Origin of the sequence: Butyrivibrio fibrisolvens, from assembly GCF_023206215.1 — a bacterium.
In the GTDB taxonomy this organism is placed as follows: domain Bacteria; phylum Bacillota; class Clostridia; order Lachnospirales; family Lachnospiraceae; genus Butyrivibrio; species Butyrivibrio fibrisolvens_C.
In genome coordinates this window covers 1,844,431-1,902,101 of the sequence record NZ_CP065800.1, presented here as the reverse complement: position 1 = coordinate 1,902,101, position 57,671 = coordinate 1,844,431, and the positions used below count along the sequence as shown (strand labels likewise).

Below are 57,671 nucleotides of genomic sequence, written 5' to 3'. Positions count from 1 at the left end.
TGGGATATTCATCTTCCGGTTTTAACTCTTCAAATGATTGTTATATCACTCTCTCCTATCTAAACTGCATGAAAGTCAGTCTGAGTTTTAAAGGGGACGATATCAAAACAGCAAGGCCCATAGCCCAGATAGGAGCTATATACAGCGACAGTCTTACATATGATAAGATCATGATCAAGAGAAAGAGTATAACGCAGGATAAGGCTCTTACGATCTTAAAACTTCTGTCTGATAAGAGTAAATTAGAAATCCTACAGCTGACCAGGGATGAGGCATATTATGGAGCACAGCTTGCCAATAAGATAGGGCTTACGACAGCTACTATATCACATCACACTTCAGCTTTATTTGAACAAAGTCTCTTACAGATTGAGAAAGTAGACTCTAAGATCTTCTATAAACAAAATCAGGAGACGATCAAGTCTTTGATCAAATATCTTGAGGATACACTGCTTAAGTAAACAAAAGACAATACACTTCCTTTAGTTTTTATACTTATACAATTCAAATAATAATTATAGTAAATATCACTTTCCAAAAAGCGGATAGACCTTTCGGCCTATCCGCTTTTTGTTTTTGAAGTATTTTTTGCAATTTTCGGAAACAGCTAACTAAATTATTTTAGCATATGCCAAATAATAGAAGCAAATAATGGTTTCTGACGATTTACAATAACACACGAATATGGTATCATTCTTATCATATCTTGTTCCTATCTGGTCAAGTATTGCTCTATGTATTCCAAATTATTCGCCCTATTATTCAAAATTTTTATCATATAACATTCCGACTATCAAGTATACTTAATGCTTGCTTTATTGTTTTCATTAATTGCTATCTTTTTAGGTACAAATAAAATATTTTAGTTTCCTATTGTATTTTTTCCCACAATGTTATATTATTTTGTTCGTGTTAATTTTTTAACACGAAGAACTATATGGTAGATGGCATTTTGAATTTGTTATTTACTGGTATTTACAAGTATTAAAGGAGAAGAAATGGAAGACGTTAAGACAACTGTCTGTGAAGAAAAAGGACCTATCACAGACGAGCTACTCACCAAAATGAACGCCTACTGGCGTGCAGCCAATTATCTTTCAGCCGGCCAGCTTTATCTGCTTGATAATCCTCTTCTTAAGAAGCCACTTACAATGGATATGATCAAGAAGAAGATCGTTGGTCACTGGGGAACTGTACCTGGACAGAACTTTGTTTATGTTCACTTAAACCGTGCTATCAAGAGATATGACCTTGATTTGATCTTATTATCAGGTCCCGGACATGGCGGAAACTTCTATGTTGCCAACACATATCTTGAAGGCTCTTACAGCGAGATCTATCCTAACATCAGCGAAGACGAAGAAGGTATGCAGAAGCTGTTCAAGCAGTTCTCATTCCCAGGCGGTGTTCCAAGCCACTGTGCACCTGAGACTCCCGGTTCTATCAACGAAGGTGGTGAGCTCGGCTATTCTATAGCACATGCATTTGGTGCTGTATTTGATAACCCGGACCTTATTGCAGCTGTTACTGTTGGTGATGGTGAGGCTGAGACAGGACCTCTTGCTACATCATGGCAGTCCAATAAGTTCCTTAACCCTAAGACAGACGGTGCTGTTCTTCCTATTCTGCACCTCAATGGATATAAGATTGCTAACCCTACTATCCTTTCACGTATCTCACACGAAGAGCTTGTGAAGTACTTCGAAGGTATGGGCTGGAAGCCATATTTCGTAGAGGGTTCAGACCCTATGTATATGCACAGAAAGATGGCTGAAACTATGGACAGCGTCATCGAAGAGATCAAGGCTATCCAGAAACACGCTCGTGAGACAGGCGATACAACTCGTCCTGTATGGCCTATGATCGTCCTTAGAACTCCTAAGGGATGGACAGGCCCTGATTATGTAAATGGCGATAAGGTTGAAGATTACTGGAGAGCACATCAGGTTCCTGTAATGATGGATCATGATGATCACCTTGAGATCCTTACAAAGTGGCTCAAGAGCTATCATGCAGAAGAACTCTTCGATGAGAACGGTAAGCTTATCCCTGAACTTAAGGCACTTGCTCCTACAGGCAATGCACGTATCGGTGCTAACCCTCATGGTAACGGTGGTCTGCTTCTTCGTGACCTTCGTCTGCCTGACTTCCGCAAGTACGCTTTCGATGTAACAGCTCCCGGCGAAAAAGACGGACAGGATATGACAGAACTTGGTAAGTTCGTTCGTGATATCATCAAGCTCAACAAGGAATCACGCAACTTCCGTGTATTTGGACCTGATGAAACCAATTCTAACAGACTTAATGCTGTATTTGAGGAGACAAACAGAGTTTGGAATGCAGATACACTTGATATCGATGATGCTCTTAACGCTGACGGACGTGTTATGGACTCAATGCTTTCAGAGCATATGTGCGAAGGATGGCTTGAAGGATACCTTCTTACAGGTCGTCACGGTTTCTTCGCAAGCTACGAGGCATTCATCCGTATCATCGACTCAATGGTAGCTCAGCACGCTAAGTGGCTGAAAGTTTGCAACCAGCTTCCATGGAGAGAAGAGATCGCATCTCTTAACCTCCTCCTGTCATCTAACGTATGGCAGCAGGACCACAACGGTTTCACACATCAGGATCCCGGTTTCATGGATCATATCGCTAACAAGAAAGCTGACGTAGTACGTCTGTATCTTCCACCAGATGCTAACTGCCTGCTCTCTACTTTCGATCACTGCGTAAGAAGCCGTAACTATGTAAACGTTATCGTTGCATCTAAGCATCCTCGTCCACAGTGGCTCACTATGGAACAGGCTGTTAAGCACTGCACACAGGGTATCAGTATCTGGGATTGGGCTTCCAATGACCAGGGTCAGGAACCTGATATCATCTTCGCTTGTGCAGGTGAGACACCTACACTCGAGGCACTTGCAGCTGTATCAATCCTTAACAAGGAACTTCCTGAAGTTAAGATCAGATTCATCAACGTTGTCGACCTGTTCAAACTTCAGCCTGCATCAGAGCACCCTCACGGTCTCTCACACGCTGAATATGACATGCTCTTCACAACTGATAAGCCTGTAATCTTCAACTTCCACGGCTATCCTACACTTATTCACGAGCTTACATATCGTCGTCACAACAACAGACTTATGCATGTTCGCGGATATCAGGAAGAAGGAACTATCACAACTCCATTCGATATGAGAGTTCAGAACAATATCGATAGATTCCACCTTGTACAGGATGCTCTTAAGTATCTTCCACAGCTTGGAAACCGCGGCGCATATCTCTACCAGCGCATGAGCGACAAGCTTGTTGAGCACAAGCAGTACATCCACGAGGTTGGTCTTGATCTTCCTGAAGTAGCTAATTGGAAATGGGAGAAATAATCCTTTCATAAAGCTCACATAACGGAGTCATAAAAGTGTTTAAAATAAAAGGTCTTGCCCTCGGATGAAAATCCGGGGCAGGACCTTTTTATGTGGAGGAGAGAAACTTCGCACTTGCCAAACATATGTCACCCCTTGAGGCAGCGCCAACGCGGACAGTTTATAATGCATTTTCGTATCTTGAAGGTGTTATAAATTCAGGGCACAATATCTGGAGCTTTATATTCTAGGGGCTGAAACTCGCTTCGCTCAGACATGCAGCCCCTATGCAGAATATAAAGCTCCATCTATCATGCTCCTGAATTTTATAACACCTTCAAAAGATACGAAAATACATTATAAACTGTCCACATCGGCACTGCCTCAAGGGGTGACATATGTTTGGCAAGTGCGAAGTTTCAGGCAAATTTAATTATAAAATTATCTTCTTAAGAAAAAAGCTTTTCCTCTAAAATCTCCATCCAGTTCACTGCCAAAGGTATCTAGGATGTTATATCCGGACAGATATTTATCTATATCAGGATTAGCACCATTTTCAAAAGTATGTACTACCATAAGTGCTTCATCCTCATACTCTCTAATAACAGCCTGATATCCTGTAAGATTATTGTAGTCATTACATTTGCAGTCTATTACTGTTGTCATACCGTTCTTTATGATATGCTTAACTTCATCATAGAAGTCTATAGCCTTATGTGTAGTGTCCCAGGCTCTTTGGTCTATATCAAATATCTCACCACTAAGGCACATTCTTCCAAGGAATGCTGAGCTTAGGATATAATTGACCCTATGGATGTCATCTGCTGCTCTTAGAACTGCCCATATCTGGCTCTGCTCGGGGCGTATGACTCTGTGAAGGTTAGCGGCTATTACAGGGATGCTCTTGCATTCATGGGCATCAGAGAAGCTTGCCTGTGATACAAGTTCCATCATGGAAGGCTCTAGTCTGTGTCCGCCGCTTGAACAGTTCTCTATTACCAGTGATGGGATTTCGTCAGAAAGCTTTTTGAAGAACTTCTGAGTTCCCAGAACGCTTTGTCTAAGACCTTCTCCAAGGCTCTCTGCGCCATCGCAGCCTACACCTATAGTATCGTTATAGTCAATTTTGATATACCCAAATCCGTTCTTTTTCAGAAAATCTATAACCTTTTTGGACAGATAATCTATGCACCAGTCATCTCTCATATCAAGGAATCTCTGACCATCAACATTGATAGGATCACCAAAACGCTTTAACAGGTGCTCAGTCTGTTCATACAACTGTGATAGTGTTGCCGCCTTTTCAAACTCGAACCAGATGCCGGGGATAAGGCCGTAAGACTTTATCATATCTGTCATCTCTTTGATTCCATTTGGGAAAAGCTCAGGACTTTCGTCCCAGTCTCCTATCGTATCCCACCAGAATTTATCAGGCTGTTTGTACCAGCCGCTGTCTATAACAAGGTATCTGACCATAGTATCTTTAAGTGCTTCGCATATCTTCTTAACATTATCGAGAGTAGGATTGCCCCAGGTCGTGCAGTATTCATTGTATATAATAGGCATATCCTTATCTACATCTGCTATACGAGGGTTCTGCGCCTTTACAAGCTTATCACTCACTTCAAGTAAAGACTTACCCTTAGCAACGACTGCCCTAGGCGTAGTGAAGCTCTCGCCGCTTCTGATGCACTTACACCAGTGGCCGTAATCAAAATCTGCAAGACCTCCGCACAGCGAAACAGGATCAGCTGTCCTAAAGGCCTCTATCTGCCAGCTGGAGGCGCAATATATCTGCACACCGATAAATTCACCGGTAGCATTGTTTTCAAGAACAGCATATGGGAACCATTTACGGACAGGCATAGAACCTATCTGTCCGAACTTCTCGATTCTGGTCCCATGCTTGTTCCAGGATGGTTCCATGTTAAGATCAGTAAGTTTCTGTGTTAGAAGCTTACCTTCAGCGCTCCAGAAAGACGTCGCTCTATGAAGGACATCTGCTTCTATATTATCAATGCAAAAAGATGACAGGAGATCTATTGTGATATCCTTGCTTGATGTATTCTCAAAGACAGTGTAACACTGTATCACATCGCCTTTAGGTATATGATAAGCTGTAACCTTATAATTATCAGCTTCATATACAGTCTTCTCATCATCCTTATATACTTCCCTACATCTTCTGACACTCTCACTATTAGCAAGCGATATACCATTAGTATAATGTCCGTTAAAAGAATCCCCTCTTACCTTCACCTGAAATGCATATACTTCTTCCATATGTTTTCTCCTTTTGATAAATACCTTCTACCATATTTCTAAATGCAGCCCCTCGCACTTGTACAATACAGCATCACCAAAGTTTTTGCTGCACCGTACAAGTGCGAACTTGAGTAACCAATACTAATAATATTAAAAATTACATTACAAAAAAGCTTGGAACTTTTGATATAGATAACAAAACTTATTAATACACGCTCTATTTGCAAACTTCCACAACTTAGCCAATGCGGTATCCCCTAAAGCTTTGCCGGGGCGGATAGTATATAAAACATTGACGCGCTTTTAATCGTTTTTACAAATTCATGAGCGTGATAGATGGAGTTTTTTATTCTGCCCGGGGTCTGCTTGTCTGAGCGAAGCGAGTTTCAGACCCCAGAATAAAAAGCTACAGATATCATGCCATGAATTGAAAAACGATTAACAGCACGTCAATGGTTTATATACCATCCGCCCCGGCAAAGCTTTAGGGGATACCGCACTGGCCTTGCACGCACTTTCAAAAAAAGGATGTCACATTTGTGACATCCTTTTAGTAAGCTATGGAGTTTATTATCAATAGTTCTCTTCGTGAACTTCGAAGTATGACTGAGGGTGATTACATACAGGGCATACTTCAGGAGCTTTGGTTCCTACTACGATATGACCGCAGTTTCTGCACTCCCAAACCTTAACTTCACTCTTCTCGAAGACTTTAGCAGTCTCAACATTCTTAAGAAGAGCACGATATCTCTCCTCATGATGCTTCTCGATCTCGCCTACAGCACGGAACTTTTTAGCAAGCTCCGGGAAGCCCTCTTCCTCGGCAGTCTTAGCAAAGCCCTCGTACATATCTGTCCACTCATAGTTCTCACCATCAGCAGCTGCTGCAAGATTCTCCTTGGTATCACCGATTCCCTTAAGCTCTTTGAACCACATCTTAGCATGCTCTTTTTCATTGTCTGCTGTTTTTAGGAAAAGAGCTGCGATCTGCTCATATCCCTCTTTCTTTGCTACAGAAGCAAAGTATGTATATTTATTTCTTGCCTGAGATTCACCTGCAAATGCTGCCTCAAGATTCTTCTCTGTTTTGGTTCCTGCGTATGGATTTGTTTTTGCCATGTCTGTATCCTCTTTCTCTTCTACGGGTTTGAATTCAGATTTTGGTTGATGACATTTAGGACATGTCCAGTCATCTCCAAGTTGCTCAAAAGGAACTCCTTCCTTTTCTTCGTCATATATGTGACCACATATCTGACAAATGTACTTCATAGACTGTCTCCTTTCTTTGCTGTACCGATCATTTATAGTCTGCCATGTTATAAACGCCGATTACAACCTGCCGATTACAAAAAATTTTTCATAATGCATAGTAAACGACTTTAGAAAATGCCTTATGTTAGTCATCTAATGCTGGCATATAGGGCATTTGATGACTGACCAAGAACATTTTCTTAAATTGTTTACAATTATTGAAGACAAAATCTTATATATACTAATGATAAATCTATAAATGCTTATTTACAAGATAAAAAAAGAGATGTAATTATTTAACCTTATTACTTATTTCGGGTAAAAAAATGCAGTTGTCAGAGTAACTTACACTCTAACAACTGCACTAATATTATAATAAAGATCAGGCTGCCAGCTTCTTTTTCTCATCCTTGTTATAAACCGCTTTAAGAAGAAGTGGTGTTGAAATAGAACTGATGATGATAAGAAGGATTACGGCAGAGAAGTATTCATTAGATATAATCCCGGCTTCAAGGCCCTTATTGGTTACAATAAGCGCTACTTCTCCTCTTGTCATCATTCCAAGTCCTATCTTAAGTGAATCGGACCAGTTGAACTTAAGTGCCTTGGATACAAGTCCGCATCCAATAATTTTGCCAAGAAGAGCGACTATTACAAATGCGATAGAAAAGACAAGGAGCGTACTGTTCATAGAATCAAAGCTTGTCTTAAGACCTATTCCAGCAAAGAATACAGGAGCAAATACCATGTATGAACTTATATCTACTCGGCGCTCTATATAAGAAGCATCTGCAAGGTTGCACAGAACGATACCGGCTACATATGCGCCTGTGATATCAGCGATTCCAAAATACTTCTCAGCAACATATGCCATTGCGAGGCAATATGCAAGGCTGGCTATTGTGATACGTCTTGTGTGCTCATATCTTGTATCAAGCCATGCAAATACTCTATAAACTACAACGCCTGAAACAGCTGCTATAACGAAGAAAAGAACAGACTTAACGATTACCATTCCGGGATTCTGAGTAGTATCTCTAAGGCCCAGAACCATAGTAAGTACGATGATACCAATAACATCATCTATGATAGCTGCACTCATGATTGTAGTTCCTACAGTGCTTGAGAGCTTGCCCATCTCTTTAAGAGCAGCAACTGTGATACTAACACTTGTAGCAGTCATGATAGTTCCGATAAACAGAGCCTTGGTGAATTCTTCTGTACCATAGGAAGCAAAACCATAAAAAGACATATACAATATAGCGCCCAGAATAAGTGGAATAAATACACCTGAGCAGGCTATGATAGTAGCCTTAACACCTGTCTCTTTAAGCTTCTTCATATTGGTGCCAAGTCCTGCTTCGAACATGAGCATGATAACACCGATCTCTGCTATACCTGATATAAAATCAGACTCCTGTACAAGACCCAGGAGGCAGTTACCCACAATAAGACCTGCAATGATCTCTCCAACTACCTGAGGTGCCTTGAACTTCTTAGCGACAATACCGAAGATCTTGGCTGATAACAATATGATCGCCAGATCTTTCAGAAACTCATACTTTTCCATAATTTTGTCCTCTTTTCCTCTAACATATAAAAACGATAAACGCCTGTTCCACTGTTATAGCAAAACGGGGGGACATTTATCGTTAATTTACCCTTTTTATGAATTAATAACCTTATCTGTTTTAGCAAAATAAAGTCAGTGTGTCAAGATAATAATATGTGGTGTTCACAATCTTAACGCTCACAATACAATACACTATTGTACCATATATCAGATATTATCTTGCTTTTTATCTCTAAACATGATAAAAAAGAATAGTTGTGTTTTATATAATTAGGAGGAAAAATTATGATGAAGAAATTAGGTGCTATTGCACTCACTGCAACAATGATGCTTTCACTTATTGGCTGCAGTAAGAAAAACTTTGATGGAAATTATACTGCAGATGTTGATCTCTCTCAGTACATGGGAACTGTCATGAAGGACGCCATGGAATCTGCTGTAGGTACAAGTGATTATGAATGGACAGGAACTCTTGTTGTTCCTTATAAGCTTGAGCTTTCAGAAGGCGAGTATACTCTCACAGTTGACGCTGAGGCTACATCAGATAATTTCAAAGCTTACATGGAAGAGAACATTGAGCCTTTCATGACAAGCGTTTTTGAAAATGAGATTGCTTCTGAACCATCTCTTGAAGGAATGACTATTGATGAAGTTCTTGAGGCTGCTGGTTATTCTTCAATTTGGGAGACAATGGGTTATGAGTCCAAAGAAGATTTCATCGCTGATTATATGACAGAATTCGAAGTTTCTGATTTCGAAGAAGAAGAGACCGGCGAGTATGAAATCGATGGAGATTCAATCACTCTTAAGGGTGTTGAGACCGTTGGTGAAGATGGCGAAGAAGGTGAAGGTTGGGTTCTCACATACGAAGATGGCAATCTTACAGGCGTTCTTGATTTAAGTGAATTCGATATCGACGAAGATACAGATATTACATTCGTTCTTGACGCTGAATAAATAGCCTATTAAAAAGGGTGTGGTCATGTGACCACACCTTTTTTTACTTTATATTCTATTATCCCAGTGTATATTGCCTAAGCGTATCTCCAAGAGCATTTATTACTCTTCACTTACAGAATAACCTGTAATCTCACAATCGATAGCATACTGATCACTCTTAGTAGTATTCTTTACAGTTACTTCAATCTGTCCATAGCTGTCTGTCTCAGGTATATAGAACAGGAGGATATATGTAGCTGTCTTACCCTTCTTTACCTTAGCATATGCATTGTCATCATAACCTGCAGAAAACATTCCGCTTGCATCACTACTGTAATAATCAAGGCCATCTTCTACAGCTCCATCAAGAGCTTCAAGAGCTTCATATACTTCATCATAGCTATAGTCATCTTCATCAAGAAGCTCTACAAGATCTTCAAGCCAATAGATAGGTGTATCTACATATGTTCCAAGCTTATCACCATCGACTTCATAGTCTGAATAGTCATCGTCATAGTCGTATTCATCAGAACTTTCAATACCTTCTCTGAATGATTCGATATAACCCCCGTCATCAGGCTCCATCTCGTCGAGAACATTCAGGAAATCCTTGACGATGTACTGGATCTCTTCATCGTAATAGATCTCGTAATCCTCTCCGTTTGATGTTTCTATTCTTTCGATTCTGGAATCATCATCAAGATCTGCTGTATAGGTCAGATCATAATCTTCTATCTCAGCCTCGATAGTCTCACCTTCACTGCCTTCTTCCCACTCAGCAGATGAAACATCAGCAAGTGTTCCTACAGCTATTGAATATCCGCTCTCTTCAAGATCTCCAAAGTCGACCTCGTCAATTGTAATATCGTCCTCTGCACCACCTGCAGGAATGATATACTTGTCCCAAGACTTCTTGTTCTCATATGCAACAACAAGATATGCTATGTCGCTGTCGTCTTCGTTAGAAAGAACTTCGATATATGTGCTATCATCTGCAAGGATATATGAATCAAATAAAGCCTCTTCTCCGTCATCATATGTCACTGTGCTAGTGCCTGACAATCCAATGCACTCTGAATCATAGATTGTCTCAAAAGCCTCTGCAAGGACTTCTTCTGCATCGCCATAATCCTTGGACTTTGATTTGGAACTGCTTCCTGATCCGCTCTTTGAATCTTTCTTTGAATCTTTCTTTGAATCTTTCTTTGAATCGTCCTTGGAATCCTTTTTTGAATCGCTCTTGGAATCGTCCTTGGAATCCTTCTTTGAATCCTTTTTATCATCACTATCTTTAGAGGTCTGAGACTTTTTACTATCTGAAGATCCCTTCTGTGCAAATGCTGTAGTTCCCACGCAGCCAAATACCATGGATGCTGAGCACAAACCGGTTAAAAACAAAGTTACAATCTTTTTTCTCATTGTCATTTCCTCTCATTGTTAAAATTGATTGTTGGAATCGGTCAGCGATTTGTTACCTGCTGACAGTTATCAGAATACCACCTTTTTTAAGATGTAAAGCATATTTCGACAGAAAGCATATTTTATACGACGAAATGCAATGTGTTATAATTATCGTGTTAAAGTATTTGTTCAAAGCGGAGTTTTTATGGAGAATTCATTTAAGTATTTTGAAAACAGAGATTGCAAATACTACCCTTGTCATGAAGGGATGGAGCATATGAACTGTCTTTTTTGTTATTGCCCTTTATATTTCAAGGATGAATGTCCGGGAAGCCCTGAATATATCCAAAAGGGCGATAAGATTATTAAAAGCTGTATGAGCTGTACATTCCCTCATGAAGCGGACAATTACAAAGAGATAATAAAACGTCTCATACCATAAAACAAAAGTCGCCTGAAATGTTGTCTCCAGGCGACTTTTTTAACTTTATGCGATTACTATTTCATAGAGAATCTTTGATCATGATTCTTGGATCAATATTCAATGTTCAAAACCAATGATCTTAGAATATATTAAATATTTAAATCCTATTTATAAATAGATACTCATACACATCTGCCATTTGAAAAATCAATAATCTAATCAGTCAATGGTTCTGCGCTTTCTAGCATGAGCTGCAAGTACGACAATTGCCATAGCTGCAACTATTATTATTATAATGTTCCCTGCAATATTGAAATCATCACCTGTTGTACGATTTCTGGACTCTCCAAGGACTGCTTCTTCTTCGCCTTCATCAGTAACTGCAAGTCTTGTCTCACCAAGAACTTCAGGCTCTTCATCCACCATTGCTATTGGAGGTGCGCTTATAGGTGTCTCCTCTGTCACAGCCTGCTCAGAAGTTGTCTGAGGTGTTTCTGTAGTAGTAGTTGTTGTAGTTGTTGTAGTTGTTGTCGTAGTTGCAGGCTCCTGAGGTGTTTCAGGTACTACAGGAGGATCCTGCGGTGTTACAGTGGGTTCCTCAGGTGTTACTGGCGGATCTTCCTTGGGAACATCAGGAACTATAACCTGCTCATATGTATTGCTGAAGTTAGCAATCAGATTAAGATTAAACATTGAGTTATAGTTTGACTTATACTTACCACGTTCAAAATAAAAGATCTTGAGCTGGTGCATCTGTCCGTCTTTCCATCCTTCTGAAAAGACTTCACTTAAATTATTGATATACTTGTTATCTGGTGCAATGCCGTTTCCACCTGGATTGAAATATGAGATATCACCTGAATTAAAGTTAACTTCAGCGCCATAAGCATCATGTATACCACCAAGGTCTATAACAAGCTGTCCATCAACATATACCCATACATCATCATCTCCTGAGAAGCGGTAGACCATATCACTATCACCGGCTTTGCCGTCTTCAGGTATTATAAAGGCTGTCTCAGTAACTACTCCAAACAGATTGTTGCCTGTGCCAAAAGGATAGAAACTGCTACTATTGTAGGTATACATTCCATTACCATCAGCGTTATATAAAGTAGCGTTCTCATTATATGATTCTACGCCATCAGTAGTTCCGTTAAAAAGGTAAGCAAGACTTTCACTACTTTTAGTAACAGCACTGTTTAATACAGGATAGCCATCTTCTCCAAGAGTTGTTAATACGATACCCTGATATATTCCTTTTTGAGAACCGACCCATTTGTTAAAGCCCTGATACTTCGATCCATTGGAAAACTTAAATGCGTGACCATCATTTATAGGGCTTCCATTACTGGAATCTTCTTCATAATCATACATTCTAACAGTAATTGCAGGTGCACTTGCATTTTTAAAATATGCAGCATTTGCATTAAGAGCACCGGCTTTATCAGCATCCTCGGCTACATACACTCTTAAAGAATAAAAGTTATTGTCGTAAATATAGCCTTCTTTTCCTTCATCTGTCTGTGTTATCTTGTAATAATATGTTCCGGGCTTGTCATAGGTTATGCTTGGGAACTGTACAACTCCATCTGCCTGGTTTGAAGCAGTAGCTGCATAACCATCTATACTATTACCATTTGCATCAGTACTTACCATGTAGTAATTAAACTCTCCGGCAGTAAGATCCTTACCTGAAAGAGAAGAATAAACTGTTGGTGTAAAATCCACAGATGTATAGACATCAGCCTGCTTAAAGCTTGCCATGAATGTAAGCTCATTAGCATTGCCGCTAAGAGTCTCTATATCAGAGGCAGAAAGCTCTAGACTTTCTTCAGTTGATACGAGGCTGTCAGCATCAGCAAGTGTCCAGCTTACGAATTCATATCCTACTTCAGGAAGAGCTGTAGCTCCTTCAACTGTCTCATCTGCAGATGCAGCTTCACTATCTTCTGCAGGTGCAGCATCTACAGATTCTTCTACCGCTTCATCTGGAGCCTTCGCTGTATCAGCACTGGCATTTGTATCTTCCTGAACAGAAGTAAGATCTGCAGAACCGTCTGCGGATGAATCCGCAATTTCTTCTTCATCAGTATAAGAAGTATCTGCTGATTCCTCTGAAGCTGTTTCATCTGTATTATCATCATCTAATGCTATAACAACTTCTTCAGTTAATGATGTCTCTCCATTAGTAATCCCTTCAAGAGTTCCACCCTCTCCTGCTATATAAGTTATAGTTACAACCTTATATTCTGCTTCGTCATCACCTTTACCTTCAGTGACTTCTTTATTTGTTTTGGTATTATCCTTTTCAGATCCTTTTTCCGGTATAGCTTCTTCACTATCCAGATCTGTTTCAGAATCTTCTATATCCTGTCCTTCCTGATCTAAATTGTCTGATTCTGTCTGATCTTCACTGCCACCCTGAACATTACTATCATCTAAATCACCCTGACCATTCAAACCATCCTGACCATCATCTATAATTCCATCACCTATAGAACCATTATCTGATACATCATTACCCGTAGCTTCGTTATCAGTAGTCTGATCACCCGTATTATTATCGCCATTGTCTGAAATGGTCTGGTCTCCGATCATCTGATCTGAGCTGTTTTCCGCGTAGGTTGTTATACCGCATCTTCCCATGACCTGGAATAGAACGGTAGCAGCCACAGCACCTGAGAGTAAGTTTCTTACAAGTCGTCTCTTCATACATTTCCCCTCCGTACCCTTTTTCCTAAAAACCGTAACACAAATAAGAACTTCATCTATGAAATTCAATTCACCCTGTGAAAAGGTTTTCTATTCTTTTTTAATGGTGGGTATTCCCTTCAGATTTAAATCACTAAATCCTATATATAACAATCACTCTCTAAATATAGCATATTTACTACAAAAATCAAATGACATTGCTCGAAATATAGCTAATTTGTCACGAAAATCAATTGTCTGTCATACCAAATGCAGTATTAATGCTGTATCAAGCAGGCTGCTTTTGTTAAAAACTGCCAATGATCTGCTTTTGGGATTTTTTGACCGTTATAACGCTTCTATTTGTGCTGTATTTCACATCTATACTATTGGTATACACATCAAAAACGCGTCTATGACAGGGTCTTAGACGCGTTTTTATATTTAAAATATTTTAAATATAATTATTTGAATTTTTTCTTTTAAATCATCGCTTTTTCGTAATATTCATTGTTTTACGTTCTTTTGAAGTCATTATCCCACAAAATTCGTTAAAATGCTGATTTTAAAGCTTCAATAAGTCTGTCATTGTCTTCTTCCTTCTTTACACATACTCGGTAAAATCCAAAATGCGGGAGTCCCGGATAATTATTGCAAGATCTTATTAGTATTCCTTTGGGAATAAGAGCCTGTTTAAGATCTACCTCGTGCGGGCTTCTAAAGAGCAAGAAATTCGCCTTTCCGGGGATCACGTCCATCCCAAGGAACAGAAGCTTTTGCATAAGGACTTCTTTTTGCTTTGAAATATAAGAAAGAGACTTTTTAAGATACTCCTCATCTTTAAGAGCTGCGATTCCTGCTGCCTGCGCCAGTGTTCCAACATTCCATTCCGGAAGTAGCTTAAGAGTCTGCTCTCCCCAAAGCCTTGCTCCGCTTATAGCATAGCCAAGCCTTATCCCGGGCATTGCATAAAGCTTAGTGAAAGCTCTAATGATCATCATATTGGGATAATCTTTTAGAAACCTTACAGCACTCCTTCCTGCAAAATCTGAGCAAAAAGGCAGGAAACACTCATCTATCACGATCCTTGCCTTAACTTCACGCGCCGCTACAAGGATCTTCTTTAGTATCTCTTCATTTATACAGGATCCTACGGGGTTGGACGGATTGCAAAGGATGACCATATCAGGTCTTTGACTCCTTATCTGATCCGCCATTTTCTCAGTAGGCATAAAATATATACCTTCTCTGTCGCTTCTAAGCTTGACTCCCGGCATTACTGACATGGAGTCTCCACGTATAATACGGCAGTCTGCGGCTTCCAAGGATCTTTCGTATCCATAAAAGCCCGGAGTCTGGATTATTGCAGATGAAGGCCAGGAAGCCTGAATTATAGTATGTATGAGTTCGGATGCACCGTTACCGCATATGATCTGCTCAGGAACAAGATCTGCGCCTGTATGAGTCTTCTCCCACGCCGCTATAACATCTCTAAGATCGTGCCAATCAGGGTCCGGATAGTTTTCTGCCTTATCAAGGCTGCCTGTAATAACTCTCTTCACACTTTCAGGCATCCCAAATGCATTCAGATTAACAGAAAAATCAAGCTCTATATCATTATTGTAAATGTCACCACCATGTTCGTATATCATCGTAATCCTCTTTTATAGAAATAGTAAACCATATCCGTATTGATCATTGTCATGATCATATGTTGATACAATTCACAAACAAGTAATCTGATCAGATAAGAATAAGCCAGTACACCAGTATTCTAATAATAAGTCCTATCATCATCATCAAAAAACTCGTCGCGTACATAAGCCTGCAGGCCCTTTTGATATCATCTCTTTCTACAGGGCGGACAGGATCTCCAATTGTGTCCTTGTGCTTGATATGTCCAAAGTATGATGCATCGCCCGCAAGCTGTATATTAAGGGCTCCGGCACAGGCGCTTTCTGTCTGCGCTGAATTCGGACTTTCATGCTTGTATCTGTCCCTCTTCCATATCCTATAGGCATTCTTATGATCCATCTTTGTAAAAAAAGCTGCCAGACACATAAGAAGAGCCGAAAGCCTTGAAGGGATGTAGTTCCAGTAATCATCCTGGATAGCTGACGCACTTCCAAAATGCATATACTTGTCATTCTTATATCCAAGCATAGAATCAAGGGTATTGACTGCCTTGTACATAACCGAGAGCGCGCCGCCTCCTATGAACATATAAAAAAGAGGAGCTATTATCCCATCGGATGTATTCTCTGCGACAGTCTCAACTGCTGCCTTGATGACTCCTGTTTCATCAAGTGACTGCGTATCTCTGCCAACTATTAAAGATACAGCGCGTCTTGCATTCTCCAGCCTTCTGTCTGCATCATCTAAAACGATTTTCCCTCCATTTTCAAAATCGGGTATCGTTATCTTCTCTCCATTTAAGGCCTTATATACTCGCATACTCTCATATGCAAGATCTCTTGCAGCAACAGCCTGCCAGCACAGAAAGCTCTCTATGACACAATACATAAGCGGATGTATCTTGAATGCGATAACAAGGACAATCCCTGCCAGTATCATCGATGTAGCAGGTACGACAAAGGCTATCACTGAGCCTTTGAACTCCATCATCTTGTCATCGTCTGTATCCTTATACAATTTTTTCTCTAAAAAAGATATATATCTTCCTATTACGATCACAATATGAAAAAATCCTATGGGATCACCTATCAATAGATCCAGAATGATCCCCACAAGTATACATATTGTATTTAAGATTATAAATGACGAAATAGCCATGTATCTGTCCCTTGTCTATTACATTTAATGCTCTGTATATACTATCTGTTTACATCCTTGATCACCTGGCCGATACCGCATATGATCCTCACAACTCTATCAGCCCTTGATGCTGCCTTGCACATACATCTGCCAACAGCTTCTCTGTAGGCTCTGTCCTGACTATCTATAGGGATAACTCCGCAGCCAACTTCATCGCACACTATTATGATCTGCGGATTATGATCTAAGATCTTCTCAAGCTCAGCTTCCGGATCTATGCCTATGCCAACCTGCCTTCTTATGATCTCATGATAATTGCAGATCGCATCATAATCTGAGATGTCAGTATCTACCGGGTCTTGGCCATTGTACCAATTGAGCTTTTTAATATCACGATATTCGTTATCCACGTATTCTTTCTGGCCCTGAAAAGCGCCGCCTATATATAATTCCATATCTTCGCCTCGTATTAGATCTCTTTTTTTGCAGGTCCTATCCTAAACTACTCTTTGATAATAGGAGGTATTCCTCACTACTTTCTCGATGACAAGCGGTATCCCACACTACTTCTTAATGACAAGCGGTATCCCGCAGACAAGCTCGACAACCTTGTCTGAAATAGCAGCAAGTCTTTGATTGATAGTACCAAACTCCTTAAGATAAGTAGTTGTATATTCATCATAGGTTATACCATCTGAGAATACTTCATTGGTTACTATGACTGTATGATCACATACTGATATTAATTTTTTGATATCATCAGTAATCTTATCAGCAACATGGGGATTAAATTCAGATCCCTTGAACATCTCTCCTGCAAGCAGATTGGGGATATCTTCTATCAGTAGGATCCTCTTGTTATCGCTATTATTATTGTTGATCTTATCTACTTCTTCAAGATTTATACTTCCTACGTCATAGCTCTTCTCTATAGTGATATACTCCATATCTTTTCTTCTAAAGATATGCTTCTCTATACGCTTAAGGCTTTCGGGATCTCTTGCTCCCATTGTTGCCAGATATATCCTGGTATATCCTGCTGCCCCTCCTCCGGGGCTTAGCTTTAGCACCAGATCTTCCGCATATTCAGATTTGCCATTGTCATTGCCGCCTGTTATAAAAACTATCATCGTCTATTATCCTTATCTTAGATCGCTTGTCAGATCACTCAGCTGATGTTCATATCTTGTGTACTTGCCTACAGATATATCATCAAAAGTTGTATTACCATTATATACAGAAAGTGCCTGATCCAGGAGCGGGAACAGCATCACCGCGCCGGTTCCTTCACCAAGTGCAAGATCTGCGCAGATCACAGGTTCAAGAGAGAGCTTGTCCATTATCTCTTTCATAGCCGGCTCCTTGCCAAGGTGACTTGGAAGCATATAATCAGCTAATCCGGGGAAAATATATGAAGCCACTAGAGCGGCTGTTGCAGATATAAGACCATCTATCACAACCGGAACCTTGTACAGCGCACCGCCAAGGAATATTCCTACCATCCCTGCTATATCATATCCGCCAAAAATCGTAAGGGTTCTAAAAGCGTATGCTGACATAAGTTCCTGAAGCTTATTTTTATCTATTTCTTTTTTATCTAATCCTTTTTTATCATAACCTTCTTTTAAGATGCCGGTCAGATTGGTAAAATCAGCTTCGTCCTTGTACTTATCTATCGCACTGTTTATAACTTCAATTTTGTGTTTTAGTCCCTCATCGTCAAGGCCTGCGCCTCTTCCTGTAACTTCACCCGCATCCTTATGAAGGAGCATGGAAGCTATGGCACTTGAAGTTGTGGTATTGCCTATACCCATCTCGCCTGTAGCTATTATCTTAGTCCCCCTGGCAGCTTCCTCTCTGACAAGGAGTCTTCCTACATCTATGGCATGGATCACTTCATCGCAGGTCATGGCCGGCTCCTTCATAAAATTTCTGGATCCTCGCCTTGAATATGTATTTATCACTTCATCTTCCTTAACTGTACATATCACTCCTTCAGGCGTCTTATCACAGGCCATCCCCATATCTACAGGCACAGCCTCAGCTCCTACAGCAGCTGCCATGCGGCATACGCTGGAAGTTCCCTTGGAGAGACTAACTGCTACAGCGCCGGTAACTTCCTGCCCTGACTGACTTATACCCTCTTCTACGATTCCATTATCACTGCATAATACCAACACCTTCTTAGAAGACAGATCTATACGGGGATCACCGGTGATGCCTGCTATCTTGACCAGCATCTTTTCAAATCTGCCAAGGCCGTCAAGAGGCTTAGCTATAGCATCAAGATGTTTTCTTGCAAGTTCCATAGATCTGATATCTGGTCCTGATATCATCTTATTTACATTTTCTATCCATTGGATCGGTGTTACATTTTCACTCATATCTTTATCTTTTACCTTATTAAAGTTTTATTGATCTTATAATGATTTTTGTCAAAAGTCCGATAAATATAAAGGATTTTTATACCGCCTTTTAATCCGTACCACAGATACTTATGACCCGGTCAAAACATTATATAACGTAAGGGGGTCAAAAAGAACTTTTGACACACACCTCATTATATATTATATAAGCCCTCATACAAAAACTATGAAAAATAGCTTATCAAACTTTTTTAACACTAAAAAGTTTCTATCCGGTTCAGAATTACTGTTGTAACTCTGCTATTTGTCATGCTCATAATGAGCTTTACATCATTTGTCTCATATATGCGCGTCAGTAAGATCATCGACGATAACATCTCCAAGACTCTGAATCTGGTAGCAGAAAATCAAGCTCTTAAGATCAATAATACTATGATCCGAATCGAAGATGAAGTAGATGCCATCGCATCTTACATCTATAATCAGGTTGAGGATCCTGAATATCTAAAAGACAGCACCGCCAGAGCTGAACTTCTGTCAAGAACAGAGAATTTCTTCGTATCATACATTCAAAGTTATGATGAGATAGTATCCAACTATGTTTATATCGTTCCTGAATATCTGAATGGAGATGTCGACGGATACTATTATATGAGAACTTCCGCCGGAACTATGGAAGATATCCCTATCACAGATTTTTTCTACCACGATTCTGATAATGTAAATTCGTCCGGATGGTATTATGTCATTCCGGAAGATCAACAATCTGCTCGCTGGATAAGTCCCTATTATGATCCGTCGCTGGATCTGTACGTAACAACTTATGAAGTTCCTGTATATATTGATGATGTCCTGATCTGTATGGTCGGTATCAATATGGACTTTGACTATCTCATGCAGTCGATTGCTACTATCAGCACCAAAGGCGGAGGCTCTGCCTACCTTGCCAGCGAAGACTGGAAGGTTCATTATCATCTTGAAGAAGGAGATCATAACACATATATAGAAGCAATCCCAAATATCAACAAGCCATCCTTTGATATCATGTTACGTGATTCAAGTGATCAGGAACTTATAAGATTTGATCAAAACGGTGTCGACTCAGTCATGTCTTTTGTCACACTCAGAAACGGTATGAAGCTGATCATATCCGAAGGATATAAAAACGCCTATAGAGCCAGAACCGACACTCTTGTATTCGTAACTATACTCTCAATGATAATCGGACTGGGATTTGTAAGCTTGTCTATAATTAATTCCCAGATTATGTCAAAGCCGATAAAAGAGCTCACTAAAGTTGCCAAGAAGATTGGAAACGGTGACTTTGATGTAGATATCCCAGACAGCAATATCACTGAGTTCCAGATACTTGCTGATACCTTAAAAACGTCGACAGGCCAGCTTAAAAGGTATACCAAAAGCATGGAAAATCGTATATACATCGATGACCTGACTCATGTCAAAAATAAAGCGGCCTATACTATTGCTGTAGATGATATACAACATCATATCGATACAGAGCCAAACTATTGTTTTGGTGTAGCTATGTTCGATCTTAACTATCTCAAGAATATCAATGACAAATATGGTCACGAAGCAGGGGATATCGCTATCAAGACCTGCAGTACTATCATATGCAAAATCTATGAGCACAGTCCTGTATTCAGAGTAGGCGGTGATGAATTCGTCGTGATCCTGACAGGCAATGATTATGAAAACAGAGACGAACTTGAAGAAAAGTTCTTCATCGAATTAAAGAATAACCAAAAATCCTCAGTCCATTTCTATGAAGCAGTCTCCATAGCTTATGGAATGGCTGTCTATGACAAGTCCATTGACAGCAACTATATGCATGTCTTCTCAAGGGCCGATTTTGAAATGTATAAATGCAAAAATAAAGATCATCTGGAAGTTGGTACAGCTCCCAGATGACCCTAATGATCTCAAACTTCCCACTTGGACGATGCAGTATCACCGAAGTAGGAAGTAATCATGATCAAATGCCGGCAAAATCTGCCTCTTCTATAACCTTGGCAAAAGCTTCAAGGCCTTCCTTGTCTTCCTGATCAAATCTTGAAAGAGAAGGGCTATCTATGTCCATGACGGCTATAACCTTACCGTCTCTATGGATCGGAACTACTATCTCTGAATTAGACGCGCTGTCACAAGCGATATGGCCTGGGAACTGGTGCACGTCTTCTACAAGCTGGGTTGTGTCTGTGGCATAAGCAGTTCCGCATACTCCCTTGCCTGACTGAATCCTGATGCAGGCTACATGTCCCTGAAAAGGTCCAAGAAGAAGGCTTCCATTATCTACAAGATAAAATCCAGCCCAGTTGATATCATCAAGTGTGTCATTAAGGATGGCTGATGCATTAGAAAGAACCGGCATATAGTTCTTCTCATCTTCCATAAGGCTCTTAAGCTGAGCTGCCATAAGTTTATAATCTGTACTCATTATCATCATCCTCCAAGCATTTCCATAATATTCATAGGTTACTCGTTCCTTCCCCGGTATTTCAAGGGAAACCACTACCAACAGAGGCTATGATAGCATATACATATAGTGTTTAACAACACAAATCATCTATAATTCATTATGTTTCTTCAAGCTTCGCAAGCCAATTGTAACTATCTTTTATTCACAGTTTTTTTGTGCTAACATCTATGTATGATTCTATCGTTTATTGATTAACGAATCCAAATACACTTTTTATATAACTTAAACTTCGCACTTGCCAAACATACGACACTCCTTATGGCTGTACCGATGTGGGCAGTTTATAAAGTCTTTTCGTGTTCTTTGAAGGTGTTATTAAATTCAGGAGCATGATATATGGAACTTTATATTCTTCTTGGGGTCCGCATGTCTGAGCGTAAGCGAGTTTCGGACCCCAGAATATAAAGTTCCAGATATCGTGCCCTGAATTATAACACCTTCATAACACGAAAAGGCTTTATAAACTGCCTACATCGGTACAGCCGTAAGGAGTGTCGTATGTTTGGCAAGTTCAAAGTTTGAAATATTATTACATCATAATAGGGGGAATTCAATATGATCAAAGACAGTAAAATCCTTGTTGGAAAGACAAACGCAGGTGAAGAGGTCTTCCTTCTTCCAAACAAAGCTAATCGTCACGGTCTTATCGCTGGTGCTACAGGCAGTGGTAAGACAGTATCATTAAAGGTTCTGGCAGAGTCATTCTCAGATCTTGGAGTTCCGGTATTTCTTGCAGATGTTAAGGGTGATCTGGCAGGCATGATCAAGGAAGGATCAGGCATGGAGGAACGTGCTTCCAAGCTTTCCATAAACCTTGACGGCTACAGTTATCAGAAGTATCCTGCAGTATTCTGGGATATATATGGTCAGAATGGTATCCCGCTTAGAACCACCATATCAGAGATGGGACCACTTCTTCTGTCCCGAATCCTTGATCTTAATGATCTCCAAAGCGATATCCTCACTATAGCTTTCAAGATTGCTGATGACAATGATCTTCTCTTAATAGATACCAAGGATCTTAAAGCTCTTCTTAACTACATCTCAGATAATAACAAAGAATTCGCTTCCGAGTATGGCAAGATGTCACCTCAGTCGATCGGAGCTATCCAGAGAGCTGTAGTTGCCCTTGAGATGGCAGGAGGGGATAAGTTCTTTGGCGAGACTGCACTTAATATACAGGACTTCTTCTCGCTTAGTCCTGAAGGTAAGGGTGTTATCAACATCCTTGATTCCAGAAGCCTTATGCAAAACGGAACCCTGTACTCCATGTTCCTTCTATGGCTTATGTCAGAGCTTTTTGAGAACCTGCCGGAAGTTGGTGATCTTGATAAGCCCAAGTTCGTATTCTTCTTCGATGAAGCTCATCTTCTCTTTGATGGTACATCCAAAGCTCTTCTTGATAAGATAGAGCAGGTTGTCAAGCTCATCAGGTCCAAGGGCGTAGGTATCTACTTCGTAACACAGAACCCTCGCGACGTTCCTGACGGAGTACTGGCTCAGCTTGGCAACAAGATAGAGCATGCTCTTCACGCATACTCTCCTGCCGAGCAGAAAGCTGTTAAGGCTGCTGCCGAGTCATTTAGAGCTAATCCTGAGTTCTCAACCTATGATGCTATCATGCAGCTGGGAACAGGCGAAGCGGTTGTATCTATGCTTCAGGAAGACGGAACTCCTGCTATTGCCAATATCGCTACAATCCTTCCTCCAAGAAGTGCTCTTGGAAGTATTAATGATATCGAAAGAGACAGAGCTATAAAAGGTGCTATGCTCTATAGTAAATATGAAAAGGCATATGATCCCGACTCTGCATATGAATTTCTTGAAAGAAAAGGTCTTGAAGAGCAGGCTGCTGCAGAAAAAGAAAAGGCTGATGCTCTTGCTGCCAAGGAAAAGGCTAAAGCCGATGCCCTTGCTGCAAAAGAAAAAGAGAAAGCTCAAAAAGCTGCAGAAGCTCAGAAAAAGAGAGTTGCAAAGTCTGTAGGTAATTCTGTTGCCGGTACCGTAGGACGTGAAGTCGGAAAGAGCGTTGGAAGCAGTTTCGGTAAATTTGGTAAGACCCTCGGCGGCAACGTAGGCGCAAGCCTGGGCCGAGGCCTTCTTAGTACACTGTTCAAATTATAAATAACTCAAACTGCCCACTTGTCAAAAAGACTCCATTCCTTGGAGCATAGTTCGTCTGGGTGGTTTAAAATGTATTGTCGTGTTCTTTTGAAGGTGTTAATAAATTCAAGAGCGTGATAGATGGGTATTTATATTCTTCTTAGGGTCTGCATGTCTGAGCAAAGCGAGTTTCAGACCCTAGAATATAAATACCCAGATATCATGCCTTGAATTTTAACACCTTCAAGACACGACAATACATTTTAAACCACCCAGACGAATTATGCTCCATGGGATGGTGTCTTTTTGATAAGTGGGCAGTTTGCAAACAACCTCAAAGGTCAAAAAAGCTGCTGCGCACAAATGCACAGCAGCTTTTAATATTTAGTCTACTTCAGCCTCTTCTTTGACTTCTTCTGTCTCATGATATTCCTGCTCTGTATTAACAGACCAGATCTTATCCTTGTTCTTATCTCCTGTTACGATGCACTTAACTGCTTCAAAAGATGTAACCATGGAGTGGTCGATATTGTTGTATCTGTGCTGACCGTTACGGCCTACGCAGTAGAGGTTATCGATAGTGTTAAGATATGCAACAAGCTTGTCGATCTCATTATATGTATCGAAGTAAGCAGGATATGCCTTCTTAACCTTCTCCATATGATAATCAAGAACTTCATCGGCGCTGTCTATAAGACCGATCTTGACCATCTCATCGATTCCAAGCTTAGCAAACTCATCTTCTGTCATAGTCCAGTACTTGTCACCTTCGCTTACGAAGTACTCAAGTCCAACCCATACAGTGTGCTCAAGATCCTTGATCATATATGGTGACCAGTTATTATAAATCTGGAAACGTCCCAGCTTAACTTTACGATCCTGTACATATACCCAGCAGTCAGGAACTATGTTCTGGATAGTCTTGATATCTGTAAGGTTCTTTAATTTAAGCTTTGGAACCAGAACTCCAAGAGTCATATAATCACGATATGGAAGTCCGTCAGCGATCCTTGCCTCTTCTGCAGGTACATCGTTCATACCGCCTACAAGATCACGAAGCGGCATGGAAGATATGAAGTAATCACCTTCTACTACATGCTCTGATCCGTCCTTGCTATCTACATATGTTAAGGATGTAAGGATTCCGTCTTCAGACTTGTGAACCTTAGTAACCTTGGCATTCTTTATGATCTTGCCGCCGAGCTTCACTACTTCATCAGCAGTTACATCCCAGAGCTGACCGGGACCAAGCTTAGGATATTTGAACTCCTCGATAAGAGATGTGTTGACTTTACGATTCTTGACCTTAAATACTCGTCCAAGGTAGTCCTTGATGATTCCGAAGATAGAAAGTCCCTTGGTACGCTGTTTGCCCCAGGAAGCATCGATCTCAGAAGGGTGTCTGCCCCAAAGGTTCTCTGTATAATATTCAAAGAACATGCTGTAAAGCTTACGTCCGAATGAATTGATATACAGATTCTCGAGGTTATCCTCAGGAAGCTTACGAAATACTGATCTAAGATAAGAAAATCCAACCTTAAGTGTTGTAAGAAGTCCGAAATTCTTGAATGTCTCAGGCTTTAATGAGATTGGATAATCATAAAACTTGTCATCAAAAAGAATACGTGATACGCGGTGACGAGTGAGCATAACACGATCTTCCTTCTCAGGATCAGGACCGCCCTCATGAACGGGCATATCTCTGTGAAGTACTATATCATCATAGGTAGGGTGTCCCTGCATAGGAAGCATGTTGTCCCACCATGCATTAACTTCAGGTATCTTGGAAAAGAAGCGGTGACCGCCCATATCCATTCTGTTACCTTTATAATTAACAGTCTTTGAAATACCACCGAACTGCTCAGTTTCCTCAAAGACAATAACTTCTATATCTTTATCCTGCTTTAATAACTCATAGGCTGCTGTAAGACCGGCAGGTCCAGCGCCAATCACTAATGCTTTCTTACTCATGATCGCTCCTTTGTCTTTATTCAAAGCGAAAGAATATCTATTATCTCTTTCCCAACTAAATGATTATAACAGACTTATTCCGATTTGAAAACGCAAATCAGGTTATTATATTACAATCAATGACTTTCGCATCATCCCAGCAGAGAGTATAGCAGTTTCCTGTAATGATCTATTTTCCTTTTGCCTTCTTTCTGTAGTCTGCGGGGCTTATGCCTTCCATGGACCTGAACTTTCTTCCAAAATAGTCTACATCGCTGTAGCCGACTCTTTCTGCAATATCATAGATCTTGATATCGGAGCTTGTAAGAAGCTTTTTGGCTTCTTCGATCCTTTTTTTATTGAGGTAAGTATTAAAGCTTACTCCTATTTCTTTACTAAATACCTTGCCAAAATACACATTGTTATAACCAAATAAAGGAGCAACCACTTCAAGTGTAAGATTCTTAAAATAATTGTGGTCAACATAGGCTGCAGCATCTTCCATAGTGCTCCTTGCACCCTGTCTTCCACGCACCATCTGAACTACCTTAAAAGCTATGTCCTGAATGTATTCAAAAATCTCATACAGATAGAATCTCGTCTCCAGAAAGTCTATTATCTCTGAGTTCTCTGCAAAAATATCTCCGGATTCCTGATATATCCTTGATATCTGATTTTTGATCTCAAGGATCATATCTGTCATGTAGATTCTTATGGCAGTAGAATTCTCATTAGAAGCACACAGACAGGCTTTCATCTCATTTAAGGTTTCCAGGGCTCTGTCTATTGAACCGGCCTGCATAAAACCTATGATCTTCTGGGTATAGTCTCTTAGTATATCCTTGGTGATCACGCTTTTATTCTGACTGCTTAATACTTGAAGCTCTTCATAGCCCATCTTATGAACGCCCATATCTCCAAAGAATCTCCTGTCACTTAGCTTCATGGCTTCATCACAGGATATCTTTATATCACAGGCCTTATCCACACATCTTCCATATGTAAGGAATATAGCATCAAGAGGTGAATCCTCCTGAATAGGGCGTTTGTCATAATGATCAAGGAACTTCCTAAACCTTGATATGGCAGCCTTACCTTTTAGAAGTATCACTGCTCTTTCATTCATGATACAGGATTCATAGTCTCTGGCATCGATAAAAGCAGATAGAAGCTCCGGAAGTTTATATTCAGGCCTTTGCCTGTCAGTATGATAAGTTTCATAAACAACAACCTGATACTTATCATATAGAAGCTTCATCTCATCAAGTTCTTCTTCATTAAGGCTAAGTTCATTGGTCCTTAAAAGGTCCTGGATCACAGCATCTCTTGCCTTTTTACGGATGGTCTGGAGTTTTCCTTTTTCTTCTTTTTCAAGGCACATGTCCTTGCCGATATCTTCAAGCGTCTTCTGAAGTTCATCCTCATCCACAGGTTTGGTAAGATAATTGGTAACTCCGTATTTGATGGCAGACTGGGCGTATTTAAAATCAGAATATCCGCTTAAGATTATGAATCTTCCGGAATACCCCGACTCTCTGGCCTTTTTTATCACTTCAATGCCCTGTATCCTTGGCATATTCAGGTCCATGACTACCACTTCAGGTTTTGACTTTTCGATAATATCAAGAGCCTGTTCGCCATTCTCAGCTTCATAATCTACGCTATATCCAAGGTCATCCCAGTCCATGATGCATTTAAGACCTGCTCTGATATTCTCTTCATCATCAGCTATCATTACACTAATTTTACTATCCTGCATATATCTTTCCTGTTATTCTTTCTTTTCTTCCAGTATCTCTTGTTTGAGTTTGCCCTTGGCCATGGCATTTTCAAGATCGAAACTATATACATCTTCATATCCAAGGCTCATGCACTTTCTCTTCATGTCATCCCATATAGCTTCAAACTCATCTATGTCACTTGCAAATACCATATCCCAGGATCCCTGGACTACGATACGCTTTACTGCTTCTCTTATCTCTTTGATCTCAGCGCTTTCTTCCATCTCGTTATATTCACAGCCCGGGGATACTATAATCTTGTCGTTCTTTATAAGATAATCCATTGTATTGTCAGCGCCCATAACCTCTTTCCACTCATCCTGCAGTACTGTTGAGGTTCTTGAAAGTTCACTATCCCATAAAAGATATGAATACGGGAATCCGTTAGCTGCAGTCTCCGAGAGCTGCACTGCAGTATAGTTAAGTATGGATACTCCGTCTCTATAGGTATATCCATTGGGATCTCCGGGGATGACGCCGCTGCTTTGATTATAAAAAACATCAATTCCATAATCAGTAAGTCTTGGCGCTCCGTCTGACATCTCCCAGGTAACGCCTTCAGGGCCTGCACTTCCGCCATTTTCTGCTGCCTGATTTTCATAGACGCCTTCATCAGAGTACAGATAATCTACAAAATCAACCATTCTCTGAGGATCCTTGACATCAGCGCCGACGCAGACAACCTGACTATATACTCCGTCAGGGGAGCTGCCATGCTCATATATAAGCATATCGCCTATATCAGCCATCATGAATCCCTGCCCCATAGCCATGTGCTCATCAGTATTGTAAGCAGATGCGCCAAGGAATGGCCATGGACTAAAAAGAACTGCTCCATCCTGATACTTACTAAAAACTTCGCCATAGTCCTGATTCCTTGAATCAGGATCCACAAGCCCCATTCTATTAGCTTCAAAATAAAATTTAAGTGATCTTAAATATAATCCGTCATCATCAAGTATGGACTGATAATCACTTCCGTCAGCTTTAGAAAGCACAAATCCATTTTCATCATATCCATAAAAACAGCAGGGCTGCTTGGCAAGAGTCATCATGTTATTGTCCCAGTCATCAAATAGTGAAAAACCGTACACCTTCTGTCCTGACTGTGTTGTAGGATATGCTTCTTGCATCTTCTCAAGAACATCAAGCATATCTTCTAAAGTGTCCATCTTAGGGCTTCCTACCTGAGAGTATATATCCCATCTTAGATATGGAGCATATGTAGAATCTATGATATCTGAAGGGGTATCCGGAGGAAGTGTTGATATACTTGAAGGAATAGCATATATGCCATCAAGGCCGCTGTTGAGCTTCTCTATCGCATCCTTATATTTCATTATGTCCTTATCCTTGATATAAGGAGTCATATCAAGGAGTAGTCCCGCATCTACAAGATCCTTAAGAGCATTGTTCTGGGCTGATATGAAGATGATATCTCCAAGATAGCCTGATGCTGCCCGGACATCCTTGAGAACTGCACCGTTATAATTATTATTTACAGATATGACGTTGAGATTCATATTGAATCTGTCATGTATACACCTGGCAAACCATCCTGACTGAATCCCCTGACTGTTTGCTTCGCTTGCAAAAACATCTATTGTTAATTCTTCCTGGTATTTACTTTTACTATTACAACCTGACATTAAAAAAAGAGCTGATGCCAGTATTAGGACAGATAAAACTTTTCTTCTCATTTTCACCTTTTTCCTTTTATAAATGTGCATTCAGCTCTTATTGTAACTTATTTTGGTGGACATAACAGAGTAAAGTCTCTATTATGTCCACTTTTTTGTCAATTTCTAAGTTAGATGTAAGAATCAAATAATACTTTTAATTCTCATATTTATATCAAAAATATACATAGAGTTTTAGTTCTTATCAAAGCTTATCAGTTAGCTGCAAGAGCTTCCTGTTCTGCAGCATGACGAAGCTGTGCTTCATTTTGCTGGAACTCTACGCACTCATCATAACCGTACTCTGTAGCCTGCTTAATCATATCAGCAACGATTGCATCAAACTCTTCATCAGACTCTGCATAGATAGCCTTCCATGAGTTGTCCTTGATGCATGTAGCAACCTGATCCCAGATTACCTGAAGCTCATCAGAGTGTGTACCTGCAGAATAGGTTGTTCCTGGTGCAAGTATATAATCAGAACTCTTGATATACTCATCAGGTGTCTGTGCTCCGGACCATTCAATCCATGACTTCTCTATATCAGAAGCATCTATTGCCTTGTAACTCTCCCAGGTCTTGTAATTGTATGTCTCTAAAAGAGCTGAGTCAGGGTTAAGTGAATCAAGTGCCCATGTTGTATTGTTCATCTTGAAGGAACCATCGTCAAATGTTCCGCTGTAGTCACCTGTAAGAGTTGTAGAAGAATCTGTCTTGCAGGCAAGGCCAAGATCTGTAAGATATGCTCCGCCGTTCTCATCATAATCCCAGCATGTTCCCTTAGGGCCGTACTCTGCAGTAAGTCTTCCCTCAGGAGTAGACAGCCAGTTGATGATAGCCATGCAGAGTTCAGGATACTCAGTACTTGCACCAATTGACCAGATTCTGTTAGATCCGTAGATGTTCTGTCCATAGATGATCGGTGTTGCATTTGAAGGCTTTACAGGATACATCATCTTGCCCTGAGCTATATGAGCATCAGAGTTATAGAGTGCTGAGCCAAGGAAGTTGAATACGTTAAAAAATGCTGTACCATTCTGATAGTCTTCAGACATTCCATCGTAGCCCTGTGTCTGAGAATCAGGATCAAGAAGGCCTCTTTGATATAAGTCATTGTAGAACTTAAGAGCTGTAAGGTATGGACCGTTTTCTTCAAGTGCAGGATGATAATCACCTGTAGAAGAATCATAGAGTCCGAAACCAAACTCATCATAGCCATAGTAAGCTGATGCTGTTGACTTAACGAACATCACCATATCGCCGTCCCAGTCATTGAAAAGTGATGCAGCATAGGTCTTGTTGCCATTGTCATCTGTAGGGCATGCTGCCTGCATCTTCTCAAGTACATCTACAAGAGAATCAAAATCTGTTATCTCCGGAGCACCGATCTGCTGATACAGATCGAATCTAAGATCCCATTCATACATGACTGACTGTGTATCCTCTGCAGAATATGCTACGTCATGTCCAAAGCCATAGATTTTGCCATCTGCATTGATACCGCGATTCTTCTCAAGAGCCTTGTCCATATTGGCAAGGATGTATGGACCATAATCTGCGAGGATGTCATCCTCTTCCCAGTCAAAGAGCATTCCCTTATTTACTGCCTGAACATAATCGTCTCCGTCAGCGCCCCAGATCACAATATCACCAAGATTGCCTGACTCCATACGTGTATCATAGACACCGTCTGATTCAGGGATTATGTTAAGCTTGACATTGAACTTATCAAGCATAATCTGTGCGAACCATCCGATCTGCTCTCCTGAGTAGTTAGCAAGCTGATCATAAACGTCAAGTGTTACTGTCTCTTCCGGGATAACATCTGAAAGATCCCCCTCAAGATCTGATGATCCGGCTACATCACCATCTGTAGCATTTTCACTGCCTTCTGCACCTGCGCCGTCGGCGCTTGTCTGTGAGTCACCGCCTGCGTTTGTAGCTGAATCAGAACATGCAGCCAGTGACAGAGTCATTGAAGCAGCCAAGAGAATTGCCTGTAATTTCTTATACTTCATTCTTTTTCACCCTCCTGTGATATTAAAGTTTATATTGCATTATCCCTTTACTGCGCCCATCATGATACCTTTTTCAAAGTACCTTTGCATGAATGGATATACGCACAATATCGGAATTATTGTTACCATTGAAATAGTATATTTTATAACTTTACCGTTGAGCGCTGATTCAAGTACTGTCTGGCTTATACCTGATGTATTACCGGAAGACATAAGCGCTGCAAGGTTTGATGTTGTATTAAGGTAGATGTAAAGTCTGTGCTGCAGAGTATAGAGCTTTGGAGCAGACTGCATGAGAATAAGTGAATCCTGAAATGAGTTCCACTGGCCTACTGCACCAAAGACAGCTATTGTAGCAAGGATAGGCTTGGACAAAGGCCATATGATTGATGAGAAGATCTTCATCTTGCTGGCTCCGTCGAGCTGAGCACTCTCTTCAAGCTCTGCCGGTATTGAAGATTCTATATAGGTCTTGACCAAAATGATGTTGTAGGGAGCTACGATTCCCGGGATTATATACGCTGCAAAGCTGTTGGTAAGTCCCAGCATAGACATATTCAGATACCACGGGATGATACCTGCATTAAAGTACATTGTAACTATTATGAATCTGTACCATACGCTTCTGGCCCACATCTCTTTTTGTGTTACAAGATATCCTACAAAACCGGATGCTGTAACCATTAGTAATGTACCGATAACTGTTCTTGCTACAGTAACTGATGTAGATAAGAACAGATCATTAACTGCCATAAGTCTTACATAGTTACCAAAATGGATTCCTTGCGGTAAGAAGTTGATAAGTCCCTTTCTAACCAGTTCATTGTCTGAAATTGTATTAATGAAAAGATAGTAAAAAGGAAAAATACATATCAGTGTAAACAGAGCAAAAACAAGGTAATTGATAATATTGAAAATGATATCTCCGGCTGTTACTCTTCCGGGCTTTTTATGCTTTTTGTAATAGAGCCTTTCAGCTTTTTCATCAGCTCTTTCCTGTGCTGTTTTGGCCATAAGTTTCTCCTTATAAGATAAGCTATCCACTTGGGATAATACGTTTTATATATTTGTTTCCTGTCACAATCATCTATATCGGGTTCAATCAGATAGATATACTTAGACAATTTTTTTGATCATATAAGCATAAATGGCGGATCAAACGATTGTCTCGCCTCGTATAAGTTTGGATACGTTATTGGCAGTAAACAAAAGGATCACTGATACTACGGATTTGAGCATACCAACCGCTGTTGAGAAGGGGATAGCTCCGTTAACGATACCCATTTTGTATACATACAGATCCAGAACCATGATGTCTGTTGTATTGGTAGAATTTTCAAACACAAGGTACTGGTCCATACCGTTGGACAAGATTCCTGCGATAGACATAAGAAGCAGTACATAGAATGTAGGTAAGAGCCCCGGAACTGTTACGTGCCACATCCTCTGGAATCTTCCGGCTCCGTCAACTGTTGCTGCTTCATAAAGCTGCTGATCGATACCTGATATTCCTGCTATATAAATGATGGCGCTCCAGCCAAGTCCTTTCCAAAGGCCCCACATAAGCATCTTGAGCCATACATAGTCGCTGCTCATAAGGAAGTTCTTGCCCTGATCCCAAATTCCAAGATTTATCATAAGAGAACTGATAAATCCATCCGTTGAGAAAATTGAGAATGCTATGGCAAAAACCAAAACCCAGCTAATAAAGTTAGGAATAGTTGTAAATGTCTGCACGAATCTTCTGAATCTTGAATTCTTGATCTCCGAAAGGAAGATTGCAAAGACCATAGGCATCCAGCTTGTGAGGATACCAAGGAAACTCATTCCAAGAGTATTCTTCATAACTCTTATCATGTCTTTTCTTGTGGCTGCATTTCTTACAAGCTGTGTGAACCACTTGAATCCTACAAAGTTCTCCATAGAAAGTGTGTCACCTGACTTGTAATCAAAAAATGCATATCTCCAGCCAAAAAGTGGTAGATAACTAAATACAAATGTCAGAAGTAAAAAAGGCATAAGCATAAGGAAAAGCCTGTATTTGGTCTCCATATAGAATTTCTTTTCCTTAGGGGCTTTATAAGATATGATCAGCTCATATACCGATACTATAAGCATCACGATGAGAATTACTAAGAGCCCATAATAAAATGGCGGGAATGTTGGCTCTATCTTCTCTGGCTTCTTGGTAAGCGAAACCTGTGTATATGCTATATAGATACCCTGAAGAGCTGCCAATGATACGACACTTCCAGCGGTACTTAATATATTGCCCAGGCGTTTGCACTTGTTATTGCCAATAGATAGGCAGGCACCGATGCTGCAGGCAAATATACCGATACATACAAGAAGACTTGAAATATTATCAAGTCTCATAGTGCTCTCCAGTATCCATTCCTTCCTAAAAGCACGGCCGAAGTTATCTATGAGCGTTCCATATGAAAATCCGGCAGTTAAGAGTGAAATACTACGATTGACCATGCCGCTGATCCTTGCAGGGTTAACAGCAGGCAAAAAGATAATGACGAATAATAACATCGCGACAATGCGATAGACATAGTAGATCTTGTCAGATATTTTTGATTTTCCCACTTTGTTCCTCCCAGTCAGTAAAAAAATAAGTACTGAACCATACATCAAAAGTGTAACTTTTTGAGGTCTGATTCAGTACCTAAACTATTTAACTAAAAATACGGTAATTTTTAAACATTAGTTTAATTATGCCGGATTTGTATGGGAACATATAAATTAATGACTGTTCCTACGCCCTTGGTGGAATCTATAGTCATCGTATAGGGATCTTTGTACTTTAGTTTGATTCTGTTATAAACATTGGATATTCCAATACTGCTGCCATCATCAGACGGCGTCTTGATACTCTCTTTAAGTTCACTTAGCCTTTCTGCTGACATACCTTCACCATTATCTGTCACGGTTATCTTCAAAGCACTTTTAGAATCTTCTTCAGAGCTATCCAACATAACTTTTGTAATGTCTACTCTTATGATGCCATTACCTTCTTTTTCCCTAAGGCCGTGTTGTATTGCATTCTCTACAAGAGGCTGGATTATCAGAGGCATGGTCGTGACAGACTCAGGATCTATATCATCATCTATATGGATCTCATAGCCCACCTTGTCGCCAAATCTCATCTTCTGGATAGACAGATAATTCTCTACATGGTCAAGAGAACTTGCAAGACTTACTTCATCGCTATTGCCCTTATCAAGGACAAATCTTAACATCTTGCCAAGGATCTTGATGGCCTTTGCAACCTCCCTGTCACCCGCAGTTACTGCTTTCATCCTGATAGTTTCAAGAGTGTTATACAAAAAATGCGGATTGATCTGGCTTGTGAGCATCTTAAGCTCCATCTGGCTCTGCCTGCTTAGAAGCTCTTTTTTGTCAAGCTGCGCTTTATACATCTGTTCATTTTGCTGTTTGATCTCATGGGCTGTGATGACAAGATCAGAGAAAGCTTCTGATATCTCATCCTCTCCTTCAAGGGAAGGTACGATATCATACTCTCCGCTTGATACCTTGTGTACAGCACTTTTTAAAGTCACAACTCTATCAGAAAAATATCTTGAGAAAAGCCTCAGTATCTCATAAGGCACTATAAGAGCCAGCAAGAGGATTATTATGATAAATACAAGTATCACAATAAATCTACTTATAGAATTATAATCAATAGTAGTGATATATAGTCTGGAATCTACCCTGTAAGCAGAAAGAGTATTGCCATTTAGCATGGACATACGGCCATTTATGCGCTTAGTACCCTGATAGGTATAATGCTCCTTGCTGTAATCTACAGGTATAAGGTCCGTCAGCTCCTGCCCATAATATGAATTGTCAGAGCAAAAAGATACGCTGCCCTCATTGACAGATATCACCACGCTATACTGCTGCTCTCTAAGCCTGGTCCTTAAGTAGTTATCACTAAGTCTCATTACAAGAACCGCATGATACTTGGAATCTACAAGAGGGATCTGCCTGATAAGGCAGATATTATAGTAGGTCGTCCCATTCTCATCCTGCCGAGGAAGCCCTTCCCAGAATGCAGCCTTACGGCTTATAGCTTTCTGATACCATTTTGAATCCTTGATGGTATCCGTAGCTTCATAGAACTGCCTATAATCCTGAATGTAGGGATTGTCAGAGTAGATCTCTACACTTTCTATGGCAGTATATTCATAGTTATAACTGTCTATTATATCTATTTCATCTATAGTATCTTTTTCCTGATCAAAGCTTGTATATTCACATGACAAAGTATTCCACATGGACTGACTGTAGGCAAACTTCTCTGATATGTTATAAGCCTGAGTAGTTATTTCAAAAAGCGTTGTAGACACCCTCTGCCCATAAGATTCCAAGAGATTTCTGTTATATCCCGTGAACATAGAAAATGTACTGACCAGCAAAATAGTGCCTATAATACCAATAGGTACCAATCCTGCGATCATATATATTGATAATAACTGCTTTTGAATATTACCCTTGCTAAACCATTTCATATACAATACCCTTTACCGGATTAATATAACGGTGTTAGTTTACCACAAATAAACCGTTAAAAGAGTATTATTTAGCCAAACTTCCCACTTGGGCGAGGCAACTACACTATTTAGTATTTATCATGTAAGTGCAAAAAACTATGCCTTATTTGCCCAGTTGATTTATTTTACGTTTTTTTGAGGTTTGAACACTTTTTTACTATTATCACATTGATGATTGTCAGGATTATGAAGAATACAAAGCCTGCTGTAGATACTCCTTCAGCCATCTCTCTGGATGTATACCACTCAGGGTTACTTCCATTAGCACCGACTGAATTAGCGTTCTGATATATCTTAACAGTATCTCCTATATCATAATCATATCCAACTATCTTGTAGTGTCCATCTTCATTTTCACCTTTCATATAATCGGAAGTTCCTCTTACGCCTGATCCGATCTCATATTTGTCGGTTATAGTCACTCTCTCGCAGTCAATATCCTTTTCTCCGAAAGTATCTATACCATATCTTACTGTGCTGAAGATATTGAAGATAAGCATTAGTACAAGTATTACTTTTATTACTTTTTTCATTAATATTTTTGTCCTTTCTTTGCTCCAATTCTATTACATAGACTTTTGCTATTATACATACAATAATGAGCTTGTAAATAGTTTTCTGACGAATTACACATTTCATCCGGCAGGTGACATTTTTTATGTGATAAAAGGTAATCAAAACCGCCGCAATAAAGGTCATAAAATAAGCCGATGCATTCGCATCGGCTCTGATACTAATATGTTTAGTTTTCTTCTATAAGTGAATTGATCTTGGTAGCCATAACATCAAGAGCCATGTCATTCATTCCACTGTTGATAACAAGATCTGCATACATCTTGGTAGGCTCTACATAGAGATAGTGCATAGGCTTAACTGTTGTTAGGTACTGATCTACGATATTGTCTATATCTCTTCCTCTTTCCTTAACATCGCGAACTACTCGGCGCAGGATTCTCTCATCTGCGTCAGCTTCTACGAAGATCTTAATATCCATCTGGTCGCGAAGTCTCTCATCTGCAAGTACAAGGATACCTTCCAGAAGGATGATATTACTTGGATTTACAACTGTAACTTCATCTGAACGATTGTGCTGTGTATAGTCATAAACAGGACACTCAATTGACTTGCCAGCCTTAAGCATCTTAAGGTGCTCAAGAAGAAGGTCTGTTTCGAATGCATCAGGATGATCATAATTGATCTTTTTCCTTTCTTCAAAGGGAAGATCATCATGTGCTCTATAATAGTTGTCATAATAAAGGACGGTTACCTGATCCTTGAATATATGTTTGAGTCTGTTGGTAAAAGTGGACTTACCTGAGCCGGTTCCTCCTGCGATTCCTATAATAAACGGTGTCTTAGACATCTTTATTCCTCCTGAAAATAACTATAACTTGAAGCATGAATGCTGACTATCTGATCAAAGATAAAATGGATCATAAAACATAATCCATAGATTCCTGTTTTTCTTCAAAAAAATGAGAATCTATATGTTCATGATTGAAGAACATAAAAAATCATCGCGATATAGAATATCGCAAAATGCGTTGTATAGTCAATACCTCAATATAATTTGAGATAAAATCCCTAATAATTATACTATATCTGAGGATTATTTAGCTAAAAAGCTAGAACGTTTGGTCAAAAAATCACAGTATAAGACGCACTATTTTTGCGCGTAATTCCGTTTGTGCTTGACGTAGCAGAGATTTTATAGCAGTCTTCTCCCAGATTTTTCTCCATGGCAGGATCAAATACGTAGTAAGTTCCGTCAATTTCTACCTGAACCCAGGCCGCAGACTGGCTCTTACCTTCGCTATCTGTGATCACCCCAACTATAACTCTTGTCTTGTAGCCAAGGCTTGCAGCTATATACGCAAAGGCCGCAGACATGCCGTAAGAGTCTCCTACTTTGGTTGAAAGAGTCGATAGAGCTTTTTCACCGGTCCAGTTACCTGAAGGCACATAGAAATAGTCAGAGTACGTAGTATTCTCTATGAGACTATTGTAGCAGCTTCTAAGCTGTTCATTCTGTCTCATCTTGCTATCTGTATTGTCTGTTACAAACTGCGCTACAACGAGCATGAGGCCGTCATTGACAGGCATTAGATTGCCTCTGCCATCATCCCACATGACTCCGCTATCAGTATAGACAAGATGCGGATTTAATATATCCTGCTCTGCTGCTCCTGCTTCGCTATTGTAGGCTATAGTATTCTCTACCTGCTTCTTAAGATCAGTCTCTACGCCGTCGAGGGCATCTACTCCTATAGTGACCACAGAATCCGGTATATATGCTGACTTTCTTGCCTGAGGGAAACACAGAAGGGTTGTGAGCTTCTTATCATAAAGGCATCCGTCATAGGATGAATAATAGCGGTTATTCTCACTAACTGTGATCTCTTTGAGATTGAACATGTTGACAAAAGAATTGCTGGATATCTGCTTAACATTCTGCCCTATATGGATAGCTGTTATTTTCTCAGGCTTATCAAAAGTATTGACTGTAATAGTAGTTAGTTCTTCTGCTTTTGAATAAAGGGGGGTATTTATTACAACAAGAATAGCCGCAAGGATTACCACTGCGGCATTTCTAGTCATCTTCAATAATTTATTTAGAGCCAAATATTTTTTTACTGATATATTAGTAACACTTGTATATGACATGCAGCCTCTTGTCAGCTTCCCTGCTTATAGATTTAAAGTGCGATCCCTTCGCACACTATATAGCCTTTGTCAGCTTATCAATATACGCTGAACATTGCTCTTACATCAGCATAGCTTATCTCTTTGCCATCGCCGCCTTCAAGTGAACTCTTGCCATAGCCTGCAACGCCGTTTATACCATCTGCAAAGCCTTCCTGACCATCTACTATGACTCTGCACCACTGATCAGCGTATGTTCCTATATTGGCATGCTCCCAGCGTATTCCAAGATAATCAAGGATAAGTCCGAGAGCTCTTGTTGCACCTTCACTTGAATATTCGCGTGCTACAAATACTCCATAGGCTGTTCTGTAATTTTTGCCTGATGTTGTATATGTACCATCATTGCAGTATGCCTGCACTATACCGGCAGCATATGCACATTCAAGGACTTCTACTCCCGTTCCTTTTTTGGGAGTATAGTTTGCAGCTGCCTTTTTGATCTCAGTGGCTATCTGTGAAGCTTTGCTTCTTGCTATCTGTTCCTGTTTGGCACTCATGCCTCCGTTATCATGCTTGTTTATATCAATTACGGATACCGTATCGTCTCCGGATGGTACTACGACTTCTTCTGTAGCTATAAGCCTGTTGGCTATCCTTCCTTCAAATCTTCCATAAAGGGCATAGTGCATGATAAGCGCATATGGGTCCATTCCAAATGCAGCTCTTATATCCGCATAGTTCATGTAATAACAATAGGCATCATATTCTGCGCTATAATCAACGCCATTATATACAGTAGTAGCTGACAGAAGTATCTCATAGGGATCTTCTGCCCGGCTGACTATGGATGTACTTTCAAAAAACATTATCATCGTAAAGGCAGTTACAATGATTATAGAGACTGCTTTTTTTATTATTGATCTAACTGATTTGGATTTATTCATAAAGACCTCCCAAAATCGATGTGCTCACTCGTTTATATTTTCTTAAATCGTCCACTATGGTTATCGGCTTAATGAGATATTTTATTTATCATGACATTCAATTTATTATTACGTTCTTAAACCACTGCTTATGGTAATCTTGATTTAAGATTTTTTTCAGCATCTTATGATATGTTGTAGGATGTATGATGGAGCTGTGCATAGAAAGACTTTACTTCTTTCTTTTTTTTATATAGTACAATTATGTTAGGACCGTTCGTAAAGATATAGTGCTACATAAACATATGTCTTTTCTAGATAATAAAGCTAAAATTCATATGTTCTAAAAACTGTAACTATTACCTGAAAACACATAATGATGCAGGTGTCCAAAGCATCTCTGGGGCGCCTTAAATGGAGAATACATATGAGAATTCTTGTTGTTGAAGATGAGCAGATTCTGGCAGACTCAATAGTGGAGCTATTAAAATCAAATAACTACGAAGCAGAAGCTGCTTATGACGGTGTAGACGGACTTGATAAGGCACGCCTGCAAATATATGATCTTATAGTTCTGGATGTCATGCTCCCAAAGATCAATGGTTTTGAAGTTGCTACTACTCTTCGAAGAGAGCACAATGGAACCCCTATTCTAATGCTTACCGCAAAGTCTGATCTGGATGACAGAGTAAGAGGCCTTGACAGCGGCGCAGACTATTATCTTACAAAGCCTTTTGAATCAAGAGAGCTTATTGCCTGCATACGCGCTCTTACAAGGCGTCAGAAGGACCAGGTGGACGAGATAACCTTTGGAGACCTTAGACTTGACCTTACAGGCATAAGTATGAGCTGCGGAGCAGAAAGCATAAGACTATCTTCTAAGGAGTTCGATGTGCTGCGACTTCTGATGCAGGCCGGAAGCAGCAACATTCCAAAATCAAGGATTCTCGATCAGGTATGGGGCTATGACTCAGAAGCTATTGAGAATAATGTAGAAGTATATGTGGCTTTTCTTCGTAAGAAGCTTAAAAAGTTGGGGAGCAGCGTAAACATATGCGCAGTTCGCGGCGTTGGGTATCACTTGGAGTGAATACCAAATCTATTTGGAACAAAGGATTGATTATATGATCAAAAGATTACAACAAAGATTTATCGTAATAATGATTATCATAGCCACGATACTACTTGGAATTCTCTTTGTAAGTATCCCTATATTAGAATCTAATCTTGCAAGAAGCAATGCTTCCAATGCTCTTAATGTTATCCTTGATAAGCCTGAAGAGATTCTTTCTCCAAGGGACAATGCTTCCTCGCTTACATATTCCGCTTTTTATGTCAATCATGTAGGAACTATCACAAGATACTACAGCATGCAGTACAGTAGAAGCCAGCTCGAACAGATCTATCGAGAGATACAAAGTGATTATTACGGGGAGTCAGACTTTATGCTTGAAAACTCCCACCTTTACTATAACTATTCAAAGTCAGCTGCAGGAACCTGGTATGCTATTGAAAGTTCCATGGAAGATGAATTATATACTGATTCTCTTTTCAGGACATGTATGCTAATGTACGTAGTATCACTTGTCATTGTAAGTATTATGACCATATATCTTTCAAAATGGATAATAAAACCTACGGAATTTGCCTGGAACCAGCAAAAACAGTTTATAGCAGATGCATCTCACGAGCTCAAGACTCCTCTGACAGTCATCCTGACCAATGCAGAGCTATTGAACAAAAACGAAACCTCTTCCACTTCTCAAAATAAATACATTTCAAACATACTCACAGAATCTCATCAAATGAAGACTCTTATAACCCACCTTCTTGATCTTGCCCGTATAGACAGGGGTATACCAAAAGAAAACTTCATTCCTGTAGATATTTCCGGACTGGTTACAGATGAGTCTTTGGTTATGGAAGTTGAACTTTTCGAAAGAGGCCACCTACTTGAAACAAATGTAGATGAAAAACTTTTTGTCAAAGGTGATCTCAGCAAACTTCGTGAAGTCATCGATATTCTCCTTGATAATGCCGGAAAATATGCTTATGACGGCACAGCCATCAAGATGTCACTCTCAAAGCAATATTCTTCTAATATTCTGTTGTCTGTGTCCAACAAAGGTGACAAGCTTTCTGATAAGGAGCTTAGAGATATTTTCACAAGATTTTATAGGACAGATTCTTCCAGGTCTCATAATGGAAGCTATGGACTTGGCCTATCAATAGCCAAGGAGATCATAAACCAGCATGGTGGTATGATATGGGCAGAATGTACAGATGATGAGATTATATTCAAAGTAAAACTCCCTATGCTTTGCTTACACAGGGAGTAATAATCACATTGGTTTTCTTCCTTCTTTTTTGCCATAGACAGGCTTGGCATTTTTCAGTTCATCATAGAGAACTTTATAGTTCTCGTATCTGATACGGGATATAAGGCCTTTTTCTACAGCTCTTTTGACGCCGCAGTCAGGTTCTGTAATATGAGAACAGCCTCCAAATCTGCACTCCGGCTCATAAGCTTCGAATTCAGGATAATATAAGGGAAGTTCTCTGGTAGTTACATCTTTAAGGTACAATGAAGTAAATCCGGGCGTATCCATGATATAGGTATCAAGACTTAAGCCTTCTACATGAAAGAGTTCTGAATGTCTTGTGGTATTCTTACCTCTTTCTATTTTTTTGGATAATTCTCCTGTTTCCATCATAGCTTTAGGATGCAGGAGATTTATAAGAGATGACTTACCTACACCACTTGGTCCTGCAAGTACTGTAGTCTTGCCCTTTAGAAGACTCTTAAGTTCATCTATTCCATTGCCGTTTACAACGCTTATGAAAAGGACCTTATATCCGCACTTCTCATAGGTTTCTTCCAGTTCTCTTTGTTCTTCTTCACCTGCTATATCCTGTTTATTAAAGCATATGATAACCGGAAGATTCTGCTGTTTCATCATTATAAGGAATCTGTCCAGAAGGTTATAGGATGGATCCGGATGAACTATTGCAAATACTATAAGAGCCTGATCAACATTTACAACAGGTGGTCTTAATAATTCATTCATGCGTGGAAGGATCTTTATTACATTGCCGGTGGCATCATCTTCAGATACTACATCCATAAGAACGTCATCACCTACCAGCGGCTTAACCTTCTGTTGCCTGAATATACCTTTTGCACGGCACTCATACAGCTTGCCGGAAGGAGTATCTATATAATAAAAACCTGCTATTCCTTTTATAATCTTTCCTTGCATTAAATCTCCAATTATTGCATCTGCGTAAGCGAAACTGTCCTTGTTACTGACTGTGTCACAGTTCCAGACTCGGTATTGACTACAAAACTCATCTCAAGAGTTGCAGTTGTTGAGGATGTGTACGCCTGATTCTGACTCTGTATCACAGATATAGGAAAAGAACTTGTAGCAGAACTGAACAAAAGTGTTCCGTCAGCTGCTGTTATCGTAACATTAACTGTAGTTCCGCTGGTATAATAGGTGTTCTCTGTAGGTGCTTCTATATTGCCTACAAATACATATGCTGCTGCCGCCTTAGGTCCTACAGAAACCTCAAGATTGATTGTTGAGTCTGTGGATACTTTGGTTCCCTTGGCAGGAGTCTGATTGATCACAAGATCTGTAAGTGAAGCATCTTCATTATTGACCATAACTACATTGATATTGCTGTTAGAAAAGCCCATCTCCACGAGCTCAAGTCTTGCCGAAGCTTCATCAAGGCCTATAACACTAGGCATTACAACTTCATTAGCACTAGACTCTGAAGAAGCGGTATCAGATGCAGCCATATGCGCACCTGTACTTACTGTTATGGTAACTGTAGTTCCGCTTGCCTGCCTTGTATCCTTTGACGGAGTCTGCGCTACAACTACATTTTTAGCTTCAGAACTTTCATTATCATCTACTTTTTCAACTTTAAACCCCTTGTCCTGAAGGGTAGTCTTGGCTTCTATGTAGGACATGCCTACAACATCAGGAACTATGATCCCTGATGCATCAGATCCTGCTGCCTGAGTAGACGAAACGGTAGCTGAGCTTCCTGTCGTACCTGCCCCAAAAAGCCCCATGTGTCCACCTACAATAAAAGCAATTATAACAAATACAAGTACAACTGCAACTACAGCCATAAGTATCATTATCTTGTCAAGACTATCGTCTGATCTGACGTCTTTCCTTTTCTTGCTGCCGGGTCTGTAGGATCTGTCATAAACGTAATCACCTTCATCGTACTCATCACGATAATTCTTGTCATTTGATGTACGCTGTGAATTAGGGCTGCTCTGTATATCCCTGCTATTACGGTTGTTCCTTACAGTTTTGATCTGATCATCAGAACCTATCGTGCCGGTATCGTTTAGGCGCATCTCACCTGTTTTACCGCCCTGAGGGTTACCATTTCTGATCATCTCCTGCTCATCGTCAGATGCTATTCTGGTAGCACCTTCTTCATCAGGATCAACAAGTACCACAAAATCTTCATTAGGTGTGATAAGTGAGCGCTTCAGATCCTTAATAAGATCTGTAGCATTCTGGTATCTGCGATCAGGAGATTTCTGGCAACACTTAAGGATTATCTTCTCAACACTTATAGGAAGATCCGGAGCATATATAGAAGGAGACGGGAACTGTTCCTGAATATGCTTTATCGCAATAGCAACTGTTGTATCACCGTTAAAAGGAACACGTCCTGTTACCATCTCAAACAAGGTTACACCAAGTGAATAGATATCGCTCTTGGCATCAGAAAAACCACCTCTTGCCTGTTCAGGAGAAGTGTAATGTACTGATCCCATTACATTTGAAGTAATAGTATTACTGGACGCAGCCTTGGCTATACCAAAATCAGTAACCTTGACCTTGCCGTCCTTACTGATCATGATATTCTGAGGCTTAATGTCACGATGGACTATGTTGTTCTTATGAGCAGCATCGAGTCCCATTGCGACCTGTATTCCTATACTTACAGCTTCCTTGACTGTAAGTCTTGATTTCTTTTCAATATATTTCTTTAAAGTTATTCCATCTACAAGCTCCATTACGAAGTAGTAGACTCCCTTATCATTGCCTACATCATAGACATTGACAATATTTGGATGCATCAGGCCAGCTGCTGCCTGTGCTTCAGAACGAAACTTCTGTACAAAATTCTGGTTCTCTGAAAATTCCTGCTTCAGTACCTTGACTGCAACAGGACGATTTAATTTATGATCAAGTGCTCTGTATACATCGGACATTCCGCCAGTTCCGATTTTTTCCTGAATTTCATAGCGGTCGCCGATGATCATCCCGATTCTAATCATCTATCTTCCTCCGAGATTTCAATAAGGATAACTGAAATGTTGTCTTTACCACCATTCTCATTGGCAGCATTTACAAGTACTCGGGCCTTATCCTCTATCTCACCCTGCCTGTTGACTATATCCCTGATTGCATCATCGCTCAGCATATTGGTAAGACCATCTGAACACATCAGTATAATATCGCCAGCATTAATCTCTTCCTGGAAAAAGTCGATATCCAGTTTGTCTGTAGCTCCTACAGCTCTGGTTATTATATTCTTGTCAATGTGATTACGCGCAGCTTCTCTGTCGATACCACCCATTCTGACCATCTCTTCAACAAGAGAATGGTCTCTGGTAATCTGTCTGATATTATCGCCATTTATGATATATAATCTGCTGTCTCCGATATTGGCTACCTGCAGAAAATGTCCCATTATAGTAGCTGCGACAAGAGTCGTTCCCATACCTTTCATACTAATATCTTCTTCTGCAACGCGGCGAAGCTTGGCATTAGCATTCTGTATAGACTGATTCAGAATCTTAACAGGGCTCTGTTCAAAAGAGCCTTCTATTCCTTCAACTATTTTATTCACACTGAAACGTGACGCATAATCTCCTGCATTATGTCCTCCCATACCATCGGCAACAATAAAGAGATTGGACAGATTTCCAATTCTCTCTTGGGATTCAAATACATAATCCTGGTTCAGCTCGCGTTCTTTTCCAATGTCAGTTATGGAAAACGATTTGATCAAGATACTCCTCCATCCGGCCGTAATTGAGCCGAGATTAAAATTAGCAGGTCAATTTTCGTTAAGGTGTCTTCTGCGAAGCTGTCCGCATGCACCGTCAATATCCCTGCCCATTTCCCTTCTTATAGTAACATTTATTCCGCTTTTTTCAAGTTTATTTTTGAAAGCAAGGGCATTCTCCCGTGTCGGAGCCGCAAAGTCACGCTCTTTGATAGGATTTACAGGGATAAGGTTTACTATTGCATTAAGACCTTTTAAAAGTTCTGACAGTTTCTGGGCATCTTCCGTAGTATCATTAACTCCGGCTACAAGCGAATACTCAAATGTAAGCTGTCTTCCGGTTTCATTAAAATAATAGCGACAGGCATCAATAACATCAGAAAGCTCATACTTATTGGCTATAGGCATAAGTTTCTGTCTCTTCTCCTGATTTGAAGCATGTAAAGACAGGGCAAGATTGATAGAAAAATGTTCTCCTGCAAGCTCTCTGATCTTAGGAACAAGGCCGCATGTAGACACAGTCAGATTCCTCTGACTCATGTTCATACCATCTTCACCTGTAAGCATACGTATAAATACCAGTAGATTGTCATAGTTATCAAGTGGCTCACCTGAACCCATTACTACTACGTGAGATATCTTCTGTCCTGTGATCCTGGAAATTGCATATATCTGATCCAGCATCTCTCCTGGCATCAAGGATCTTACTACGCCGTCTATAGTAGAAGCACAGAATCTGCATCCCATACGGCATCCAACCTGAGATGATATACATACGCTACAACCAAACTTATACTTCATAAATACGCTTTCGATGACATTGCCATCAGAAAGTCCGAAGAGAAATTTCTTGGTCTCATCAAGCTTAGATTCCTGAACATCTACTACTTTTAGCGATGTATAGGAATACGAAACTTTAAGCTTTTCTTTGAGAGACTTTGGTATATTGGTCATCTCATCATAGCTTCCTGCCATCTTTTTGTGCATCCATTCATAAAGCTGCTTGGCACGAAACTTAGGTTCGCCAAGGCTTATGATAGCTTGTGTAAGCTCTGGAAGAGGCATTGATTTTATATCAGGAAGTGTATCTGATATTTTGTTATCTATGTTGTTGTCTATATTACTATCATTCATTACTTTTTCCTATTTTGGGATAATGCTCATATTACTTTTAATCCCATTATTCTATATTACTTTAAAGCTGATATCCTTAACTTACCTCTTCTATTCTATATTACTTTAAAGCTGATATTCTTAACTAATCGCTTGTATTCATATCACAATCTTATTATGTTCTGGATATCAGATCATGTATTCAGACTCTTCTAAGCTTAGCCAAAAAGAATCCGTCTGTATCGTATACTCCAGGCAGAAGCTGAAGGTATCCTTTTGAAAGGCTTTCTTCATTTCTAAGCGCAGAAGGAACAGACATAGTAATATCCACTCTTTCAAAGGGCAGATTCTCACAGATATAATCAACCATCTTCTCATTCTCATAAGGGTTGATAGTACAGGTCGAATACATCATGATTCCGCCCGGTTTTACATAATTCCAGACATTTTCAAGGATCTTTTGCTGTAAACAAGAGAGCGATTTAAGTGACTTTTGGGATGCTCCATACTTTATATCGGCCTTTCTTCCTATAATTCCAAGACCTGAACATGGCAGATCGCAGTACAGAACGTCAGCTTTATTTTCAAAAGCTTCATCATGTTCCAAAGCATCATGAACTTCAACAGTCACGATATCAGAAAGCCCCATTCTATCAACATTTTCCTCGATTATTCTTGTCTTAAAGCCAGTAAGATCCCGGGAATAGACATGAGGTTTTTCGTCACAGGGCTCAGCGTTTTTTTCCAATGCTGCAAGCTTAGCTGCAGCATGCAAGGCTTTACCTCCGGGAGCACTGCACACATCTATTACGACATCTCCTTTTTTAAGGCCTGCAACTTCACTTACAAGCATCGAGCTAACGTCCTGAACCATCCAGTTGCCTTCTTCATAACCTGGCAGATACTGGATATTATCTGTGTGTGTCAGCTCATATGCATATGGCAGAAGTTCATGCTGCTTGATAGCAAAATTGTCTCCGGATTCCTCTATCATAGAGTCTGCAAGTCTTTTCATTTCCTCCTTGGACAGTCTCTCGTCCATCCTGATGGTTACAGGACGCGGATTTAAAAAAGCTTTAAGAATGTCTTCTGTCTGATCGTATCCATAATTTTTAAGGAAAAGATCACATATAAACTCTGGCATGGAATAGGTTACAGAAAGGCTGGTGATCTGACTTTTTTTATCCTTTTTTGAAGGCGCAGGAAAGGTTATCTTATCCTTCTGCCTTGAGATATTTCTAAGAACACCATTTACAAATCCCTTGAGATTCTTAAATCCTCTTTTGCCTGCCAGATTAACTGCTTCGTTGATCGCAGCGCTGTCAGGAACCTGATCCATATAGAAAATCTGATACACACTCATCCTAAGAAGACTTCTTATGAGTGGCTTTTGCTTTGCAGTTTTGACACTTGCAAAGCTATCTGTTATATAATCAAGTGTTATACGACGTTCAAGACTTCCCTGGGCCAGCTTTTTGATAAAAGCTTTCTGCCTGGGCTCCAGATAGTCATATTTTCCCAGAACATCACGAATAAGGGAGTGCGATGCATCTCCCTTATCTGTTTCCATTATTATATCAAGTGCTATTTCTCTTTCACTAATCATTATCTTCTTCTGTTGTCTCTAAGTATAAGGAGTCTAACAAGACTCATCACAGATGCAGCGGCTGCTGCAACATATGTAAGAGCTGCTGCGGTGAGTACTTTCCTTGCTCCGCCAACTTCTTCCTGTCCCATCATTCCGTAGCCTTCAAGCATTGAAAGTGCTCTTCTTGATGCGTCGAATTCTACAGGAAGTGTTACTATCTGGAATAAAACTGCAAGTGAGAATACCCAGATTCCTATAGTTGTTAACGGCTCAAATGCAAGTATAAGTCCAAGTATTACAATATATATACCAAATCTTGATCCGATGTTGGCAGCCGGTACCAGAGCTGTTCGGATCTGAAGCGGAACATATCCTGTCTCATGCTGCATTACATGTCCGCACTCATGTGCTGCTACGCCAAGCGCCGCAACAGATGTAGAATTGTAGACAGAATCAGAAAGGTTAACTGTCTGTGTTCTCGGATCATAATGGTCTGTAAGTTCTCCTCTTACATGCTGTACCTGAACGTTCATCACATTGTTGGCTTCCAGGATGCGTCTTGCTGCTTCTGCGCCTGTGAGTCCTCGCATATTAGCAATCCTTGCATATCTGTTGTATGACGATTTTACATTCCAGCTTGCCAGAAGACTTAGAAGCGCTCCGGCGATTACAAGAATATATGTCCAGTCAAAATAATAATAACCCATTATAATACCTCCTTATGACTCTATATCTACGGTCACGAGTCATATTATCATGTAAAGATTTAATCTTAAGTCTTTTATTTTTTATGCTGACTTATTATCTTCTATCAATTAAAAAGCTGGCCTGCTTCCAGATGGCTTCCTCTCATGAAATCACCTGCCGGCATACGCTTTTTGCCTTCAAGCTGAACTTCATGAACTTCAAGACTTCCTTTGCCTGTTGCTACCATAAATGTATTTTTGGATACTTCAAATACTTCGCCGGCCTTTGCATCAGATGTCTTATCAACAGGTCTTGCCTTCCAGATCTTAAGAGTCTTATCTCCCATATGTGTATACGCACTTGGCCATGGATCCATAGTTCTTATAAGTCTGTCTATATATGCTGCATCCCTGGTCCAGTCAATCAGTCCCATCTCTTTTGTAAACTTACCAACTTTGGTTGCCTTATCATTATCCTGAGGCACAGGTGTAAGTTCGCCTTTTTCTATCTTGGGAACAGCTCTTACTATCATATCGCCGCCAAGTTCCATAAGCTTGTCAAAAAGAGTACCTGCTGTATCCTCATCAGTGATCTCAAGACTTTCCTGCATGAGGATATCACCTGTATCCATCCCTGCATTCATCTGCATGAGTGTTACACCGGTCTCTTTGTTGCCATCAAGAAGTGCCTGTTGAATAGGAGCTGCTCCTCTGTACTTAGGAAGGAGTGATGCATGTATATTAACACATCCAAACCTTGGAATATCAAGAACCTCCTGAGACAGTATCTGTCCAAAAGCTGCTACTACATACAGATCTGCCTCTATATTTTTAAGATATGCAACACTATCTGCTGCCTTTATCTTTTCTGGCTGATATACCGGAAGATTTTTTTCAAGAGCAAATTCCTTAACAGGAGAGCATACGAGCTTACCGCTTCTTCCTTTTGGTTTGTCAGGTTGTGTGACAACACATTTTATTTCCTGTCCTGCTTCATAGAGCTTTTTAAGTGCATATGCAGCAAAATCAGGAGTTCCCATATATACTATTTTCATTAGTTTTCGTCCTTATAAAGTTCTTCGTTATCTACAAGTCCTTCTACTCCGCCGGCAACCTTTTCTACATACATATGTCCATCAAGGTGTTCACATTCATGGCATATTGCACGTGCAAAGAGCTCTTCTGCTTCAAGCTCGAACTCGTTCATGTCACGGTCAAGAGCTTTAACTCTTACATAATTAGGTCTTGTCACAACGCCGCTCTTACCCGGGATTGAAAGGCATCCCTCGTATCCGGTCTGCTCTCCGCTTGTCTCAAGTATTTCAGGATTGATAAATACAAATGGGTCTTCACCTGTGCAGTCGATGACCATGATTCTTTTAAGAATACCAACCTGAGGAGCTGCAAGTCCGACACCGTTTGCTTCATACATTGTTTCGAACATATCATCGATAAGTTCCTGTATTGAATCTGTCATCTCTCTGACAGGCTTGCACTTTTTTTCAAGTACATCATCACCAAATTCACGAATCTGTCTTATTGCCATTTTATACCTCCAAATAATCTGTGCAGCACTTTTGCACATACTAAAACATTAGTTGTTAATAAAAATATCATTAGAACCCGTTTATAGGGTCAAAATCAAATTGTACCGAATATCCGCGGTATTGTCCAGCTTCTATAAGTCTAGCGGTATATCGTTCGATTTTGTCCTTCATCCTAGTTAATATAGCATAATCCGCCGACTTAACATATATAACAAATCTGAAAACATCATTAATTTTTGATATATTAGCTGCAGCAGGTCCTATGATCACCGTTTTTGCGCTTTCCATAAGGCTTCCATTAACGTAAGCAGACATTGTATCATTACCTGTATCCAAATTATGTCTGTGGTTATAAGAAGCATTAAACATAGCATCTTCAGTGCCAATTCCTGCAACAACAGGTTGTTCCAGAATAGTCCTAAGTCTGTTTGCAAAGCTAATACCGCTGTCTTCATATCTTGAAGTTATCTGTACTGCCATCATATGCGCTACAGGAGGATATGCAAGAAGTCTTCTATATGCAATCTCTTCATCATAAAACGCGTTATAATCCTGCCTAGCAGCTGTCTGTATGGCATAGTGATCAGGCTGATAACTCTGCACGATTACTTTGCCGGGAAGTTTGCCCCTTCCAGCCCTTCCTGCTGCCTGAGTCAGTAACTGGAAAGTTCTCTCTGCTGCCCTGTAGTCATTGGCATATAGAGACATATCAGCAGCCAGAACGCCTACAAGTGTAACCTTAGGAAAGTCATGTCCCTTAACTATCATCTGCGTTCCTATAAGAATATCGGCTTCTTCATTAGAAAATGCTGTCAGTATCTTCTGATAGGAGTCTTTTGTTCTGGTCGTATCCGCATCCATTCTTAGGACTCTGGCCTGCGGCCAATATTTTAACACTTCCTTTTCTATCTGCTGGGTACCAGCTCTAAAGGCTGATACATACTTAGATCCGCATTCAGGGCAGATTCTTGTTACAGGTTCCGAATATCCGCAGTAGTGGCATACCAGACGTCCCCCTTTATGCTCTGACAAAGATACATCGCAGTGCGGGCATTTAAACACATGTCCGCAGCTTCTGCAGGATACAAATCCGGCAAGTCCCCTTCTGTTTATGAAGAGCATAAGCTGTTCATGTCTTTGGAGCCTATCCTCTATTCCCTCTCTAAGACTTCTTGAAAAAATAGACCTGTTACCGCTTCTAAGCTCATCTCTTAGATCAACGCATTCTACTTCAGGAAGTGTTCCGCCGGTAAGTCTTTTGGTGAGTTCAAATAGTTCGAATTCACCTGTAATAGCTTTGTAATAAGCTTCAAGAGAAGGCGTCGCACTTCCAAGTACTACGCTTGCGCCTCCTTTGACAAGTCTTGCCAGCTCTATAGCAGCTTCCCTTGCATGATACTTTGGCATCTGCTCCGATTTATATGCAGGCTCATGTTCCTCATCTATTATTATAAGCCCAAGATTACTAAATGGAGTAAAAAGAGCTGAACGAGGACCTATTATAATATCAAGCTGTCCGTTTCTTGCCCTTTCAAACTGATCAAATTTTTCACCCGGTGAAAGAGTCGAATTCATAACTGATACTCTGTCTCCAAAGTGACGATAAAATCTCATCAGGGTCTGATAGGTCAGTGAGATTTCAGGAATCAGAACTATCGCCTGCTTGCCACGCTCTATGATCTTTTCGATCAAACGAATATAGACTTCAGTTTTACCGCTTCCTGTGATCCCATGAAGCAGATAGGTCTTCCTGATATTGTCATCATAATCATTCATGACCTTATCAACTACGTATTGTTGCTCATCCGAAAGATTCAGCTTCTTTGCTGTTACTTCACTTATGTTTACAGGATTCCTGTAATATTCTTCTTCTGTTACGCTTATAATGCCTTTATCCTTAAGGCTTCTGATCGTAGCAGCAGAAATGTTGAGTTTACCTGTTACAAGCTCATAAGGTATCCTTTCACCAGGCTCCGACAAAAGCTCAGAAAGGAGCCTTTCCTGCGCTTTCCTGTTTTTGGACTTGCATTCATAAAAATACTCTCTAGCCTCACGCTCAGCCATTTTTAGCGATATATATTTATGCTTTAGAGCGGCCTGCTTCTTATGTGCAGGAAGTACTGTCTTAAGAGCTGCATACATGGTAGAGCCATACCTTTGCTTCATCCATACAGCAAGTTTTATAAACACATCCTCTGCCGGCAGATTCTCAGTAGCAATACCTTTTATCTCCTTGATCTTATCAGGATCAAAATCTGCTGTGTCCGTTAGCTCCATAACATAACCTGTACGTACATTATTGCCTCTTCCAAAAGGTACAAGTACGCAGGTTCCTATATCTATACTTCCGCGAAGATGATCGGGAATCTTATAACAGAAGGTTCTGTCGACCTGTTCATGAGATATATCTATTATTATTTTAGCAAATATCAGATTAGATTCTGTTGGAATATCCATTATAACCTCATGTATTCAAATTAATCTTTTGAGTCGAATTCATTATATGACTCATATAAAAGCCGAATTTATTATATCAGACACCAGGACATCTTACTTACATAATTTCACAAAAAGAATCTATTGTAGAATATAGCGCAGTGTACTGACTCATTCATTTTAATCAAATACGAAAAAACATCGCACTAAATAAATCTTCTGGAATTATAAGTTTGAAAGTGTTCCACTTTCAAACCCAAATTGGTGTCGCGAACTCCACCAATTTGAACCATTAGTCACTCGCTTTGCTCGCGACATGAGGTTAAAAAATGGAGAAACAGGATCTTTTTTCCTGCTCTCCATTTATAAGAATTGTATAAAGCTTTTTTAAAGACTCCCCCAAATGCCTTGTGTCAGTTATTTAATACTTTCATAGGGTATTGGATAAATGGCAAGTGGCATTTTCATAAGTAGTTAGTTGTAATACACTTATAAGCTGCGCTCTTTCATTATATCAGCTATAAGATCTCTCTCATCCATGGGATACTTGACTCCCTTGATCTCCTGATAATCTTCATGACCTTTACCTGCCAGAATGATGATATCACCCTTCTGGGCATTATCTATTGCATAAGCGATAGCTTCTTTTCTATCAGGGATCTCAACATACTTACCATCAGTCTTCTTCATACCTGTCTCAATATCATGAATGATATCAAGAGGCTCTTCAAACCGTGGATTATCAGAAGTAATGATAGTAAGATCAGCTAATCTGCCACTGACTTCACCCATCTCATAGCGACGAAGCTTGGATCTGTTGCCGCCACATCCAAATAGACATACAAGCCTGTTAGGGCGATAATCCTTAAGTGTTGACAGAAGACTCTTAAGTGCCATTGCATTGTGAGCATAGTCGATCATGAGAGTAAAATCATCTGATACCTTGACCATCTCGATACGACCTTTGACTTTTGCATTCTTAAGAGCACTTGTTATCTCTTCATCAGTGCAGCCAAAATGTCTGGCAACTGCTATTGCGCATAGCGCATTATAAACTGAGAATTTACCAGGTGTACGAACTTCTGCATGAAGCTCTATAAGTCCCTCTGTATCAAAGAATACTCCAAGCTGTCCCGGTTTTCTGATATATGCAAGGTTGATAGCTCTAAGGTCAGATTTTTCAGAGAATCCAAAGGTTTCAAGCTTGCAGGTATGACCTTCAACAACCTTCTCCATGTGCTCATCATCTGCATTAGCAATACCAACTTTACATTGCTTAAACAAAAGGCCCTTGCAGTGCATATAGTCTTCAAAATCCTTATGTTCATTAGGGCCGATATGATCAGGTTCTATGTTAGTGAAAAGTCCAAGGTCATATACAAATCCCTGACTTCTGTACTGCATAAGCGCCTGAGATGATACTTCCATAACAAGGCTATCACATCCTTCATCTACCATCTGTCTCATGTACTCCTGAAGATCATATGATTCCGGAGTTGTATTCTTGGCAGGAATATGTTTATCTCCTATTATAACTTCAATAGTTCCGATAAGACCTACTTTATGACCTGCATTTTCAAGCATACTCTTTATAAGATATGTTGTAGTAGTCTTACCTTTAGTACCTGTTATACCTATTGTTTTAAGGCTCTGTGCAGGATTTCCAAACCATGCTGCTGAAATAAATGCCATTGCATATCTAGTGTCCTTAACTTTGATCACAGGCATTGTGCAACCGTCCGGAAGTTCCACATCATCCTGTACAAGGATCGCTGCAGCTTTTTTATCAGCAGCCTCTTTTGAAACACTATGACCGTCAAAGTTTGCTCCCTTTATGCACATAAAGAAGCAACCTTCTTCAATTTTTTTAGAATTATTTACAACTGACTTTATCTCTATATCAGAGATATCAGCTTCCCTTCCGGTATTACCTTCATATGCTTTATATTCTAATTTAGAAAGCAAACTCTCAAGCTTCATAAGTGTATCTCCTATTTTTGTTATTGTTATCTTGCAGCCATTTTGTATTGATCAGCAGAAGTCTGTCATAACAATCTGCAAGCTCTCTCTACCCTGCCATGTATTGATATCAGGATAATATGCTATATTCAGGACGATGTCCGTATTTACACTATTATTATATAACGCATCTATTATTGCATTTCCATATCGCTCTGTTAGGAAATCGTGCCATTTTTCCATATTGCCAAAATATACCATTTCGTATTCTCTGCCATCAGCATCTAAAATCTTGTATTTGCCGCAGTTTTTATTCTTGCCCATAATGCGGCCTGATCTTATCCTTATATCACGCGCGGCAAAGGAAGGCTTATCATTACCATTACCAAAAGGCTCGAGGATATCGAACTCTTTGATAAGCGGAATGCTTAAATACTGAAGAGGAAGTATCATATCCAGATGCTTTACTTCTACGAAATCTTCTTCTGAAAGTGTACAGTTAGCATTGAGTCTTTGTCTGAGTTCTTCTATGTTATCAATTGCAAGAGATAACCCGGCAGCCATCTTGTGTCCACCGAATTTAGTAAATAGGTCTTTACATTCAGATAATTCTCTGAACATATCATAATTCTCTGTAGATCTTCCGCTTCCCTTTGCGCCTTCTTTGGCATTGGTAAGTACAATAGTAGGCCTTGAATACTTCTCTCTAACTCTTCCAGCAACTATTCCGGCTATAGACTCATGGAGATCCGGCTGATACAAAACTATGACTTTAGGTATATCTTTGCCATACTTATCCATCTCCTGCGTAGCAAGATCTACACCTTTTTGAGTCATGGTCTTCCTGCTATCATTAAGCGCTTTAAGATCTCCTGCAATATTAACTGCTGTCATCTCATTTGATGCTGTCAGAAGATCAAGTCCTCTCATAGCACTGTCAAGTCTTCCAGTTGCATTAAGGCAAGGACCTATCACAAAGCCAAGATGATAACCTGTCATCTTGCTTCCAAGAAGGCCATTGACATTAATAAGACTTCTAAGTCCCAGATTGTGAGAATTCTCCATCTGTCTAAGACCTTCTTTGACAAATACTCTGTTCTCATCTTCTATAGGCATGACATCACATACTGTTGAAAGAGCTGCAAATTCAAGCATCTCATTATAGAAATCTTCTACCATTAAAGGTGCATGATTCCATCCTGACTTTTCATATTGTTCAAAAAGAATCTGAATGAATTTATAAGCTACGACTCCTCCACATATCTCCTTAAATGTTACATTGCAGTCATGTCTCTTGGGATCTACGACTGCATCAGCCGGAGGAAGGATCTGTACTTCTTCATCACCTTCTTTAGATATCGGAACTTCATGATGATCAGTCACAACTATTGTAAGACCCAGCTCTTTGGCTAAAGCTACCTCATTATATGCAGCTATACCATTATCGCAAGTAATTATAGTATCGATATTGTCATCTACAGCTTCTCTAACAAGCCTTTCGTTAAGACCATATCCGTCTTTGATCCTATCCGGAAGCCTGTAGTCTATAATCGTTTCAGTTGCACTGGAAGCTTTAGAACCCTTTGCAGCAAAGTTAAGACCAGCCCATAGAATATAGGAAGAACATATTCCATCCACATCATAGTCACCGATAATTCTGATCTTACATCCGGCATCAATCCTGTCCCTCATAATACATGCAGCCTTTTCTATATCAGTAAGATCATGGGCATCCCTTAAGTCTTCACGCCCTCCAAAAAGATATCTTCTGATATCTTCCAGATCAACCAGCCCTCGATTCCTTAACAGTCTGGCTGTAATAGGACTTATATTAAAGTCTTTTGCTATTTTATTAAAATCAGCCTTCTTAGCTGCAATCATCCATTTTGACATTTATAAAGCACCCTTTTTAATATTCTTAAAAATAGATATATGATTCAGACTTCATGTTAAGCAATAGTATAGATATATGATTCAGACTTCATGCTAAGCAATACAATAGATATATGATTCAAACTTCATGCCAAGCAATAAAATAGACTGCAGAAAGCTCTAACTTCCTGCAGTCTGAATAGTTTTCTAAAAAGATTAAGCCTTTTCTACACTTTTCTTCTTCATAGAGAACCAAAGCTGTGATGCAATGCAGATAGAAGAATATGTACCACTTACTACACCAACCATAAGAGGAAGTGCGAAGGTCTTAATATCCTGAACACCTACTACATACAGGCAAAGTACCATGATGAATGTTGTGATAGATGTAAACAGTGATCTAGTAAGAGTCTGGTTAACAGATTCATTGACCAGCTCTTTAAGCTGCTCCTGATTACGAAGGCCATGCTGGTTCTCACGGATACGGTCAAATGTAACGATTGTATCGTTGATAGAGTAACCGATAATAGTAAGAACTACAGCAATAAATGTGCTTCCAACTTCAAGTCTTGTGAATGCATAGCACATGATAACCATGATAGCATCGTGAGCAAGAGCGATGATGGCACTTGCACCAAAGCGAATATCTCTAAATCTGAAATAGATATAGATAAGCATAAGGATAAGAGCTATAACTGTTGCCCAGCTTGCATCACTTGTCATCTCATCACTTATTGTAGCACTGATTGTCTCGTATGTAACATCTGTTGCACCATAGGTTGTTGTAAGAAGTTCATTAACAGCCTGTGAAGCATCTGTTGAAAGAGACTGTGTCTTAAATACTACCTGATCCTGATCATTAACAATCTGATGTGATATTGACAGGTTCTTAAGGTTTGCATCTGCAGCAGATGCTGCTGAAATAATAGCTGGTTCAATTGAGCTTTCAAGATCTTCTACTGAAGGAGTCTTGCCATCTTCGAAAGTAACTGTTGTAGCTGTACCACCTACAAAGTCAATTGAATAGTTGAAAGCATGATTACCTGCTGTGTGATTATATACACATGTACCTATACCACATACGATTATAAGAACAGAAATCGCATAGAAGATATTCCTCTTAGATACAAAGTCAATCTTCTTAGGAGCTTTAGCCTTACCATAGAAAGATTCAGTCTTAAATCCAAGGTTATAAAGGAGT

42 protein-coding genes and 1 pseudogene (2 of these 43 only partly in view) are annotated in these 57,671 nt (G+C 40.0%); 8 read left to right on the top strand and 35 right to left on the bottom strand.

Going from position 1 to position 57,671, the window contains the following annotated elements; genetic code table 11:
• Both I7804_RS07820 and I7804_RS07815 read left to right on the top strand, forming a co-directional pair.
• Positions 1 to 461: the 3' portion of an ArsR/SmtB family transcription factor gene (locus tag I7804_RS07820; RefSeq protein WP_248405811.1), read on the top strand. The gene continues 595 nt to the left of window position 1, outside the view; the window shows 461 of its 1,056 coding nt (coding positions 596–1,056); its start codon lies beyond the left edge, outside the window; the stop codon is at positions 459 to 461.
• Positions 462 to 998: 537 nt separating this feature from the next.
• Positions 999 to 3,386 (top strand): phosphoketolase, encoded by a 2,388-nt coding sequence (locus I7804_RS07815; RefSeq protein WP_110074027.1) that lies wholly within the window; start codon positions 999 to 1,001, stop codon positions 3,384 to 3,386.
• A gap of 420 nt (positions 3,387 to 3,806) precedes the next feature.
• Here I7804_RS07815 and I7804_RS07810 read toward each other — a convergent pair whose 3' ends face one another.
• The 4 genes and pseudogenes from I7804_RS07810 to I7804_RS07795 all read right to left on the bottom strand — a co-directional run bounded on the left by I7804_RS07810 (position 3,807) and on the right by I7804_RS07795 (position 8,451).
• Positions 3,807 to 5,648: a glycoside hydrolase family 36 protein gene (locus tag I7804_RS07810; protein WP_248405809.1), complete on the bottom strand. Its 1,842-nt coding sequence runs from the start codon at positions 5,646 to 5,648 to the stop codon at positions 3,807 to 3,809.
• A 555-nt stretch (positions 5,649 to 6,203) separates the two neighbouring features.
• A complete protein-coding gene (rbr, locus tag I7804_RS07805; protein ID WP_027204281.1) occupies positions 6,204 to 6,749 on the bottom strand; it encodes a rubrerythrin in 546 nt (181 codons plus the stop codon).
• Between the two features lie 42 nt (positions 6,750 to 6,791).
• A pseudogene (locus I7804_RS19275) lies at positions 6,792 to 6,899 on the bottom strand (rubredoxin); the annotation flags it as partial.
• Between the two features lie 364 nt (positions 6,900 to 7,263).
• The gene (locus I7804_RS07795; protein WP_248405807.1) at positions 7,264 to 8,451 is read right to left on the bottom strand and encodes a cation:proton antiporter; all 1,188 of its coding nucleotides are present in this window, start codon (positions 8,449 to 8,451) and stop codon (positions 7,264 to 7,266) included.
• A gap of 288 nt (positions 8,452 to 8,739) precedes the next feature.
• On the opposite strand from I7804_RS07795, the gene I7804_RS07790 reads away from it, so the two are divergent.
• Complete coding sequence (locus tag I7804_RS07790) at positions 8,740 to 9,411, top strand: hypothetical protein (protein ID WP_110074031.1); 672 nt, start codon at positions 8,740 to 8,742, stop codon at positions 9,409 to 9,411.
• 102 nt (positions 9,412 to 9,513) lie between these two features.
• Here I7804_RS07790 and I7804_RS07785 read toward each other — a convergent pair whose 3' ends face one another.
• Entirely contained in the window at positions 9,514 to 10,812 is a 1,299-nt protein-coding gene (locus tag I7804_RS07785; RefSeq protein WP_248405805.1) for a hypothetical protein, read from the bottom strand.
• A 187-nt stretch (positions 10,813 to 10,999) separates the two neighbouring features.
• On the opposite strand from I7804_RS07785, the gene I7804_RS07780 reads away from it, so the two are divergent.
• Positions 11,000 to 11,236 (top strand): cysteine-rich small domain-containing protein, encoded by a 237-nt coding sequence (locus I7804_RS07780; protein ID WP_110074033.1) that lies wholly within the window; start codon positions 11,000 to 11,002, stop codon positions 11,234 to 11,236.
• A 201-nt stretch (positions 11,237 to 11,437) separates the two neighbouring features.
• On the opposite strand, the gene I7804_RS07775 is transcribed toward I7804_RS07780, so the two are convergent.
• From I7804_RS07775 to I7804_RS07750, 6 genes are all read right to left on the bottom strand, one after another.
• Entirely contained in the window at positions 11,438 to 13,933 is a 2,496-nt protein-coding gene (locus I7804_RS07775; protein WP_248405803.1) for a Spy0128 family protein, read from the bottom strand.
• A gap of 530 nt (positions 13,934 to 14,463) precedes the next feature.
• Positions 14,464 to 15,564 (bottom strand): pyridoxal phosphate-dependent aminotransferase, encoded by a 1,101-nt coding sequence (locus tag I7804_RS07770; protein WP_248405796.1) that lies wholly within the window; start codon positions 15,562 to 15,564, stop codon positions 14,464 to 14,466.
• A 91-nt stretch (positions 15,565 to 15,655) separates the two neighbouring features.
• Positions 15,656 to 16,705 (bottom strand): adenosylcobinamide-phosphate synthase CbiB, encoded by a 1,050-nt coding sequence (cbiB, locus tag I7804_RS07765; RefSeq protein WP_110074036.1) that lies wholly within the window; start codon positions 16,703 to 16,705, stop codon positions 15,656 to 15,658.
• A 41-nt stretch (positions 16,706 to 16,746) separates the two neighbouring features.
• Entirely contained in the window at positions 16,747 to 17,142 is a 396-nt protein-coding gene (locus tag I7804_RS07760) for a bifunctional adenosylcobinamide kinase/adenosylcobinamide-phosphate guanylyltransferase (protein ID WP_110074037.1), read from the bottom strand.
• A 108-nt stretch (positions 17,143 to 17,250) separates the two neighbouring features.
• Positions 17,251 to 17,817, bottom strand: a complete 567-nt coding sequence (locus I7804_RS07755) for a bifunctional adenosylcobinamide kinase/adenosylcobinamide-phosphate guanylyltransferase (RefSeq protein WP_110074038.1) — start codon at positions 17,815 to 17,817, stop codon at positions 17,251 to 17,253.
• Between the two features lie 12 nt (positions 17,818 to 17,829).
• Positions 17,830 to 19,071: a nicotinate-nucleotide--dimethylbenzimidazole phosphoribosyltransferase gene (locus tag I7804_RS07750; RefSeq protein WP_248405794.1), complete on the bottom strand. Its 1,242-nt coding sequence runs from the start codon at positions 19,069 to 19,071 to the stop codon at positions 17,830 to 17,832.
• A 300-nt stretch (positions 19,072 to 19,371) separates the two neighbouring features.
• Here I7804_RS07750 and I7804_RS07745 point away from each other — a divergent pair, with 300 nt between their 5' ends.
• Entirely contained in the window at positions 19,372 to 20,985 is a 1,614-nt protein-coding gene (locus tag I7804_RS07745) for a diguanylate cyclase domain-containing protein (RefSeq protein ID WP_248405792.1), read from the top strand.
• Between the two features lie 64 nt (positions 20,986 to 21,049).
• Here the strand turns inward: I7804_RS07745 and I7804_RS07740 are convergent, their stop codons facing one another.
• Positions 21,050 to 21,511 carry a GAF domain-containing protein gene (locus I7804_RS07740; RefSeq protein ID WP_330410405.1) on the bottom strand — a complete coding sequence of 154 codons (462 nt, stop codon included), beginning with the start codon at positions 21,509 to 21,511 and terminating at the stop codon, positions 21,050 to 21,052.
• Between the two features lie 597 nt (positions 21,512 to 22,108).
• On the opposite strand from I7804_RS07740, the gene I7804_RS07735 reads away from it, so the two are divergent.
• A complete protein-coding gene (locus tag I7804_RS07735) occupies positions 22,109 to 23,677 on the top strand; it encodes a helicase HerA-like domain-containing protein (RefSeq protein WP_248405787.1) in 1,569 nt (522 codons plus the stop codon).
• 363 nt (positions 23,678 to 24,040) lie between these two features.
• On the opposite strand, the gene I7804_RS07730 is transcribed toward I7804_RS07735, so the two are convergent.
• The 11 genes from I7804_RS07730 to I7804_RS07680 form a co-directional block, all read right to left on the bottom strand.
• Positions 24,041 to 25,627 (bottom strand): NAD(P)/FAD-dependent oxidoreductase, encoded by a 1,587-nt coding sequence (locus I7804_RS07730; protein ID WP_248405786.1) that lies wholly within the window; start codon positions 25,625 to 25,627, stop codon positions 24,041 to 24,043.
• 169 nt (positions 25,628 to 25,796) lie between these two features.
• On the bottom strand, positions 25,797 to 27,365 hold the full coding sequence (locus tag I7804_RS07725; RefSeq protein WP_248405785.1) for a response regulator transcription factor: 1,569 nt from the start codon (positions 27,363 to 27,365) through the stop codon (positions 25,797 to 25,799).
• A 12-nt stretch (positions 27,366 to 27,377) separates the two neighbouring features.
• Positions 27,378 to 29,087: an extracellular solute-binding protein gene (locus I7804_RS07720; protein ID WP_248405784.1), complete on the bottom strand. Its 1,710-nt coding sequence runs from the start codon at positions 29,085 to 29,087 to the stop codon at positions 27,378 to 27,380.
• A gap of 194 nt (positions 29,088 to 29,281) precedes the next feature.
• Positions 29,282 to 31,084, bottom strand: coding sequence for an extracellular solute-binding protein (locus tag I7804_RS07715; RefSeq protein WP_248405782.1), 1,803 nt, complete (start codon positions 31,082 to 31,084; stop codon positions 29,282 to 29,284).
• Between the two features lie 39 nt (positions 31,085 to 31,123).
• Positions 31,124 to 32,098: a carbohydrate ABC transporter permease gene (locus I7804_RS07710; RefSeq protein ID WP_022754922.1), complete on the bottom strand. Its 975-nt coding sequence runs from the start codon at positions 32,096 to 32,098 to the stop codon at positions 31,124 to 31,126.
• A 141-nt stretch (positions 32,099 to 32,239) separates the two neighbouring features.
• Positions 32,240 to 33,676, bottom strand: a complete 1,437-nt coding sequence (locus I7804_RS07705; RefSeq protein WP_022754923.1) for an ABC transporter permease subunit — start codon at positions 33,674 to 33,676, stop codon at positions 32,240 to 32,242.
• Positions 33,677 to 33,798: 122 nt separating this feature from the next.
• Positions 33,799 to 35,553 carry a sensor histidine kinase gene (locus I7804_RS07700; RefSeq protein ID WP_248405780.1) on the bottom strand — a complete coding sequence of 585 codons (1,755 nt, stop codon included), beginning with the start codon at positions 35,551 to 35,553 and terminating at the stop codon, positions 33,799 to 33,801.
• 218 nt (positions 35,554 to 35,771) lie between these two features.
• Positions 35,772 to 36,179 carry a hypothetical protein gene (locus I7804_RS07695; protein WP_248405778.1) on the bottom strand — a complete coding sequence of 136 codons (408 nt, stop codon included), beginning with the start codon at positions 36,177 to 36,179 and terminating at the stop codon, positions 35,772 to 35,774.
• Positions 36,180 to 36,388: 209 nt separating this feature from the next.
• A complete protein-coding gene (udk, locus tag I7804_RS07690) occupies positions 36,389 to 37,009 on the bottom strand; it encodes a uridine kinase (RefSeq protein WP_022757846.1) in 621 nt (206 codons plus the stop codon).
• A 275-nt stretch (positions 37,010 to 37,284) separates the two neighbouring features.
• Positions 37,285 to 38,310 (bottom strand): transglutaminase domain-containing protein, encoded by a 1,026-nt coding sequence (locus I7804_RS07685; RefSeq protein ID WP_248405776.1) that lies wholly within the window; start codon positions 38,308 to 38,310, stop codon positions 37,285 to 37,287.
• A gap of 77 nt (positions 38,311 to 38,387) precedes the next feature.
• Positions 38,388 to 39,236 carry a hypothetical protein gene (locus tag I7804_RS07680; RefSeq protein ID WP_248405775.1) on the bottom strand — a complete coding sequence of 283 codons (849 nt, stop codon included), beginning with the start codon at positions 39,234 to 39,236 and terminating at the stop codon, positions 38,388 to 38,390.
• Positions 39,237 to 39,642: 406 nt separating this feature from the next.
• On the opposite strand from I7804_RS07680, the gene I7804_RS07675 reads away from it, so the two are divergent.
• Both I7804_RS07675 and I7804_RS07670 read left to right on the top strand, forming a co-directional pair.
• Positions 39,643 to 40,305: a response regulator transcription factor gene (locus tag I7804_RS07675; protein ID WP_022755455.1), complete on the top strand. Its 663-nt coding sequence runs from the start codon at positions 39,643 to 39,645 to the stop codon at positions 40,303 to 40,305.
• A 34-nt stretch (positions 40,306 to 40,339) separates the two neighbouring features.
• Positions 40,340 to 41,554, top strand: a complete 1,215-nt coding sequence (locus I7804_RS07670) for a sensor histidine kinase (protein WP_248405773.1) — start codon at positions 40,340 to 40,342, stop codon at positions 41,552 to 41,554.
• A 3-nt stretch (positions 41,555 to 41,557) separates the two neighbouring features.
• Here the strand turns inward: I7804_RS07670 and rsgA are convergent, their stop codons facing one another.
• From rsgA to secD, 12 genes are all read right to left on the bottom strand, one after another.
• Positions 41,558 to 42,475, bottom strand: a complete 918-nt coding sequence (rsgA, locus tag I7804_RS07665; protein WP_022757851.1) for a ribosome small subunit-dependent GTPase A — start codon at positions 42,473 to 42,475, stop codon at positions 41,558 to 41,560.
• Positions 42,476 to 42,486: 11 nt separating this feature from the next.
• On the bottom strand, positions 42,487 to 44,535 hold the full coding sequence (gene pknB / locus I7804_RS07660) for a Stk1 family PASTA domain-containing Ser/Thr kinase (RefSeq protein WP_248405772.1): 2,049 nt from the start codon (positions 44,533 to 44,535) through the stop codon (positions 42,487 to 42,489).
• Positions 44,532 to 45,272 (bottom strand): Stp1/IreP family PP2C-type Ser/Thr phosphatase, encoded by a 741-nt coding sequence (locus I7804_RS07655; protein WP_022755451.1) that lies wholly within the window; start codon positions 45,270 to 45,272, stop codon positions 44,532 to 44,534. Before I7804_RS07655 ends, pknB begins: the two co-directional genes overlap by 4 nt.
• A gap of 48 nt (positions 45,273 to 45,320) precedes the next feature.
• A complete protein-coding gene (gene rlmN, locus I7804_RS07650; protein WP_282570503.1) occupies positions 45,321 to 46,403 on the bottom strand; it encodes a 23S rRNA (adenine(2503)-C(2))-methyltransferase RlmN in 1,083 nt (360 codons plus the stop codon).
• A 181-nt stretch (positions 46,404 to 46,584) separates the two neighbouring features.
• Entirely contained in the window at positions 46,585 to 47,988 is a 1,404-nt protein-coding gene (rsmB, locus tag I7804_RS07645) for a 16S rRNA (cytosine(967)-C(5))-methyltransferase RsmB (RefSeq protein ID WP_248405770.1), read from the bottom strand.
• A complete protein-coding gene (locus I7804_RS07640; protein ID WP_022755448.1) occupies positions 47,988 to 48,677 on the bottom strand; it encodes a zinc metallopeptidase in 690 nt (229 codons plus the stop codon). Before I7804_RS07640 ends, rsmB begins: the two co-directional genes overlap by 1 nt.
• Before the next feature lie 104 nt (positions 48,678 to 48,781).
• Positions 48,782 to 49,711, bottom strand: a complete 930-nt coding sequence (gene fmt / locus I7804_RS07635; protein ID WP_248405768.1) for a methionyl-tRNA formyltransferase — start codon at positions 49,709 to 49,711, stop codon at positions 48,782 to 48,784.
• The gene (gene def, locus I7804_RS07630; protein ID WP_022755446.1) at positions 49,711 to 50,202 is read right to left on the bottom strand and encodes a peptide deformylase; all 492 of its coding nucleotides are present in this window, start codon (positions 50,200 to 50,202) and stop codon (positions 49,711 to 49,713) included. The genes fmt and def overlap by 1 nt, the downstream gene beginning before the upstream one ends.
• A gap of 70 nt (positions 50,203 to 50,272) precedes the next feature.
• On the bottom strand, positions 50,273 to 52,660 hold the full coding sequence (priA, locus tag I7804_RS07625) for a replication restart helicase PriA (protein ID WP_248405766.1): 2,388 nt from the start codon (positions 52,658 to 52,660) through the stop codon (positions 50,273 to 50,275).
• Positions 52,661 to 53,128: 468 nt separating this feature from the next.
• Positions 53,129 to 54,619, bottom strand: a complete 1,491-nt coding sequence (locus I7804_RS07620) for a UDP-N-acetylmuramoyl-L-alanyl-D-glutamate--2,6-diaminopimelate ligase (protein ID WP_248405764.1) — start codon at positions 54,617 to 54,619, stop codon at positions 53,129 to 53,131.
• Positions 54,620 to 54,670: 51 nt separating this feature from the next.
• On the bottom strand, positions 54,671 to 56,491 hold the full coding sequence (recJ, locus tag I7804_RS07615; RefSeq protein ID WP_022759564.1) for a single-stranded-DNA-specific exonuclease RecJ: 1,821 nt from the start codon (positions 56,489 to 56,491) through the stop codon (positions 54,671 to 54,673).
• Positions 56,492 to 56,686: 195 nt separating this feature from the next.
• Positions 56,687 to 57,671: the 3' end of a protein translocase subunit SecD gene (gene secD / locus I7804_RS07610; RefSeq protein ID WP_248405762.1), read on the bottom strand. Its footprint extends 1,292 nt past the window's final position; only the last 985 of its 2,277 coding nucleotides appear in the window; its start codon lies off the right edge, out of view — the gene reads right to left on this strand; it ends in the stop codon at positions 56,687 to 56,689.

What these genes read in the sequence shown, in the direction of transcription:
- rsmB (WP_248405770.1), bottom strand. Translation starts at nt 47,988, where the DNA reads ATGATTAGTGAAAGAGAAATAGCACTTGATATAATAATGGAAACAGAT.
- I7804_RS07675 (WP_022755455.1), top strand. Translation starts at nt 39,643, where the DNA reads ATGAGAATTCTTGTTGTTGAAGATGAGCAGATTCTGGCAGACTCAATA.
- I7804_RS07780 (WP_110074033.1), top strand. Translation starts at nt 11,000, where the DNA reads ATGGAGAATTCATTTAAGTATTTTGAAAACAGAGATTGCAAATACTAC.
- I7804_RS07795 (WP_248405807.1), bottom strand. Translation starts at nt 8,451, where the DNA reads ATGGAAAAGTATGAGTTTCTGAAAGATCTGGCGATCATATTGTTATCA.
- fmt (WP_248405768.1), bottom strand. Translation starts at nt 49,711, where the DNA reads ATGAAAATAGTATATATGGGAACTCCTGATTTTGCTGCATATGCACTT.
- I7804_RS07785 (WP_248405805.1), bottom strand. Translation starts at nt 10,812, where the DNA reads ATGAGAAAAAAGATTGTAACTTTGTTTTTAACCGGTTTGTGCTCAGCA.
- I7804_RS07735 (WP_248405787.1), top strand. Translation starts at nt 22,109, where the DNA reads ATGATCAAAGACAGTAAAATCCTTGTTGGAAAGACAAACGCAGGTGAA.
- I7804_RS07760 (WP_110074037.1), bottom strand. Translation starts at nt 17,142, where the DNA reads ATGGAATTATATATAGGCGGCGCTTTTCAGGGCCAGAAAGAATACGTG.
- I7804_RS07810 (WP_248405809.1), bottom strand. Translation starts at nt 5,648, where the DNA reads ATGGAAGAAGTATATGCATTTCAGGTGAAGGTAAGAGGGGATTCTTTT.
- cbiB (WP_110074036.1), bottom strand. Translation starts at nt 16,705, where the DNA reads ATGGCTATTTCGTCATTTATAATCTTAAATACAATATGTATACTTGTG.
- I7804_RS07670 (WP_248405773.1), top strand. Translation starts at nt 40,340, where the DNA reads ATGATCAAAAGATTACAACAAAGATTTATCGTAATAATGATTATCATA.
- I7804_RS07775 (WP_248405803.1), bottom strand. Translation starts at nt 13,933, where the DNA reads ATGAAGAGACGACTTGTAAGAAACTTACTCTCAGGTGCTGTGGCTGCT.
- I7804_RS07740 (WP_330410405.1), bottom strand. Translation starts at nt 21,511, where the DNA reads ATGAGTACAGATTATAAACTTATGGCAGCTCAGCTTAAGAGCCTTATG.
- I7804_RS07710 (WP_022754922.1), bottom strand. Translation starts at nt 32,098, where the DNA reads ATGGCCAAAACAGCACAGGAAAGAGCTGATGAAAAAGCTGAAAGGCTC.
- udk (WP_022757846.1), bottom strand. Translation starts at nt 37,009, where the DNA reads ATGTCTAAGACACCGTTTATTATAGGAATCGCAGGAGGAACCGGCTCA.
- I7804_RS07725 (WP_248405785.1), bottom strand. Translation starts at nt 27,365, where the DNA reads ATGCAGGATAGTAAAATTAGTGTAATGATAGCTGATGATGAAGAGAAT.
- I7804_RS07790 (WP_110074031.1), top strand. Translation starts at nt 8,740, where the DNA reads ATGATGAAGAAATTAGGTGCTATTGCACTCACTGCAACAATGATGCTT.
- I7804_RS07730 (WP_248405786.1), bottom strand. Translation starts at nt 25,627, where the DNA reads ATGAGTAAGAAAGCATTAGTGATTGGCGCTGGACCTGCCGGTCTTACA.
- I7804_RS07715 (WP_248405782.1), bottom strand. Translation starts at nt 31,084, where the DNA reads ATGAAGTATAAGAAATTACAGGCAATTCTCTTGGCTGCTTCAATGACT.
- recJ (WP_022759564.1), bottom strand. Translation starts at nt 56,491, where the DNA reads ATGTCAAAATGGATGATTGCAGCTAAGAAGGCTGATTTTAATAAAATA.
- pknB (WP_248405772.1), bottom strand. Translation starts at nt 44,535, where the DNA reads ATGATTAGAATCGGGATGATCATCGGCGACCGCTATGAAATTCAGGAA.
- I7804_RS07640 (WP_022755448.1), bottom strand. Translation starts at nt 48,677, where the DNA reads ATGGGTTATTATTATTTTGACTGGACATATATTCTTGTAATCGCCGGA.
- I7804_RS07695 (WP_248405778.1), bottom strand. Translation starts at nt 36,179, where the DNA reads ATGAAAAAAGTAATAAAAGTAATACTTGTACTAATGCTTATCTTCAAT.
- I7804_RS07750 (WP_248405794.1), bottom strand. Translation starts at nt 19,071, where the DNA reads ATGAGTGAAAATGTAACACCGATCCAATGGATAGAAAATGTAAATAAG.
- I7804_RS07685 (WP_248405776.1), bottom strand. Translation starts at nt 38,310, where the DNA reads ATGTCATATACAAGTGTTACTAATATATCAGTAAAAAAATATTTGGCT.
- rlmN (WP_282570503.1), bottom strand. Translation starts at nt 46,403, where the DNA reads ATGAATGATAGTAATATAGACAACAACATAGATAACAAAATATCAGAT.
- rbr (WP_027204281.1), bottom strand. Translation starts at nt 6,749, where the DNA reads ATGGCAAAAACAAATCCATACGCAGGAACCAAAACAGAGAAGAATCTT.
- priA (WP_248405766.1), bottom strand. Translation starts at nt 52,660, where the DNA reads ATGGATATTCCAACAGAATCTAATCTGATATTTGCTAAAATAATAATA.
- I7804_RS07745 (WP_248405792.1), top strand. Translation starts at nt 19,372, where the DNA reads ATGAGCTTTACATCATTTGTCTCATATATGCGCGTCAGTAAGATCATC.
- I7804_RS07680 (WP_248405775.1), bottom strand. Translation starts at nt 39,236, where the DNA reads ATGAATAAATCCAAATCAGTTAGATCAATAATAAAAAAAGCAGTCTCT.
- I7804_RS07815 (WP_110074027.1), top strand. Translation starts at nt 999, where the DNA reads ATGGAAGACGTTAAGACAACTGTCTGTGAAGAAAAAGGACCTATCACA.
- I7804_RS07720 (WP_248405784.1), bottom strand. Translation starts at nt 29,087, where the DNA reads ATGAGAAGAAAAGTTTTATCTGTCCTAATACTGGCATCAGCTCTTTTT.
- def (WP_022755446.1), bottom strand. Translation starts at nt 50,202, where the DNA reads ATGGCAATAAGACAGATTCGTGAATTTGGTGATGATGTACTTGAAAAA.
- I7804_RS07755 (WP_110074038.1), bottom strand. Translation starts at nt 17,817, where the DNA reads ATGATAGTTTTTATAACAGGCGGCAATGACAATGGCAAATCTGAATAT.
- I7804_RS07620 (WP_248405764.1), bottom strand. Translation starts at nt 54,619, where the DNA reads ATGAAGCTTGAGAGTTTGCTTTCTAAATTAGAATATAAAGCATATGAA.
- I7804_RS07770 (WP_248405796.1), bottom strand. Translation starts at nt 15,564, where the DNA reads ATGATATACGAACATGGTGGTGACATTTACAATAATGATATAGAGCTT.
- I7804_RS07700 (WP_248405780.1), bottom strand. Translation starts at nt 35,553, where the DNA reads ATGATCGCAGGATTGGTACCTATTGGTATTATAGGCACTATTTTGCTG.
- rsgA (WP_022757851.1), bottom strand. Translation starts at nt 42,475, where the DNA reads ATGCAAGGAAAGATTATAAAAGGAATAGCAGGTTTTTATTATATAGAT.